This window comes from Pseudomonas sp. AC247 (genome assembly GCF_979258015.1).
In genome coordinates this window covers 1,646,235-1,703,905 of record NZ_OZ409829.1, presented here as the reverse complement: position 1 = coordinate 1,703,905, position 57,671 = coordinate 1,646,235, and the positions used below count along the sequence as shown (strand labels likewise).

The window sequence follows — 57,671 nt, the reverse complement described above, 5'->3', positions numbered from 1 at the left end:
GACCTTCGCCTACGTCGTGACCTCCACGTTATCCAGAGCTTTGTTCACCGCTAATTCACCAAGCATGACAACCTGCGCGATACCGAGCAGGGTCTTGCGATTGGTGCCGCCTAATAGCGCGGCGAAGTCACCGAGCATCACCGTGGCCGAGGCCAGGGATTCGCTGGCGTTGGCCAGTAATGATTCGGTGTCGGCTTTGGGATTGACCAGGAACATCTGGTTGGGGATGTACGGCGCGGACATGATGGCGGCTGAGGGTTTGAGGTAGAAGTCGAGCGCGCGGTCGGCGGCTTCGTGGAGTTTTCGGGTGTCGACGGAGGCGTAAGGGGATGTTGAGTTGGCGTCGGGGATGGCGTCTGTTTCTGGGGGATTTGGGGTTGGCTTTTTCATAATGTTTTACTCAGCTTGAAGGTGGAGCTGGCCCTTTCGGTTCCACGCGAAAGGGTGGCAGCTGTACGCAGGTTGGAACCCGGGCAACTGAGCAAACCCGACAGACTCGAAGTCTCCCGCGCACAGCCGCCATAACGGAGTGCACACATGAAAGTGCGCAAGCATACGTCATGAACAGTGCGTTTTGCTTCAGTTGAGCCACGGGGTTCCAATCCCGATCGCTGAATTGGCAGCGACCCACACAGGCTAGAGAACGGACGTCCGACGGACAACCTGAAAATATTGTGGGAAGGTTCCGCGATTCCCACACAACCTTTAAACATCACGAATTGAAATACGCAGCGTGATATCGAAATTCGCCCTCTGTAGGAGCTGCCGAAGGCTGCGATCTTTTGATCTGGAGGTTTTAAAAAGCAAGATCAACAGATCGCAGCCTTCGGCAGCTCCTACAGGGAACCGTGAGTCAGCCGCCGTTGTTACGACACACGCCCATCACGTTGTACTTGATGGTGTTGAGCTGACCTTTGGAGTCCTCGTAGGTCATCGCGGTGGGCACGACATTGCACGCTGCCTGCGGCTTCACAACGCTTACCACTTTGACCACGTCCAGCTTCATTCCGTATTCGTAATCCTTCACCACCGGCGGCGCTTTGCCCTGGTTGGTGGCGTACTGATTCATGGCTTTGGCGTTGGCGCTGAGCGCACGTTCAAAAGTGCGGTCACCACCGCCTTCGGCCTGCACATTCAGCGACATCGCCATGACAGCGGCGAATGCGATCAATTTGAGTACTTTCATGTCCATTTCCTTCCCGTCCGGGCTTAAAAAAAAGCCCGGCATCGATGCGCGATGAAGGGCTTCTATAAAGGGCAGCAGGCTTACAGGTCGCGGGTTTTTTCGTCTTTCTTTTCATTGACGACCACCGGGTTGCCGGCGGCTTTTTCCTTGGCGACGAACAACTCCACGGAGCGCTCGCTGTTGGCCATCATTTTTTCGAAAGTGCGGTCGCCACCGCCTTCGGCCAAGGCCAGGGAAGACATCGCCAGAGCGGCTGCAAAAGCACTGAGTTGGGCAAGTTTCATCGTTGATTCCTCGTTTAAGTAGCTGACGGGATCAAGGTAACAAGGCGCACCTTTCGTGACGGTGGCGGGGAAATTACAGATCCGTTATCTGCCTGCCGATATTTTGAATCCGGACATAAAACCTGTAGGAGTGAGCCTGCTCGCGATAGCAGTGGGTCAGTCAATGTAGATCTGACTGATAGACCGCCATCGCGAGCAGGCTCACTCCTACAGGGGGATCACTTAGTCAGTGAGTGCTGTGTCTTCTTCCCGGCGATGGGCGAGTTGGTAGAGTGCCGGCAAGATCAGCAACGTGAGGATCGTCGAGGAGAGGATTCCGCCGATCACTACGGTGGCGAGCGGCCGCTGCACTTCGGCGCCAGTGCCGGTGGCAAGCGCCATAGGAATAAACCCCAGCGACGCCACCAGCGCGGTCATCAACACTGGCCGCAGACGCGTCAGCGCACCTTCATGAATCGCGTCCGACAGCGACCGCCCCTCCTCCCGCAAATTACGAATGAACGCGATCATCACCAAGCCATTCAACACCGCCACCCCGGACAACGCGATAAACCCGACACCCGCCGAAATCGACAGCGGAATATCGCGCAACCACAGCGCCATGACCCCACCGGTCAACGCAAACGGAATCCCGGTAAACACCAGCAAACCGTCCTTGAGATTGTTGAACATCATGAACAACAAGCCGAACACCAGCAGCAGCGCAACCGGCACCACAATCTGCAAGCGTTTGGCCGCCGATTGCAGCTGCTCGAACTGGCCGCCCCAACTGGTCCAGTAACCGGCTGGAACCTGCACGTCACGTTCGATCACTTCGCCGGCCTCGCTGACAAACGAACCAATATCACGCCCGCGCACGTTGGCGCTGACGATCACCAGACGCTTGCCGTTCTCGCGGCTGACCTGATTCGGCCCGAGCACCAGGTCGAGGCTGGCGACGTCTTGCAGCGCGATAAAGCCGATTTGATTCGCCGCTCCGTTCAAAGGCGCCGGCACCGGAATCAGCAATGCCGACAAGCCGTCGATGTCCTTGCGCATGGCATCGGACAGGCGCACGACCATATCGAAACGCCGGTCACCCTCGTACAACGTCCCGGCCTTACGCCCACCGACCGCAACGGCAATGGTGTCCTGCACATCACCGACGTTGAGTCCGTAACGCGCGGCTTTATCGCGATCAATGTTGATGGTCAGCACCGGCAACCCAGTGGTCTGTTCGACCTTCACCTCGGATGCACCGTTGACCTTCTGCATCGCGGCGGCAATTTTCGCCGCCGTGGCATTGAGCACGTCCATGTCATCGCCGAACACCTTCACCGCGACATCGCTGCGTACGCCGGAGATCAGCTCGTTGAAGCGCAACTGGATCGGCTGCGACAGTTCATAGTTGCTGCCCGGCAGCGTCGCGGCGGCCGCTTGCAGTTCCGCCATCAAGGTTTCGCGGGATTTGTCCGGGTCCGGCCACTGCTCTTTCGGTTTGAGCATCACGTAGCTGTCGGAGATGTTCGGCGGCATCGGGTCGGAGGCAATTTCGGCGGTGCCGGTGCGGGCGAACACGCGTTCGACTTCCGGCACCTTCGCCAGAATCAACGTCTCCAGGCGCTGCTGCATGTCTACCGATTGCGTCAGGCTGGTGCCCGGCACGCGCAGCGCTTGCAAGGCAAAATCCCCTTCGCTCAGGCTAGGAACAAACTCGCTGCCCATGCGACTTGTGAGCACACCACTAAGGACAATCACACCCAACGCCGCGCCCACTGCGATTGCGCGATGGGACATGACCCAGGCCAGCGCCGGCGCATAAACACGACGCGCGCCGCGCATCACCGCACCCTCTTCTTCCTTGACCTTGCCGGTCACGAACAGCGCAATCGCCGCCGGCACAAAGGTCACCGACAACAGCATCGCGCCAAGCAAAGCGATGACCACAGTAAACGCCATCGGGTGGAACATTTTCCCTTCAACACCGCTCAGCGCGAAGATAGGCAAGTACACGACCATGATGATCAACTGGCCGAAAATCAGCGGTCGCCGCGCTTCTTTTGCCGCCGCAAACACCTCCTTGAAACGCTCGGCGCGAGTCAACAAACGCCCGTGATGCTGCTGCGCATGGGCCAGCCGTCGCAGGGTGTTTTCAACGATCACCACCGCGCCATCGACGATGATGCCGAAGTCCAGCGCACCGAGGCTCATCAGGTTGGCGCTGACTTTGTTGCTGAACATCCCGGTAAACGTGAACAGCATCGACAACGGAATCACCATCGCGGTAATCAGCGCCGCGCGGATGTTGCCGAGGAACAGAAACAGAATCGCGATCACCAGAATCGCGCCTTCGATAAGGTTCTTTTTCACCGTAGCGATGGCTTTGTCGACCAGGTGCGTGCGGTCATAAACCGGCACGGCGATCACGCCTTCCGGCAGTGATTTATTGATTTGTTCAAGCTTGCTGGCCACCGCTTGCGAGACCGTTCGACTGTTTTCGCCGATCAGCATGAACACCGTGCCGAGCACCACTTCCCGGCCATTTTCCGTGGCCGCACCGCTGCGCAATTCACGGCCGATTTCCACAGTCGCAACGTTCTTCACGCGGATCGGTGTGCCGTCGACGTTGGCCATGACGATGTTGGCAATGTCCTCGGTGCTCGCCACTTGCCCCGGCGCGCGGATCAGCAATTGCTCGCCGCTGCGCTCGATGTACCCGGCGCCGACGTTGGCGTTGTTGCGCTCCAACGCGGTGATCAGATCGGTGAGCGTCAGTTTGTAGGCGGCCAGGCGTTTCGGGTCCGGCGCAATCTGGTACTCCTTGGCGAAACCGCCGATGGTATTGATCTCGGCCACACCCGGCACATTGCGTAATTGCGGTTTGATGATCCAGTCCTGAATCACCCGCAAATCGGTTGGCGTGTAGCTTGTGCCGTCGTCCTTGAGCGCGCCCTCCTTCGCTTCAACCGTCCACAGAAAAATCTCGCCGAGGCCGGTGGAAATCGGCCCCATCATCGCTTCCGCGCCTTCGGGCAATTGCTCCTTGGCGATCTGCAAGCGCTCGTTGACCAACTGACGAGCAAAGAACAGGTCGGTGCCGTCCTTGAAGATCACCGTCACTTGCGACAGGCCCGAGCGCGACAGCGAACGGGTCTGCTCCAGCGCCGGCAAACCGGCCATCGCGGTTTCAATCGGAAAAGTGATGCGCTGCTCGGTTTCCAGCGGCGAGAACCCGGCGGCGCCGGTGTTGATTTGCACCTGGACGTTGGTGATGTCGGGCACGGCGTCGATCGGCAGTTTTTGATAACTGGCGATGCCGAGGCCGGCCATAAGCAGAACGGCGAGCAGCACGATGATGCGCTGCTCGATGGCAAACTGGATCAGGCGTTCGAACATGAGGACTTTCCAGAATTAATGAGAGTGCTCGGCCGAGGCTTTGCCCAGTTCCGATTTGAGGACGAAGCTGCCGGCGCTGGCGACTTGTGCGCCCGGTTTCAGGCCTTGGGTGATTTCCACGTGGCCGGCTGCGCGACTGCCCAGCTCTACCGGCCGCGCTTCGAAGCCGTCATCGGTGCGGACGAACACGGTGGGTTTGTCCTCTACGGTCTGGATCGCGGTCTCCGGTACGGCGACTTTTGCTTCACGGCTGTCAGTGGCGACCAGCGCGGTGACGAACAGGCCTGGCCGCCATGAGCCTTGCGGATTTTCCAGGGTGACGCGAACGGTCGCGGTGCGCGTCTGTTCGCCGAGTAAACTGCCGACGTACGCCACGCTGCCGATCACTTCAGCGTTCAGTTCGGGCGCACTGACGGTCACCGCTTTGCCCACTTGCACCTTGGTCAAATCCTTCGGTGAAACGCCGAACGTCACCCACACCCGCGACAGATCGGAGAGCGTGAACGCCGCCGTGGTTTCATCGACCACCTCGCCCGGCGTCAGGTGTTTTTCCACCACGACACCGTCGAACGGTGCGCGCAGTTCGTAGCGATTGCCGCCGGTGGCGACCACGCTGCCGCTGAGCACGCTGATCTTTTGGCGCGCATTGCTCACAGCGATTTCAGCTTCTTGCAACGCCTGACGCGCCTGGAGGAAATCCTGCTCGGCGGAAATCTTGTCCTGCCAGAGTTTCTTCTCGCGCTCATAGGTGGTGCGCGCCAAGGCCAGGCGCCGTTGCGCGGCAGCCTGTTCGCTGCGCTGATCGGAGATCTGCTGACTGGCAATCACCGCGAGCAACTGGCCCTTCTTCACCGTTTGCCCGAGGTTGACCGCCACTGACTCGACCACCCCCGGCACACGCGGTACGACGTGAGCGGTGCGGTCTTCGTCGAAGCGTACTTCGCCGGGGAACGGCAAGCCGAGGCTGATGTTTCGCGGTTTCGCTTCAGCCAGTTGAATACCGGCGGCGGTGATCTGCTCGGCGCTCAATTCGATGTGCCCTTCTTCGGCATGCTCGCTTTCAGCGGCGGCGCCCTCCTGCGCATGATCGGCGTGATCCGCCGCTTCATCGGCATGCGCGTCGATGGAGGCATTGCCCGACCACATCGATCCCACACCGATGCCTAGCGCCAATGTCGCCGCAGCGACCACGATCAGTTTTTTATCCATGCAAACTCCTCTGCGCCGTGCCTGCGCGCAGTGATGTGAAAAGTGAAATTCAAGGGCTGACGGCGAGGTCGCCGAAGATCCGTTCGAGGCGTACGCGGGCGTCGGTCGCTTCGCTGACGGCCAGGATGTATTGGCTGCGGGCGCTGATCAGCGTGCGTTGCGCATCGAGCACATCGAGGAAGCCGAACTTGCCCATTTCAAAGCCGCGCGTGGCGCTGTCGACCGCACGTTGCGCGGCGGGCAGGATGGTCTGGTTGAACGCTGTAACTTCGCCGTTGGCGGTCTGCCATTGCGCAAGGCTGGTCTGGATTTCCGTGCGCAAGCGCAGCTCGGTGGCGTTGCGCAGATCCCGCGCCTGATCGGTTCGGCGTGCCGCCGCGAGGACGTTGCCCTGATTGCGGTTGAACAGCGGAATCGGCATCGACAGCCCGACCACGTTGACCCGCTCGCGCTCGGTCTCGCTGTACTGGCTGCCGACGCTCACGGTGAGATCGGGAATGCGCTGGGACTTTTCCAGGCCCAGCGATGCTTCGCGCTGATCGATCTGCAACGTGGCCAGACGTAGCTCGGCGGTCTCGTTCAAACGGTCCAGCAACTTGGTCGGTGGCGGGACGGCCGGCATGCTTTGCGTAGCTGCCTGCACCTTGGTCGATGCCGGCAAAGGCGCGCCCATGACTTGCGCCAACTGCTGATAGGCATTGGCCTGATCGCGTTCGGCGCGGCTCACTTCCAGGCGCACTTCCGAGAGCTGCACTTGCGCACGCGTGCCTTCGACCGGCGACGATTTACCCGCCTCGATCCGCCCTTGCGCCACCCGCAAACCCTTCTCGGCGAGTTGCAGCGATTGCCGAGACAGATCCAGGCGTTGCTGCGCGGTTTGCGCACTGTTGAATGCTTGAATCACATCGGCGCGCAAGGCATTGCGCTTGCGCTCCAGCTCGATGCCGGCGGCGCCCTGCGCGCGGCTGGCGACGTCGATCCGTGCACCGCGTTTGCCGCCCAGTTCAATCGGCTGGCTGAGCATGATCGTCGTGGTGCGCGAATCGCGGCGAGTGTCTTCGGCCTCCCAGGAAACTTCGGGGTTGGGGATAAAACCAGCCTGCACACGATCACCCTCGGCAATGCCGATTTCCCACTGCGCGGCGGCCAGATCGGGGTTACCGGCGAAGGCGCTTTGCAAGGCCTGATCCAGCGTCAACGTCGAGGCATTCGCCAGGCTGGCACTAGCCAATAACAGCAGGCCGCCGAGTGTTTTTTGCAGGCGTGATCGCGCCGTCAGTTCAATTAAACCGGGCAATGGCAGACTTCCTTTATTCAAGAATCTTTGATGCCGTCACGGTAGGGTTTTGAACTTATCGACAAGGTGACTGGAACATTACAAATCCGTTATCCACGGTTTGGGGAAGTTGTTTTGTTCTAGGATGCGAAGTGCAAATGGCTTTATCGAAATACATCGAAACAAAAACACGGTAGTTATCTGCTGAATTGCACTTGCCGGAATAAAACTCATGGGAATTTTGTGGCTTTTGCTGCGACCGGCTGTCGCAGAGCACCGTTTTAAAGCGCTTGGTGGTTGACCCTGTAGCCACTACAACCTTTATCGTTCGGACTTCCCCTCACCCCAGCCCTCTCCCGGGGGGAGAGGGAGCCGACCGAGATGTCTGGCGTTATATATCGACCTGTTACATCTAGTCGATTATGGATTCCGTAAAGATGTTCCACGTCGGTGCAGTTCTGAAGCATCCCACGTTTAGTCCCCTCTCCCTCTGGGAGAGGGCTAAGGTGAGGGGCTTCTTATCGTTATTGAGCAACGTCCGGAAGACCTTACAAAAACAATAAATTTCCCAGTCACCTAAATTAAATACCCATTAAATAAAAGTGGTGAAAGATCATGCGAATCCTTGTCGTCGAGGACGAGCTTAAAGCTGCCGAATACCTGCATCAGGGTTTGACCGAAAGTGGATATGTGGTTGACCACGCCGCCACCGGCGCCGATGGTTTGCACCTGGCGCAACAACAGGCCTATGACCTGATTATTCTCGATGTGAACCTGCCCGAACTGGACGGTTGGGGCGTGCTGGAACAACTGCGCCGCACTCACTCCACGCGGGTGATGATGCTCACCGCGCGCGGGCGTCTGGCGGACAAGATTCGTGGCCTCGATCTGGGTGCCGACGATTATCTGGTCAAGCCGTTCGAGTTTCCCGAACTGCTGGCCCGGGTGCGCACGTTGATGCGTCGTAGTGAAAACATTCCCCTGCCGCAAGTGCTGAAAGTCGCGGACCTGGAACTCGACCCGGGCCGCCATCGCGCGTTCCGCGGTGCGCAGCGCATCGACCTGACCACCAAGGAATTCGCCCTGCTGCATCTGCTGATGCGCCAGTCCGGCGAAGTGCTGACGCGCACGCAAATCATCTCGCTGGTGTGGGACATGAATTTCGATTGCGACACCAACGTCGTCGAAGTGTCGATCCGCCGTTTGCGGGCGAAGATCGACGACCCGTTCGACAGCAAACTGATCCACACCCTGCGCGGTGTCGGCTACGTGCTGGAAACGCGCGAATGAAACCGGCCAGCCTGTCGATGCGCCTGGGTTTGACGGTGAGTATTCTCGGCGCGCTGTTGGTGGTGTTCCTGGCGATCTTGGCTTTTTTCGCCCTGACCCATGAGCTGAACTCGCTTGCCAGAGACAGCCTGGAAAAGAAAATGGCGCAGGTTGAACACAGCTTGTCGCTGTACGTCGACGCCAATGAAATCAGCGGCAAGCCGCATATTCTGCTGGATCAGGTGATGGGGCATGACAACCTCACGCTGACCATTTACGACCGCCTCAACCAGCGCTCGCCGCTGCTCAAATCCGGCTCGGGATTGAGCGATCCGCGCGTCGAATTGAAAGCGGTGCGCACCACCACCGATCAACTCGCCTACAGCGACAGCAGCGACGCGGAAGGCAAGAAATTCCTCACCGCCTCGAAACTGATTCGCCTCAAAGACGGCAGCAGCGTGCCGGTGTTGCTGTCGGTGGATAATGCGCACGATGAGGCATTGCTCAGCGCCTACCTGCGCTCGACGCTGATTGCCCTGCCGTTGTTGCTGGTGTTCATCGGCCTGACAGCGTGGGGCGCGGTGCAACGCGGATTGGCGCCGATGCGCGAATTTCGCAAAGTCGCGGCGATGGTCTCGACCCAGGATCTCGATCATCGGCTGTCGGTGGTGGACATGCCACAGGAGCTGAGCGAACTGGCGCACGGCATCAACTTCATGCTGCATCGGCTGGATGCGGGGGTGCAGCAGTTGTCGCAGTTTTCCGATGATCTGGCCCATGAGTTACGCACGCCGATCAATAACCTGATGGGCAAGGCGCAGGTGACCTTGTCCCGCGAGCGCTCGGTGGAGGAATACAAGGATGTGCTGGTGTCGTGCACCGAAGAACTGGAGCGCGTGGCGCGGATCGTTTCCGACATGTTGTTTCTGGCGCAGGTGAGTCATCCGTCAGCGCTGGCGCCGTTTGAATCGGTAGCGCTGGAGGTTGAAGTGACGAAAGTGGCGGAGATGTTTTCGTTGTCGGCGCAGGATAAGGGCATTCATTTGAACGTGGTCGGGAGCGCGACGGTGCTGGGTGATCGGTTGATGATTCAGCGGGCGATTTCCAATTTGTTGTCGAATGCGCTGCGCCACTGCCCGAACGGGAAAACCGTGACATTGCTGATCGAACAAGGTACGACCCAGGCCTCCCTGCTGGTCAGCAATCCTGGCGTCGGGATTGAGGCGCAACACCTGCCACATCTGTTCGACCGCTTCTACCGCGTCGACAGCAGCCGCTCACGCTCGCAGGGCAGCACCGGGTTGGGCCTGGCGATCGTGCGCTCGATCATGAGCCTGCATCAGGGAGTGGCGGAGGTTAAGAGCTTGCCGGGGGTGATGACGGTGTTTCGCCTAGGCTTCCCCACCCCCGAATCATCCGTGTAGGAGCTGCCGCAGGCTGCGATCTCTTGCTCTTGTTTTTAAATCAAGATCAAAAGATCGCAGCCTGCGGCAGCTCCTACATTGATTTTCGGACATCGTGTCGGTCGTCATTTTTGTACGATTTTTTACCGATTTGCTCCCGTCCCCACACAAACACCGAAAGCTCTCGCCGCAACCTCCGTTTTGTCCTACAGCCAGTTTTGAGTAGATAGCTCTATGGTGGAAGCCTTGGCAGATGGAATACCGACGAGAGGCTAAAAATGAACAGGGATATCGTTTGCGAATGGGCTGAAGAAGTCTATGGTTTGGCAGCGTTGAAATATTCTGGCTATATTTGTCCAGAATACAGGGGTGAGCTGATGATCATCGTTCCGCTGGCTGAAGCCAAAAACAATTTATCCAAACTCGTCGATGATGCCGCTGCTGGCCAAGTCATCACGATTGCCAAGCATGGGCGGGCGATGGCTCGCCTCGTTCCCGTAGGAAAACCCAGCGCTCAGCGTATTGGCGCAATGAAGGGCAAACTGGTGTTGCCCGACGATTTCGACTCACCACTGCCCGATGACATGCTTGATGCATTTGAGGGCACTCAAGTATGTGGCTGCTGCTCGACACGCACATTTTGCTCTGGACGCTCAGTGATGACGCCAGACTGTCCGGCAAAGCCAGAAAATTGATTGAGAACGCCGCCGAAATCTATATCAGCGCCGCCACCTTCTGGGAAATGGCGATCAAGGTCGGGCTCGGCAAGCTGAATGTTGATCTGGAAGAAGTCCGCCAATATTGTCTCGACAGTGGCTTTATCGAATTGCCAGTGACTGCAGAACACGCCATCGCCGTGAAGGATCTTGAGCACCATCATCGCGATCCGTTTGACCGCATTATCGTGGCCACAGCAATGACTGAACCAATGAAGTTGCTCACGGCTGATGCTTTGGTTGCTCGGTACACCGATCTGGCTGTTCTGGTCTGATCAAGGCACATCCGTACCGATAAACATCAATGCTGGCTGTCAGACCGCAATCGGTGGCAGCCATCTCCCACAGGGATCTGCTGTGTATGCGGGATGCTGGGCTCCACGGGTACCTGTGGGAGCCTGGCTTGCCAGCGATGGCGGTGGGTCAGTCGATATCTTTTTGGTCTGGCACACCGCTATCGCGAGCAGGCTCACTCCTACAGGATTTGCGGTGTACGCAGCCTCTGTGAACGACACAGAAACCTGTAGGAGTGAGCCTGCTCGCGATTGCGGTCGATCAGGCACAAAAAAAACGGCACCTTCCGGTGCCGTTCGCCGTTCACATTTCAACTGTTATTTGCGTGCATCCGCCCAGGATTTCAGCAGTTCGTTGTAGCTCACGGTCTCGCCCTTCGGCTTCTCGTTGGCCAGTTTCGGTTTCGGTGCGCCCGGTTGATCAAACCAGTATTGCGCATCGCGTTCCGGGTTCATTTTCGGTGCGCACACCGCCTGAGCCTTGGAGCGTTCGAGGCGCGTCATGATCGCGTCCTGATCCTTGGCCAAACCATCCAGCGCTTGTTGCGGGGTCTTCTCGCCGCTGGCCGCTTCGGCGATGTGGCTCCACCACAATTGCGCCAGGCGCGGGTAGTCCGGCACGTTGGTCCCGGTCGGGGTCCATTGCACGCGGGCCGGGCTGCGGTAGAACTCGACCAGACCACCGAGTTTCGGTGCCAGATCGGTCATCGCCTGCGAGTTGATGTCCGACTCGCGAATCGGCGTCAGGCCGACGATGGTTTTCTTCAGCGACACGGTTTTCGAAGTGACGAACTGCGCGTACAGCCACGCCGCCAGTTTCTGTTTCTCAGGCGTGGATTTCATGAACGTCCACGAACCCACGTCCTGATAACCGAGCTTCATGCCCTCCTCCCAATACGGCCCGCGTGGCGATGGCGCCATCCGCCATTTCGGCGTGCCGTCGGCGTTGACCACCGGCAGACCCGGTTTGGTCATGTCGGCGGTGAACGCGGTGTACCAGAAAATCTGCTGGGCGATGTTGCCCTGCGACGGTACTGGCCCCGACTCGGAGAAGGTCATGCCCGCCGCTTCCGGTGGCGCGTAAGCCTTCAGCCAATCGACATATTTTTGCGTGGCGAACACCGCCGCCGGGCCGTTGGTGTCGCCGCCACGGGTCACGCTGGAGCCGACCGGGTGGCAATCCTCGACACGAATCCCCCACTCGTCCACCGGCAAACCATTCGGAATGCCCTTGTCGCCTCCACCGGCCATGGAGAACCAGGCATCGGTGAAGCGCCAGCCCAGCGACGGGTCTTTCTTGCCGTAATCCATGTGCCCGTAAACGCGCTTGCCGTCGATTTCCTTGACGTCTTCGCTGAAGAATTTGGCGATGTCTTCATAGGCGGACCAGTTCACCGGCACGCCCAATTCGTAGCCGTATTTTTCCTTGAACTTGGCTTTCAGATCGGCGCGCTCAAACCAGTCAGCGCGGAACCAGTACAGGTTGGCGAATTGCTGGTCGGGCAGTTGATAGATCTTGCCGTCCGGCGCGGTGGTGAAGGAGATGCCGATGAAGTCCTTGATGTCGAGGGTTGGCGAGGTGAAGTTCTTGCCTTCGTTGGCCATCAGGTCGGTGATCGATTCGGTTTTGCCATAACGAAAGTGCGTACCGATCAGATCCGAGTCGTTGACCCAGCCGTCATAGATGTTTTTGTCGGACTGCATCACCGTCTGCATTTTCTCGACCACGTCGCCTTCTTGCAGCAGGTCGTGGGTGAGCTTGATCCCGGTGATTTCGGTGAAGGCCTTGGCCAGCACTTTCGACTCGTATTCGTGGGTGGTCAGGGTCTCGGAAACGACCTTGATGTCCATGCCGCGAAACGGCTCGGCCGCCTTGATGAACCACTTCAATTCTTCGAGCTGCTGTTCAGCCGTCAGGGTCGACGGTTTGAATTCACTGCCGATCCATTTTTTCGCCGCGTCTTCGTAGGCATCGGCCCACGCGGCGGCGCTCAAACCGCTGAGTGCCAGCATGGCTGCCAATGAAATGCTATGTCGCAGCTTATTGTTTTTGTCGAACATAGAGACCTCCTGTTTAGGATTTCGGAGCACGGTTGCCGAACGACTCGACTAGCCCCAACGCATCACAGCCAACAGCCACACCAGGGACAACGCGGACGCCACCCAGATGCTCCAGTCGGTGGCGCCGATCACCAGCAAATGCAGGTAGGCGCTGCCGAGAAGACCGATAAACAAACGATCGCCACGGGTGGTGGCAATCGGTAGAAAACCTCGCCGCAGGATGCTCGGCGAACGCAATTCCCAAGTGGTCATGCCGACCAGAATCAGGCCGATGACGATGAAGAATGCGGCTGTCGGGGTGGTCCAACTCATCCATTCCATCATCAGCTCCTCAAACCCGACCGAGGGCAAAGCCCTTGGCCACGTGGTTGCGAACAAACCAGATCACCAGCATGCCCGGCAGAATGGTCAACACCCCCGCCGCCGCCAGCACACCCCAATCGATTCCCGACGCCGACACTGTGCGGGTCATCACCGCCGCAATCGGCTTGGCGTTTACCGAGGTCAACGTGCGCGCCAGCAGCAATTCGACCCAGGAAAACATGAAGCAGAAAAACGCCGTGACACCGATCCCGGAACCGATCAGCGGGATGAAAATCTTCACGAAGAACTTGGGAAAACTGTAGCCGTCGATGTAGGCGGTTTCGTCGATTTCCTTGGGCACGCCGGACATGAAGCCTTCGAGAATCCACACCGCCAGCGGCACGTTAAACAGGCAATGCGCCAAAGCCACGGCGATGTGCGTATCGAACAGGCCAATCGACGAATACAACTGAAAAAACGGCAGCAAGAACACCGCCGGTGGCGCCATACGGTTGGTCAGCAACCAGAAGAACAGGTGTTTGTCGCCGAGAAAACGATAGCGCGAAAACGCATAGGCCGCCGGCAGCGCCACGCTCAGCGAGATCACCGTGTTCAGGCTCACGTAATACAGCGAGTTGAGATAGCCGTTGTACCAACTCGGATCGGTGAAGATCACCTTGTAGTTCGCCAGCGTAAAGTCCTGTGGGAAAAGCGTCAGGCCGCCGAGGATTTCGGTGTTGCTCTTGAAGGACATGTTCAGCAGCCAGTAGATCGGCACCAGCAGGAACAGGATGTACACCAGCAGTGGAATAACTTTTTTCATAGGGGTAAGCCGTTTGCTCATGGCCGGGCCTCAGCGGTTGGCGTCGGAGTGCGTCATGGCGGTGTAGAACAGCCAGGACACCAACAGGATGATCAGGAAGTACACCAGCGAAAACGCCGCTGCCGGACCGAGGTCGAATTGCCCTACGGCCATCTGGGTCAACGTCTGACTCAAGAAGGTCGTGGCATTACCCGGCCCGCCGCCGGTGAGCACGAACGGCTCGGTGTAAATCATGAAACTGTCCATGAAACGCAGCATCACTGCGATCAGCAGCACGCTCTTCAACTTGGGCAATTGAATGTGCCTGAACACCGCCCAGGCTGAGGCTCGATCGATGCGCGCCGCTTGGTAATACACATCGGGAATCGCGCGCAATCCGGAGAAGCACAGCAACGCCACCAATGAAGTCCAGTGCCAGACATCCATCACCAGCACCGTCACCCAGGCGTCCATGGTGTTGGCCGCGTAGTTGTAGCTGATGCCCATGGCGTTGAGGCTCGACCCAAGCAAACCAATGTCGGCGCGGCCGAAAATCTGCCAGATAGTGCCGACCACGTTCCACGGAATCAACAGCGGAATCGCCAGAATGATCAGCACCACCGACGACCAGCGGCCCTTGGTCGGCATGGTCAGGGCGACGGCGATGCCCAGCGGAATTTCAATCAACAACACGCACGCTGAATAGATGAACTGACGCAGCAACGAGTCGTGCAGACGCGGATCGAGCAGCACCTGCTTGTACCAGTCGGCACCGACGAAGTAGCGGCTGGACTGGTCGAAGATGTCCTGCACCGAATAGTTGACCACGGTCATCATCGGGATCACCGCACTGAACGCCACCAGCAGGAACACCGGCAACACCAGCCACCAGGCCTTGTTGTTCTGCACCTTGTTCATGGCTGCACCTCGCTGCTGTCGGCTTCTAGCAGAAACTCATCGGCATAAACCATCAGCCACTGCGCCGGAAAACTGATGTACGCGGTGCCCTGCGGCACCGGTTTGTCTTCGGCCAGGCGCACTTTCAGCGGTGCGCCGTCGAGATCGAGGGTCATGATCTTGTAGGTGCCGAGGTCTTCGACGTGTACGACGGTTGCCTGCATCGCGTCATCAAACGGCTCGTCCCACACGTGAATAAACTCAGGTCGGATGCCGACCTTCAGATTTTTCCACTGGCCGTGTTCGATATGTCGCTGCATCGCGTCGGACAACGGCAAATGTGTCGAGGCGAAACCGACGCCGCCGGGTTGTGGCTGCACCTCGATCAGGTTCATCCCCGGGCTGCCGATGAAATAGCCGACAAAGGTGTGGCTCGGCCGTTCGAACAATTCCCGTGGCGTGCCGAACTGCACAATCTGGCCGCCGTACATCACCGCAATCTTGTCGGCGAAAGTCGAGGCCTCCAGTTGATCGTGGGTGACGTAGACCATGGTGATGTTGAACTGCTCGTGGATCTGCTTGAGCTTGCGCCGCAGTTTCCACTTCAGGTGCGGGTCGATCACCGTCAGCGGTTCATCGAAAAGAATCGCCGAAACGTCGTCACGGACCAGACCACGGCCCATCGAAACTTTCTGTTTTTCGTCGGCGGTGAGGTTGCGCGCCTTTTTGCTCAGCAGGTTTTGCAGGTCGAGGACTTCGGCAATTTCCTGCACCTTGCTGTGTACTTTCGCCTCGGCCATGCCCTGATTGCGCAGGGGGAAGGCGAGGTTATCGAACACGGTCATGGTGTCGTAGACCACCGGAAACTGGAAAACCTGGGCAATGTTGCGCTTCTCCGGCGTCAGGTCGTTGACCGCTTTGCCGTCGAACAACACGTGGCCCTGCGAGGGGCTGAGCAGGCCGGAAATGATGTTGAGCAAGGTCGACTTGCCGCAACCCGACGGCCCGAGCAAGGCGTAGGCACCGCCCTGCTCCCAGACGTGATCCATCTCGCGAATCGCGTAATCCTCCGCGCCGCTCGGGGTCTTGCTGTAGCTGTGGGCGAGGTGCTGCAAACGGATTTCGGCCATCAGGCAACCCTCGCGACACGCCGGCCCGGTGCTTGCACCAGACGGCCCTGCGCATCGAAAACGAACAGTTTGTGGGTCGGGATGTAAATGCGGATCGGCGCATCGACGTCGTATTCGTGAACGCCGGGCAGGTGCAGCACCAGCAGGAAATGTTCGTTGCGCACGTGCAGGAAGGTTTCCGAACCGCTGATCTCGGCGACTTCAACGGTGACGGCCAGTTCGAGGTCATCATCGTTGCTCGGCACCAGCGAGATGTGGCTGGGGCGCACACCGAATCGGAACTCGCCCTCGCCCACCGGGCGCAGATCGACGTTAAGCGGGAAGTGCACAAAATTGGCGAAGCTGACTTCGTTGCCGGCGATGCGCCCCGGCATCAGGTTGATCGGTGGTTCGGAGAACAGCTCAGCCGCAAGTACGGTTTGTGGCTGGTGATATACCGAAGTCGACGGGCCGCTCTGAATCACCCGGCCTTCGTGAAGAATCGTCGTGGTGCCGCCGAGTGCCAGCGCTTCGTTGGGCTCGGTGGTGGCATAAATGGCGATGGTGTGGCGCGCCTTGAACAGCTCGCGCATTTCCTGACGCAGTTCTTCGCGCAGTTTGTAGTCGAGGTTGACCAGCGGTTCATCGAAGAGGATCAGCTCGGCATCCTTGACCAGCGCGCGAGCCATGGCCGTGCGTTGCTGTTGGCCGCCGGACAACTCCAGCGGATAGCGCTGCAGAAACTTCTCGATGCGCAGCATCTTCGCGGTTTCCTGCACTTTGCTATGGATGATCTCTTTCGACACACCGGCCTGACGCAGCGGCGAGGCGATGTTCTCGAACACGGTCATGGTCGGGTAGTTGATGAACTGCTGATAGACCATCGACACGTTGCGCAGGCGCACCGGGCGTTGGGTGACGTCGACGCCGTTCATCAGGATGCGGCCGCTGTCGGGCTTGTCCAACCCGGCCATTAAACGCATGAGGCTGGTTTTGCCGGACAGCGTGCGGCCGAGCAAAACGTTGAACGAACCGGGTTCGAATTTCAGGCACGCATCGTCGATCCAGGTCTGGCCCTCGACGGTGCGGCTGACGTGCTCCAGGGTGAGTGACATGGCTCGGCCTTTTTATTATTGGAGTCAAGCGACCTGTGCACAGGAGCGAGTTTCGTGCCAAAAATATTAAGTGATTGATTTGTCGCGAAAATCGGTGAAAGCGTGGGGAAACGGCGTTCATTGCTGAACACATTTGAACAGTTGGCCGATTGACAATGAACAATAGTGAACAACACTCTATAAACGCTTTTTGCGAACCGATCCCCCTGTAGGAGCTGCCGCAGGCTGCGATCTTTTGATCTTGATTGTCAAAAAACAGGATCAAAAGATCGCAGCCTGCGGCAGCTCCTACAGGGGATCGAATAACAATAATAAGAATGCTGCATCAGAGGCTGACTGCCATGGCCGCACCTGCCCCGCCGCTGTCCCACGACGCGATCGTCCAGACTTCCTGGCAACGTTGCCGCGCGTTCGGTCTCGACCACCAGAGCACGCCGGCCTTCGATCAGTTGCCCGCCGCCGGCATCACGCATCTGCTCGACAGCCATCATTCACTGGTGCAGACCACGCATCAGGAAGTCCTGCCCTATTACGAAAACATCCTCAGCAACTCCAACTGCCTGATCATGCTCGCCGACAATCAGGGCCAGGTGCTGACCTCGTGGGGCACGCAACGCTTTATCGAACCGAATCTGGCCCGGGGGTTTCAGGCCGGTGCTAGCTGGATGGAGCGCTGCAGCGGCACCAACGCGATCGGCACAGCGCTGGCCTGTGAGCAGGCGGTACACATCGAACACGACGAACATTTTCTGAAAGCCAACCGTTTCATGACCGGTTCCGCCGCGCCGATTTTCGACGCCGAGCGCAAGGTGATTGCAGTGCTCGACGTGTCCAGCGACAGCTACCTGCCGCCCTCGCACACCTTGGGCATGGTCAAGATGATGAGCCAGACCGTGGAGAACCGGCTGATCCTTAACCTGTTTCATGGCCAGCACTTTCAACTGACCTTCAACACCGGACTGAACAACCTCGACAGCCAGTGGGCCGGGTTGTTGATTTTTGATGAGAGCGGACAGGTGCTGTCGGCCAATCGCCGCGCGGACAACCTGCTCGGTGTGCGTTTGTCGCGGGTCAGTGTTGAAAGCCTGTTCAAGGTCTCACTGTTGGAGTTGATCAATCAGCCCGACGGGATGCCGTTTGCCTTGCAGACCTCCGGGCGCAACCGTTTTCAATGTTTGTTGAAGCGGCCGAAACAGGCATCGATTCAACCGCGCGTTTTTGCTGATGAACCCAAAAACGTCGCGCCCACCGCCATCAGCCTCAACACCCTGCACTTCGGCGACAGTCGCGTGGAAAAAGCCGTGCGGCAGGCGGAGCGGTTGCTGGAGAAAGACATTCCGTTGCTGATTCATGGCGAAACCGGGGTCGGCAAAGAAGTCTTCGTCAAAGCGCTGCATCAAGCCAGCTCACGCAGCAAACAAGCCTTCATCGCCGTGAACTGTGCTGCGATCCCCGCCGAACTGGTGGAATCCGAGTTGTTCGGCTACGAGAAAGGTGCGTTCACCGGCGCCAACCAGAAAGGCAGCATCGGCCTGATTCGCAAGGCAGACAAAGGCACGTTGTTCCTCGACGAAATCGGCGACATGCCGTTGCCGACTCAGGCGCGGTTGCTGCGGGTATTGCAGGAGCGTTGTGTGCAGCCGGTGGGCAGTAGTGAGTTGTTCCCGGTGGATTTGCGGATTATCTCGGCGACTAACCGATCCTTACGCGAACAAGTGCAGTTGGGGCGGTTTCGTGAGGATTTGTATTACCGCATTGGTGGCTTGACCCTGGAGCTGCCACCGCTACGCGAGCGCAGTGACAAGGAGGCGTTGTTTAAACGGCTGTGGGAGCAGCATCGTGAGCCGACCCAATGGGCGGGGTTGAGTCGTGAAGTGCTGGAGTTGTTTGATCGGCATCCGTGGCCGGGCAATTTGCGTCAGGTCAGCAGCGTGATGCAGGTGGCGCTGGCGATGGCCGAGGAACAACCCGTGCGGCCGGAGCATTTGCCGGATGATTTTTTTGTTGATCTGGAGATGGAGCCGGTGGAGAGCGCGGTGCCGTTGGGGGTTGATCTAAATGATGTGGAGGCGTTGAACCGGGAGTTGCAGTTGGCCGGGGGGAATATTTCCCACCTGGCGCGGCGGTTGGGGGTGAGTCGGAATACGCTTTATAAACGGTTGCGGCAGTTGGGCGGTTAGCAGCGCAGATCAAAAGATCGCAGCCTTCGGCAGCTCCTACAGGGATCGTATGTAGGAGCTGCCGAAGGCTGCGATCTTTTGACTTTAAATGGCTGGCTCAACCTGCACAGCCGAAGCCGCCGCCAATGTGCGCAACCCCGCCAGCACAACGACCACCATCAGCAAACCCGCACCAATAGCCACCGCAAATCCCGCTCGCGCGCCAAAGGTATCAATCACCATCCCCGCCAACATGCCGCCGAGTGCAACACCCACGCTGATCCCGGTGGTCATCCACGTCAGCCCCTCAGTAATCCTCGATGGCGGGATAATGATCGTGCCCATTTTCATCACCACGACCATCGTCGGCGCAAACGAGATGCCGGCGATAAACAGCGCTGCGGTCAGCACATAAACGTCCGTCGCAAAAACCGGCAGCACACCGGTAAACGCCGTGACCAATATCCCGATCAGGAACTGCTTTTCGATCGCCAGCGAAACCCTCATCGCACCGAATGTCAGTCCCGCGACCAGTGAGCCAAACGCATAGGCGGCGAGGATGAAGGTTGCGGAGGCTGGCCAGCCTTGCGCATTGGCGAACGCGACGACGGCGACGTCGATTGCTCCGCCAATGACGCCCATCGCCAACAGCGCGAGGACAATGGTGCGAACGCCGGGGATCAGCAGGGTTGAGCCACTATGGCTGGCGTGGCCCACGACAACCTTGGGTTCAGTCTCGCGTTGCAGGAGAAACGCCGTCACCCCGACGGCCAGTAACCCAACCGCAACCAGTGGCCCGGCTTCGGCGAAAAAGCTCACGCTCAAACCGATCGCCAGTGGCGGGCCGATAATGTAGGCCAGTTCGGTGAGGACGGTGTCCAGCGAGAACGCCGTGTGCAGTTGCGGCTTGCCTCGGAACAGCTGCGTCCAGCGCGCGCGGATCATCGACGGCATGCTCGGCATCGTCCCCGCCAGTGCGGCCAGGACGAACAGCAATGCGGCGGGTGCGCGCAAATATACGGCGGTGATCAGCGCCAGCAGCATGCCGATGCTGAATGCCGTGACGATGGGCAGCACGCGACTCTGGCCGTGTTGGTCGACCAGTCTCGAGATGTGCGGGCCGAGCAGTGCATTGGCCAGGGTGAATGTACCGGCGACTGCGCCGGCCAGCCAATAGACGCCGGTTTGCTGGACCAGCATGGTGATGATGCCGATGCCGATCATTGCCTGTGGCAATCGGGCGATGGAGCTCGCGAGCACTAACCCGGTGGCGCCGGGCGTTGTGAGCAGTTCGCGATAGTGATTTGCCATGATTTCTCCTTTGCACAATCGTCATCGACGCAGCATCCGGCTGCGGCAGACATCAAGACCTACGCGCAGAGCAAAAGCAACCCTGGCTAAAAGCGCAGATCAAAAGATCGCAGCCTTCGGCAGCTCCTACATGGAAATGCAATCACTGTAGGAGCTGCCGAAGGCTGCGATCTTTTGACTTTAAAAAACAAAACCCGCACAAGGCGGGTTTTGTTTTGCAGCCAAACACAGCTATCAGTCAGCCAGACGCCAGGTCGTGCCACCCTTGCCGTCTTCCAGCACCACGCCCATGGCAGTGAGCTGGTCGCGGATACGATCCGACTCAGCCCAGTCCTTACCCGCACGTGCTGCCAGACGCGCCGCAATCAGCGCATCGACTTCAGCCGCATCGACACGCCCTTCGGCGCCCGCCTGCAGGAAGTCATCGGCCTCAAGCTGCAACACACCCAACACGCTCGCCAGCTCTTTGAGACGTGCCGCCAGACCCGCCGCTGCATCGAGATCGCTCTCACGCAGACGGTTGATCTCACGCACCATCTCAAACAACACAGCGCACGCTTCCGGCGTACCGAAGTCGTCGTTCATCACCGTAGTGAAACGCTCGACGAACGCTTCGCCGCCCGCCGGCGCCACAGTCGGCAGGCCTTTGAGCGCGTGGTAGAAACGCTCGAGCGCGCCTTTGGCGTCCTTGAGGTTGTCTTCCGAGTAGTTGATCGCGCTGCGGTAGTGGCTCGACACCAGCAGGTAACGCACGACTTCCGGGTGGTACTTTTCCAGCACGTCGCGGATGGTGAAGAAGTTGTTCAAGGACTTGGACATCTTCTCGCCATTGATGCGAATCATGCCGCAATGCATCCACGCGTTGGCGTAGGTCTTGCCGGTGGCCGCTTCGCTCTGGGCGATTTCGTTTTCGTGGTGCGGGAACTCGAGGTCGCTGCCGCCGCCATGAATGTCGAAGGTCTCGCCGAGGCAGCAGGTGGACATCACCGAGCACTCGATGTGCCAGCCCGGACGCCCTGCGCCCCACGGCGATTCCCAGCTCGGCTCGCCCGGCTTGGTAGCTTTCCACAGGACGAAGTCCAGCGGATCCTGCTTGGCTTCGTCGACTTCGATGCGCGCGCCGATGCGCAGGTCTTCGATCTTCTTGCGCGACAGCTTGCCGTAGCCCATGAATTTGGCGACGCGGTAGTACACGTCGCCATTGCCCGGGGCGTAGGCGTAACCCTTGTCGATCAAGGTCTGGATCATGCTCAGCATGCCCGGAATATGATCGGTGGCACGCGGTTCCATGTCCGGCTTGAGGATGTTGAGGCGCGCCTCGTCCTCGTGCATCGCGGTGATCATGCGCTCGGTCAGTGCGTCGTACGGCTCACCGTTTTCGCGGGCACGATTGATGATCTTGTCTTCAATGTCGGTAATGTTGCGCACGTAGGTCAGGTTGTAACCGCTGAACCGCAACCAGCGGGTCACCAGGTCGAACGCGACCATGCTGCGGCCGTGGCCAATGTGGCAGTAGTCGTACACGGTCATCCCGCAGACGTACATGCGCACATTGTTGCCATCGAGCGGCTTGAAGACTTCTTTGCTCTTGGTGAGCGTGTTGTAAATCGTCAGCACTTTATATTTCCTTGACGCGAAATCACTGGCCCCACGAATCACGCAGGGTCACGGTACGGTTGAATACCGGCTGACCTGGTTTCGAGTCCTTCAAATCGGCAACGAAGTAGCCTTCGCGCTCGAACTGGAAACGGTCTTCCGGCTGTGCATTGCCAAGCGATGGCTCCGCACGACAACCGGTGAGTACCTGCAGCGAATCAGGGTTGATGTTGTCGAGGAAACTCGCGCTGTCTTCGGCCTTCTCAGGATTGGCCGAGCGGAACAGACGATCGTACAGACGCACTTCGCACTCGACGCTGGCGGCTGCCGGTACCCAGTGGATCACGCCTTTGACCTTGCGGCCTTCAGGGTTCTTGCCCAGCGTTTCCGGGTCGTACGAGCAACGCAGTTCGACGATGTTGCCGTCGGCGTCCTTGATCGCTTCGTCGGCACGGATCACGTAGCTGCCGCGCAGACGCACTTCACCGGCCGGTTCCAGGCGCTTGTAGCCCTTCGGCGGCTCTTCCATGAAGTCGTCACGGTCGATGTAGATTTCCCGGGCGAATGGCAGCGCGCGCACGCCCATGTCTTCTTTCGGGTGGCGCGGCAGTTCGAGATTCTCGACCTGGCCTTCCGGGTAGTTGGTGATCACGACTTTCAGCGGACGCAGCACGCACATGGCGCGCGGCGCGGTGTGATCGAGGTCGTCACGGATGCTGAATTCGAGCATGCCGAAGTCAACCACGCCGTCGGAACGGTTGGTGCCGACCATTTCGCAGAAGTTGCGGATCGATTTCGGCGTGTAGCCACGGCGGCGGAAGCCCGACAGCGTGGACATGCGCGGATCGTCCCAGCCATGCACGTGCTTTTCATCGACCAGTTGCTTGAGCTTGCGCTTGCTGGTGATGGTGTAGTTGAGGTTCAGGCGGCTGAACTCGTACTGACGCGGGTGCGCCGGCACTGGCAGCGCGTCGAGGAACCACTCGTACAGCGGGCGATGGCTTTCGAATTCCAGGGTGCAGATCGAGTGGGTGATGCCTTCGATGGCGTCCGACTGACCGTGGGTGAAGTCGTAGTTCGGGTAGATGCACCACTTGTCGCCGGTCTGGTGGTGATGGGCGTGGCGGATGCGGTACATGATCGGGTCGCGCAGGTTCATGTTCGGCGAGGCCATGTCGATCTTCGCGCGCAGCACGCGGGCGCCGTCCGGGAATTCACCGGCACGCATGCGCGCAAACCAGTCGAGGTTCTCTTCAACCGAACGGTCACGGAACGGGCTGTTTTTGCCCGGCTCGGTCAGGCTGCCACGGTATTCCTTGGCTTGCTCCGGAGTCAGGTCGTCGACGTAGGCCTTGCCAGCCTTGATCAGCTCAACGGCCCAATCGTGCAACTGGTCGAAATACTGCGAGGCGTAGCGCACTTCGCCGGACCATTCAAAGCCCAGCCATTTGACGTCGGCTTCGATCGCGTCGATGTATTCCTGATCTTCCTTGGCCGGGTTGGTGTCGTCGAAACGCAGGTGCGTGACGCCGCCGAACTCCTGGGCCAGGCCGAAGTTCACGCAGATCGACTTGGCGTGGCCGATGTGCAGGTAGCCGTTGGGCTCCGGCGGGAAACGGGTGACGATCTGCGTGTGCTTGCCCGAGTCCAGGTCTGCCTGGATGATCGGCCGCAGGAAATTGACCGGCACGGCAGGGCCGGACTTGGCATTCGAGGTAGGGTCGACAGTGGGCTTGCTCATAGGATCCTTGACTTACAGGTGCGCGGCCGCAGAGGGGCCAGACAAAACAAAGCCGCTATCATAGCCGATGCTGTCAAGGGGCTGACAGAGCAGGCCCTATAAAGGTGTGCTTTTTATCGCCGGGAATTGAAAAACAGCCTCGAAATTCGCGCCTGTCACGCTAAACTGCGCACCTTGGCCCACGCTGGCTGAACCGGTTTGGGGGCTCGATGTCCCAAAACCACGAATTCCTCTAAAGAGTAGCGATCATGACTCAAGTTAAATTGACCACCAATCATGGCGACATCGTCATCGAACTGAACGCTGAAAAGGCGCCGATCACCGTCGCCAACTTCATCGAGTACGTCAACGCCGGTCACTACGAAAACACCGTTTTCCACCGCGTCATCGGTAACTTCATGATCCAGGGCGGCGGTTTCGAGCCAGGCATGAAGGAAAAGAAAGACAAGCGTCCAAGCATCCAGAACGAAGCTGACAACGGTCTTTCCAACGAGAAGTACACTGTTGCCATGGCCCGCACCATGGAGCCGCATTCGGCTTCCGCGCAGTTCTTCATCAACGTGGCTGACAACACTTTCCTCAACCACAGCGGCAAGAACGTGCAGGGCTGGGGTTACGCGGTATTCGGTAAAGTGACTGCCGGCACCGACGTTGTCGACAAGATCAAAGGCGTGTCGACCACCATGAAGTCCGGCCACCAGGACGTACCAGCAGACGACGTGATCATCGAGAAAGCCGAGATCATCGAAGCGTGATATTGCTGATTTCAGACTTGCATCTGGAAGAGGAGCGCCCGGACATTACCCGGGCGTTTCTGGATTTGCTCGCCGGACGCGCCCGCTCGGCGAGTGCGCTGTACATTCTCGGCGACTTCTTCGAAGCGTGGATTGGCGACGACGCCATGACGCCCTTCCAGCGTTCCATCTGCCAGGCCCTGCGCGATTTAAGCGACAGCGGCACGGCGATTTTTCTGATGCACGGCAATCGCGACTTCATGCTCGGCAAGGCCTTCTGCAAGCAGGCCGGCTGTACGTTGTTGAAGGACCCGAGTGTCGTGCAGTTTTACGGCGAGCCAGTGCTGCTGATGCACGGCGACAGCCTCTGCACCCGCGACGTTGGCTATATGAAGCTGCGGCGCTATCTGCGTAATCCGATCACCCTGTTTGTCCTGCGCAACCTGCCCCTGAGCAGCCGCCATAAACTGGCGCGCAAACTGCGCAGTGAGAGCCGTGCGCAGACGCGGATGAAGGCCAATGACATTGTCGATGTCACGCCCGAGGAGATTCCGCGGATCATGCAGGAATACGGGGTGAAAACATTGATCCACGGGCACACCCATCGCCCGGCGATCCACAAGTTGCAGATCGGTGATGAAGCGGCGAAGCGGATTGTGCTCGGGGATTGGGATCGACAGGGTTGGGCGTTGCAAGTGGATGAGAGCGGCTACGCCCTGGCGCCGTTCGATTTCGCCCCGCCACCTCAATTGCCAGCACCTGCTAACTGACGAAACACCAAACAAATGTAGGAGTGAGCCTGCTCGCGATAGCGATATCACCTTCAACATCTCTGTTGACTGATACACCGCTATCGCGAGCAGGCTCACTCCTACAGTTTGACCGCGCTTCGGATCAGTGACCGCTGGCGGCCGGCCCTGCCTTGGCGGCAAACGGCGGTTTGGCCAGCCACACAATCAGAATCAAGCCCATAAAGCCCCAGCCCAACAGCGTGAAGTAATCCACGGTGGAGAGCATGTACGCCTGGCTGGTGAGGATCTGATCCATCTGCGCATAAGCCGATTGGCTCGCGCCGCCTAAATGATTCAACGTCTCCCGCGTCGCGGGCTCATAGGTACTGATGCTTTCGCTCATGTACGCATGATGCTGGTCAGCCCGGCGAATCCAGATCCACGTGGTCAGCGACGCCGCGAAGCTGCCGCCCAAGGTCCGCAGGAAAGTCGCCAGACCGGCGCCATCGGCGATCTGGTTCGGCGGCAAGTCGGACATCAAGATACTCAGGGTCGGCATGAAGAACAGCGCCACGCCGATGCCCATGAACAGCTGCACCAGGGCGATGTGCTGGAAGTCCACTTCGTTAGTGAATTCCGCACGCATGAAGCAACTGAGGCCAATTGCCAGAAACGCGATCCCGGCGAGCAAACGCAGGTCGAACTTGTGCGCGTACTTGCCGACAAACGGCGACAGCAGCACCGGCAAAATGCCGATCGGCGCCACAGCCAGACCCGCCCAGGTCGCGGTGTAGCCCATTTGCGTCTGCAACCACTGCGGCAGGATCAGGTTGATGCCGAAGAACCCGGCGTAACCCAACACCAGCACCAGCGTACCGATGCGGAAGTTGCGGTAGGCGAACAGCCGCAGGTTGACCACCGGGTGCTGGTCAGTCATTTCCCAGATCACGAACACCGCCAACGCGATCACCGAAATCGCCGCGCCGATGATGATGAAGTTCGACTCGAACCAATCCAGGTCATTGCCCTTGTCGAGGATCACCTGCAACGCACCGACGCCAATGATCAGCGTGATCAGACCGACGTAGTCCATCGGCTGACGACTGGTTTCCACCGGGCGCTTGGCCAATTGCGAACGCACCACCATTACCGCAAAAATCCCGATCGGCACGTTGATGAAGAAAATCCACGGCCAGCTGTAGCTGTCGGTAATCCAGCCACCGAGAATCGGCCCGGCAATCGGTGCGACCACCGTGACCATCGCCAGTAGCGCGAGGGCCATGCCGCGCTTCGCGGGCGGATAGACCGCGATCAACAGGGTTTGCGTCATCGGGTACAACGGCCCGGCGACCAGCCCTTGCAGGACGCGGAAGCCGATCAGTTCTGGCATCGACGTCGAGATACCGCAGAGAAACGAGGCCAGCACGAACAGAATGGTCGCCCACAAAAACAGTTTCACCTCGCCGAACCGGCGGCTGAGCCAGCCGGTCAGCGGCAGCGCAATGGCGTTGCTGACAGCGAACGAGGTGATCACCCAGGTGCCCTGCTCCGAACTCACCCCCAGGTTGCCGGAAATCGTCGGCAACGCCACGTTGGCGATGGTGGTGTCGAGCACTTGCATGAAGGTCGCCAGCGACAGGCCGATGGTGCTGAGCAACAGGCTGGGCGGCGTGAAAGAAGCGTTATTGCTCATCGCGAATCCTTTGGAACCGGGTTGGCGCTGCGTCTGTTACAGACGCGGCTGCCCTTTGTGGGAGCAAGCATTTATTTGGCAATGAAAGCTATCTGTGACTGGAAAATTGATTGAGGTGAGGGCATTTATCTGTGGCGAGGGGATTTATTGTGGCGAGGGGATTTATCCCCGATGGACTGCGCAGCAGTCCCGTCTTTTCTGAATCAAAAGCGGGGCCGCTACGCGACCCATCGGGGATAAATCCCCTCACCACAATGAATCCCCTATCAACAGGTAATCCCTTTTCCTCAGATAAATCCCCTATTAACAGGTAATCCCTTTTCCTCAGATAAATCCCCTATTAACAGGTAATCCCTTTTCCTCAGATAAATCCCCTATTAACAGGTAATCCCTTTTCCTCAGATAAATCCCCTATTAACAGGTCATCCCTTTTCCTCAGATAAATCCCTTGGCCACAGGTAAAACCTGAACTTCAGAGCCTGTTCCCAAAGGGGAACGTATCAGCGTTGCGCGGTTTTGCTGACCGCGGCGCTGTTGTCGTGGATCAGCTGCGCAATCATCGCGTCGGCTTCGGCCAGTTGGCGGTCGTAGACGTTGGTGCTGAACGAGGCCTTTTGCGGTGGTTGCTGCGCCAGCACCGGGCCGCTCTGGTCGTGCAGGTTCACTTCAACGTTGGTCGACAGACCGACGCGCAGCGGGTGCTTGGCCAGTTCTTCGGCATTTATGTGGATACGCACCGGCACACGCTGAACAATCTTGATCCAGTTACCCGTGGCGTTTTGCGCCGGCAGCAAGGCAAACGCGCTACCGGTGCCGGCGCCGAGGCTGTCGACGGTGCCGCTGTATTTCACGTCGCTGCCGTAAATGTCGGATTCGATATCGACCGGCTGACCGATGCGCATGTCACGCAGTTGGGTTTCCTTGAAGTTGGCGTCGATCCACAGTTGATCCAGCGGAATCACCGCCATCAACGCGGTGCCCGGTTGCACACGCTGACCGAGTTGCACGGTGCGTTTGGCGACATAACCGGTCACCGGCGCAATCAAGGTGCTACGGGCATTGGTCAGGTACGCCTGACGCAGATCGGCAGCGGCCGACATCACGTCCGGGTGCGATGAAACTACGGTGTCATCGACCAGCGCGCTGGTGGTTTTCAGTTGCTGTTTGGCGTTGGCCAGGGCGTTTTGCGCCGAGGTCAGGTCGTCGCGGGCGTGGGACAGTTCTTCCTGGGAAATCGCCCCGCCCTGCGCCAGGTTTTTCCGGCGGTTGTAATTGTCCTGGGCTTTCTGCACTTCAGCCTGTTGCGCGTTGACCTGGGCTTTCATGCCATCAACGTTGCTGTACAGACCGCGTACCTGACGCACGGTGCGCGCCAGTTTCGCCTGGGCACTTTGCAGGCCGACTTCGGCGTCGTTCGGGTCGAAGTTGATCAGCACCTGACCTTCGTGAACCAGATCACCGTCGTCAGCACCGATGCTGACCACCGTGCCGGTCACCAGCGGGGTGATTTCCACAACGTTACCGTTGACGTAGGCGTCGTCGGTGCTTTCATTGAAGCGTCCGATGAACTCGTGATACGCCCAGACGCCGGCGCAGGCGAGTGCAACCACAACGGCCAGCACCAACAGCATGACTTTGCGTTTGCGCGGGTTGCCGGTGTCCGGGGTGTTGCCTTGAGCTTGGGTGTTTTCGGCAGTGGCCATGACAATTACCTTGAATTAGTTGTGCGGCGTGGCTGGGGTGGCGTTGGCTGCGGTCAGGGTGTCACCCTGGAAACCACCGCCCAGCGCTTGCATCAGTTGAATCGACAGGTCGATCTGCTCGGCATTGAGGGTGGCCAGTTGACGCTGGGCCTGCAGCAATTGCTGCTCGATGCTGAGCACGTCCAGGTAGTTGCCGATGCCGGAACCGTAACGCTGGACGACGGTGTTGTAAGAATCCTGGGCAATGTCGGTGGCGTGCTGCTGCGCACCGATCTGCCGGCCGATGTCACGCAACTGGTTGATCGTGTCGCTGACATCGCCCAGTGCCTTCACCAGGCTTTTGTTGTACTGCGCCACCGCCAGATCGTAATCGGCGTCGCGCGCATCGAGGTTGGCGCGCAGGCGTCCGCCGTCGAAGATCGGCACCGAGATGGTCGGGGCAATGTTGAAGAAGCGACTGGCCGAACCGAACATCGCGTCACCCAACAAGGATTCGGCACCGGCCGAGGCCGACAAATTCAAGTTGGGATAGAACTGGGTTTTCGCCGAGTCGATGTCTTTGCTCGTCGCTTCTACGCGCCAGCGCGCGGCGACCAGATCCGGGCGACGACCGAGCAGCTCGGCTGGCAATACCGACGGCACGGCAACAGCGCTGGCCTGCAACACTTTCGGTCGGGCGATTTCATTGCCGCGATCCGGGCCTTTGCCGAGTAGCACAGCCAAAGCGATTTTGGCGCTGTTCAGACGTTTTTCCGCGTCGATCAGGCTGGCTTCGGAGCTGGCTTCCAGGCTTTGCGTTTGCTGGAACTGGTACTGGCTGTCGATCCCGGAACTCAGGCGACGCTGGCTCAGGTCGAGCATTTGCTTGGTGCGCTTGAGGTCGTCGCTGGCCAGGTCATAAACGATGTGCGCCTGACCGAGATCGCTGTAGGCACGAGCGACGTCGGCGGCGAGCGTCAACTGCGCGGCCTGGCGATCGACTTCAGCGGCGCGGGCCTGACCGAGTGCAGCTTCCCAGGCATCACGCTGGCCACCCCACAGGTCGAAGTTGTAATTGAAGCCGGCGCTGACATTACGCACGGTGGCGTAGGCATCGCCCTGCCCCAGCGGATCCTGATCCTTGGCCAGACGCGAACGGCTGATGCCGGCGCTGGCGTCGAGGGTCGGATAACGGGCGGCGTCGGCGGCATACGCGGCGGCGCTGGCCTGATGGGCGCGGGCGGCGGCGATCTGCATGTCAGGGCTGTCGTGCAGGGCTTCGCGGATCAAGCCGTCGAGTTGCGGATCGCCCAGACTCGTCCACCAATCGCTTTTTGGCCACGCGGCGGGCGACAGGGTCACGCCGTTGAGGGATTGGCCGGTTTTCAGGCTCGCCGCGTCAAGGTTTTTGCCTTGAGTGTCGAGGCCACTGTAGTTGGCGCAACCGGCGAGGATCATCGCCGACAGCACCAGGGTCAGGCTGCTGCGCAAGGTTTTACCGCTCATTGTGTTCACCTAAGCGCTGGAGGGTGATCGGGTCACCGGCTGCCAGCAGGATTTTCTTGAGGATGTATTCCAGGGTCTTCAACTCGTCCGGGGTGACGGCGCCGGCCAATTCATTCATCGCGTCGGCGCCGATGTGCGGCAGGCGATCAGCCAATTGCTGGCCTTGCTCGGTCAGGGTCAGTTGCACCTGACGGCGATCGCCTTCGCTGCGTTGGCGAGCCAGGAAACCTTTCTGCTCCAGACGATCAAGCATGCGTGTCATCGAGCCGCTGTCCAGCGACAGATGCCGGCACAGCTCGGCCGGGGTATCGACGCCGTACTGGGCCATGATGATCAACACCTTGAACTGCGCGGCGGTGATGCCGTGAGGTTCCATGTGAGTGTCGATGATCCGGTCCTTGAGCAGCGCAGCACGGCCAAGCAACAGGCCGAGATGGCAATGTTTGAATTCGTCCGGGGTGAAATGCTTCATGTGCTTACCTAATAACTGCCTAGGCAGTGAATGTATGTCGAGATGTTACTGCCTAGGCAGCGAATGTCAACGAAATAGTTAGGAAGCTTTGTAAATAGTTGACCAATGGGCTGGGAGATTGCGGTGAACACCCTGACGCCATCGCTGGCAAGCCAGCTCCCACAGGGTCCGTGTCGCACACAAAATTCATGCACGCCGCAGAAACCTGTGGGAGCTGGCTTGCCAGCGATTGGGGCGACTCGGTGGAACGTCGGTCAGGAATCGTCAGAGGGATGCACAGGCGGCGGTTGCACTGGATGCACCTCACGCCCACGCAAGGCAGTCGCCACGTACCCAAAGGCGCGTTTGCTCACCGCATAAATGCTGTGCCAACCCGGCGGTGCCGGCTCGATGGCCGCATGCAGCGCTCGCGCATAGTCGAGCACCAGTCCGGGCGTCCAGGCCATTGCCTCGGCGCGTTTGCGCACTTGCGCGGCGACCCAGAACTCGGGGCTGAAGACGACCCGGGCGAAATCCAGCATGCTCGAATGGCCGCGGTTCATCGCCCCTTCAAGGGCCGCTTCGAGGCTATGGGCAACAGCGCTGGAACAATTGCGACTGGTCAGGTTGTACGTGCTGTTCTGCCGATAGTCCGCCCAGAACGCACTGAGCCGCCGGGCATCGTAGCGGGCAAAACTGACCTGCACCGAAGAGGGACACCAGTCAGCCACCTCCCCCGCATAATCAGGCAGAAACCGGCCGGCAACATCGTTGTTTGGCGTCGCCCGCAGCAAGCGCACGAAATCCCCAGCCGAACGATCAATGTCATCCTGCGGGTAATGACTGACGTAGATGTCCGGGCCACATTCCAGTGCCGCATGGCCGGCGGAGATAACGCCGTTGATGTCGACCGCCGCGATGTAGCGATTGAGCAGTCGGTTGCGCACCAAGGTGTCATCGACGGTGCCGCTGGGGGTCCAGACATGCACCACCAGCGCCTCGCTGCCGGCCGGCGTACTGACCGACAAAGGGCTTGTCAGCGGCGGCTGGTGTTTGAAGCGCACCGCTTGCCGCAACAAGGCGCAGCCCGAGAGAAACAGGCTCATGCCAATGCAGAACGGCACCGTGCCCTTATACAGCGTCGGGAATGGCTCGAGGATAAACACGCCAAAGCCGATTTCGAACAAACCCGCCAGCAGCGACACTTGCCACCCAACAAAGCGCACCACCAGCGCCGCCGCAAACCGAAAGCCGCCATCGAGCAAAAAAGCCCCACCAAACAGCACCGCCAGAATCAGCCCGGCAGCATGTTGCCGGTCGACGATCAGCAGCCCCAACAAGAGAAAAGCCAGTCCTCGCGCTCTGCGCAGGGCCGCAGCGGTGCCGGCTTGCGGTGCCGGCACCAGCAGCAGGATCAGCGCTTCGAGCAACAACAGATAGCCAAAGACATGCAGCGGGAAGTACAGAACACCATCCAGCGCATCGATGAAGATGCCCACACCGGCCGCACCCCAGAGGACGCCCGTCAGCGCCAGCGCAGACCAACGCTTGCGGACAAAGTCGTGACCGAGCAAGACCATACTCAAGCGGACCATGTGCGCCCCCCTGTTCTCTTCAGGCAGCCGCAAACCGCGCTGCTTTCGAACTGCGGTGAGTCTAATACATTCTGCAAAAGCCGGATCGCAGCGTCGCGACCCGGCTATTGATGACGCGGTTTAGAAATCGCGTTTGTAGAAGATATCCAGGGAACTCGCGACGCCACTGGCCGCTTCGACGTAAACCTTCTTGCTCAGCTTGTAGCGCAACGCGATGGTGCTGGCCGGTTCAAACACGCCCACGCCATAACGCAAACTGAGCTTCTCGGTAATATTGCCGCTGGCCACCACGCTGGTGGCATCGCCGCTGCCCGCCGTGTCGAGCTGGAAGTCCTGAATCCCCAGATCCTTGGCCAGACTGCTGGTGACCCCGGAACTGCCCATCAAACCCAACCCCAACGCCGCTTGCGCGAGCATGTTGTTGTCTTCGCCGTTGGTGCTCAGCGGACGGCCGAGGACCAGATACGACAGTGCCTGTTCCTGGCTCATCGCCGGTTCGGAGAAGATCTGCGTGGTCGGTTGCTCGGCGCTGCCGCTCAGACGAATACCGGCGATCACGTCGTCGGTCTGGCGGATCGCTTCGATGTCCAGGTACGGTTGATCGATGGGACCTGCGAACAGCAAACGCGCTCGGCGCACGGACAGGCGCTGCCCGTAGGCGCTGTAGCGGCCGTCGTTGAGCCACAGCTCGCCGCGGGTGTCCATGTTGTCGCCGATGTGCACGTGGCCTTGCACATTGGCGGTCAGACCAAAACCGGCGAAGGCGAGTTTGTCGTCCCCGACCGCCACGTCGATGTCCATTTTCATGGCCATCGGCGGTTTGCCCTGTTCAGTCTGCGCACCGACGATGATCGTGTCGTCGGAGACTTTCACCGTCGAAGGCGGCAGCTCCCGCACGGTGATTTCGCCTTTGGGCACCAGCACTTTGCCGGCAATTTTCAGCTCATCGTCGGCCATGGAGATTTTCAGGTCCGGCGCCACTTCCAGCTTGGCGTACGGCTCGACGGTGACCGGCAGCTGCGTGCCTTTCAACGCCAGATCGACCACCAGTGCCTGGCCCCAGGCGACGTTACCGTTGAGGCTGCCCTGCCCGCTCTTGCCACTTTTCCAGCCGCCGTCGAGGCGCACCGATTCACCGGCAATCAGGGCAGTGAGTTGCAGATTCTGCAACTCCATCGGCAACTCGGCGCCGGACACTTCACCGTCGCTCAGTTGCACGGTGCCGTTGACCAACGGCGCCAGCAATCCGCCGGAAATCGTGCCGCTGCCATTGAGGCGCCCGGTGAGTTTCTCGACCATTGGCACAAACGGCCGCGCCACTGACAGATCCAGGCCGGTGAAACGGAACGAGCCGCTCAGCGGTTTGTTTTTCGGCAACGGATTGAGTTGCGCCTGCACCATCAATTCGCCGAGTTTGCCGCCGACGAAATTGAGTTCGGTGTCGACGCGTTTCGGCGTCAGTTTGCTGGTGAGTTTCAGCGTCTGGTACGGGAAGTCCAGCCACTGATCCTTGTCCTTGATGCGCAAGGTGCCGCCGCTGGCGTCGATGCTGACCACGCCGTTCGGGCCGCTGGCCGGCAGGTCCAGTTGCAGGTCGGCGTTGAGCTTGCCCTGCCAGGCGAAGTCTTTCGGCAGCCATTGCGCGAGGCTTTCGATCGGGAATTGCTTGAGGTGGTAGCGCAGTTTCGGCTCCGGCATCAGCCGTTGGTCTTCACCGCACAGGCTGGCACTGCCGGACATCCAGCAATGCGCGCCGAAGTTGATTTTGCCGTCGGCGAGACGTTCGAGTTTGGCCGGATTTTGCAGTTTCCAGTCCTGGCCACCGGCCTGAATATCGCCGTTGGCCAAGCGACCGCGCCAGTTGCCCTTGTCCAGATTACCGTCGAGGCCGAGGGCCAGTTTCAGCTTCGGCCCGAGCAAGTCGAGGCTGAGTTTCTGGCTCTTGATGTCGCCTTGGGCGCTGGCGGTCAGCGTGCCCAGCGAGGTGTCACCGGCCTGAATGCCGGAGCCCTTGAGGTCAATTTTCGCCCGTTGCACACTGTCGAGCGTGGCGTCGAGGTTGAGGCTTTGCAGGCGATTGTCCTGGAACGCCAGTTGCGAACCTTGCAGGCCGAGCTTGCCCTGCGGTGCTTTCAGCGTGCCGGCGACATCGACGCGGCCGTTGATCTGCCCGCGCAGCTCTGGCCAGAGCTGGGCCAGACGCGCCAATTTGATGTCGATCTGCCCGGTGAGCTTTTGTTGCAGGCTGCCCTTGCCGCTGATGCTGTTGTCGCCGAGGCGAATTTGCAGGGCATTCAGGTTCCATTGCTCGCCGGCACCGTCGGCCTTGGCCTGGAGGATCGCCGGTTGCCCGCGCAGTTTGCCTTTCAAGTCGAGGTCAGCAGTCAGGCTCAGGCGTTCGTTCTTCATTTCGCCCTGGCTTTTCAGCGGCCCGGCCAACGTGCCCGGCAGTTCAGCCACCCAGTACGCCGGGTTGAGCGCCGAGAGATCCAGCGCCGTGTCCCAGGCGATGCCGTCGGCGAACTGTACGTTGACGTGACCTTCGGCCTTGCCCTGCCCGGCTTGCATTTTCAGTTGCGGCAAAGCGATCTGTTTCAGGCTGCCGCTGAACGGACTGCTCAACGTAAACGCGCCCGCCGGGCCGTCGAGTGCAGCCGCGAAGTTGCCGAGGTATTGACCGTCGGTGTAGGAGACTTCGCCAGTAAACGTACGCAAGGCGACTTGTGGCTCATCGATTTCGTTATAGAGCCGGTGCCACGGGAAGTCCTGCCAATTGATATTGGCCTGGGCGCTGAGGCCCTTGCTCCAATCGACGCTGCCGCTGAGTTTGAGGCTTTGTTTGTCGTTGGCCGTGAGGTCGAGGCCGGCAATCTGCGCGCCGCTGGCGTCGACTTTGCCTTTGAGCAGCAGCGCCACCGGGCCCTTATCGGCCGGCAGCGTAGCGTTGCCGTTTAACTGGTAACCGTTTTTCAGGTCGCCTTCGCCGGTCAGCAGCAATTGATTGAGTTGCAGGGTGTCGGGCAGGTCGGCGCTCGGTTTGAACCCGTCGCTGGTAATGCGCAGCTTGGCCGGCAGATTTTCCACCAGTGGTTGCAACTCGCCGTTCAATTGGCCGTCGAGGTAGCCACGACTGTCGGCGTGCAGGTTGAGGGTTTTCAGCAGGTCGCCGTCGATTTTTAGCGCCAGCGTCCATGGGCCCTTATCCGGCGATGGCAACGTCAGGTCACCGGCGATGTTCAGCGGCCAGTTACCGGTCGGCGCGAGGGTGCCGGACAGGTTCAGGCTGAGGTCGTCGCGCTGCAATTTGATGCTTTCAATCTGCATGCCCTGAGCGGTCCAGTGCGCTGCCAGTTGCAAACCCTTGAGCTGTTCGCTGCCGTTGAACAGCAGACTGCCGACCTTGACGTCGCCCAGCTCAATGGCCAGCGGCAGTTGCAGGTCCGGCAATTTGATCGGACCGCTTTCGGTGGTTTCTTCGCTCGGCGGAAATTGCAGGATGACCTGATCCGCCTGAAGCTGTTCGATGCACAAGGTCATGCGCGTCAGGCACAGCGGCGACCAGGCGAAGATCGCCTGGTTCAGCTCCACCCGGCTGCTGTCCTGCTGCCACAACAGATGATCGGCACTCCATTGCCCGCCAAGACGACCGTGGAAATTGTCTACCGTCAGGCCGGGTACGAGACTCAATAACCAACGGCTGCCAGCCTGCGTGCCGAGCACGGCAGTGAGGCTCAATACAATCAACAAGACCAACGCCAATAGCGCCAGTGCCGTTATTTTCAAACCACGCTTCACAGCTCAGGCCCCATGGAAAAGTGCAGCCGGATGCCGCCATCGTCGTCGAGTGCGTGGGCCAGGTCGAGGCGGATCGGCCCGACCGGCGAGACCCAGCGCACACCAATACCGACCCCGGTCTTGAGGTTCGGCAGTTCGAGTTTGTTGAAGGAATTACCCTGATCGACGAAGGTCGCCACGCGCCATTTCTCGGCGATCGAGTATTGATATTCGACGCTACCGGCGACCATGTAACGGCCCCCGATGCGATCGCCCTCGGAGTTTTTCGGCGACAGGCTCTGGTAGTCGTAACCGCGCACGCTCTGATCGCCACCGGCGAAGAAACGCAGCGACGGTGGCACCGAGTTGTAGCCGTTGGTGGCGCTGCCGCCGACCTGCACACGTCCGAGGAAGCGGTGCTTGTCGAACACCGTGGTCAAGCCTTTGACCAGCGCGGTGCCATATAAAAGGTTGTTGTCGGAACCCAGACCTTCCTTGGCCACTTTGCTTTCGAAGCTCAGGCGATAGCCGTTGCGCGGGTCGATGCGGTTGTCGCTTTTCAGGTACGAGTAACTGATGCCGGGCATCAGCAAGGTGCTCAGGCCGGAATCGTCGCCGAGTTCGTATTCTTCACGCTGCCATTTCAACGAGATCACCCGCTGCCAGCCGCTCGGCAACTTGCTGTGCCATTCCGGGCCGAAGGTCAGCAGTTTGCTCAAGGTGTCGGAGCCGTCGATGTCTTCGAACTGATAGCCGCCGGCCCAACGCAGTTTGTCGGTCAGTGGCGGGTCGAGCGGAATGTCGTAGAACAGCCCGACGTTTTGTCGCGGCGCCGAGAGTTCGGCTTCCCAGCCATAACTGTCGCCTTGCGGGTTGACCCAGTGGCGCGTCCAGTTGGCCTTGATGCGCGGGCCGACGTCGGTTGAATAACCGAGCCCCAGGCCCATGGTGCGTGGTTTGCGCGTGTCGAGCTTGACGTCGACCGGGATCACATCGTTTTTCGCCGCGGTCGGTGCGGCATCGACGCGCACGCCTTCAAAATAGCCGCTCGATTGCAGGTCGCGGTTGAGCTCGGCGATCAGCTCGGAATCATACGGTTCACCTTCCTTGAACGGCACCATGCGTTGCAGCAGGTCTTCGTCGAACGGCGTGTCGCCCTCGAATTTGACTTTGCCCAGCGCATAACGCGGGCCGCTGTCATAGATCAGTTCGACGTCGGCGACACCCGCGCGCGGGTCGACCAGGAGTTTCTGGCTGGTGAAATGGCCACTGAAGAAACCGAAGCGCGAGGCCTGATTCTGAATAAGTCTTTTGGCGTCTTCGTAACGCCCATGGTTGAGCACCGCGCCGGATTTCAGCACGTCGCTTTTCGGTACACGAAAGGATTTGAGGGAGGCCGCCGGGCCGTCGACGCGGACAGTGACGTTACGCAGGCGAATCGGCTCGCCCGGATCGATGTTCAGCACCAGGCGCGGTTTTTCGCCGCCCTTGACGTCACTTTCGATCTGCGGCTGATAGTAGCCCAACGCCTGCGCGGCTTTGCGCGCCTGCTCTTCGGCGCCGCGACTGAAGCGCTGCAGAGCTTCTTCGTCACGATCGCCGAGGCTGCCGATATAGCCTTCTATATTGGCCTTGAGTTCGTCGTTGGACGGTTTGATCCGCACGTCCAATTCACTTTGCGCCAGCGCCGCGCAGCTGGATAACAGCATGAGCACGCCACTGGTAAATCTTCCTGGAAACTTCATAGGCGCGGATGCTATCACGGGCTTGGGAGCGTGATAGAACAGGAAATTTCCCGAGAAGTTCGATTGTTATGCTGTTGCAGTTTGTAACACCTGCGGATTGGCGTGGAAAAATACGTGTTCACGCACCGGGCCGACGGCAACCTCGCCGATCTCCTCGTAACCCTGCCTTTTATAAAATTCCAGGTAGCGCGGGTTGCCGGTGTCGAGCACCACGCCTTGCGAGGTTTCATCGACCGCGCACCAGTTGTGTACGGCGGTCAGCAGTTGTTCGCCAAAGTGTTTGCCTTGGTACTGCGGATGAATGCCCAACAGCGGCAGCATGTGCACTGACTCGGTCGGCACACACGCGGAAACGGCATCGTGGTATTCCAGATAGCGCCGAGTGCAACGGAAACCGGTGCTGAGCACCATGCGCAAACGCCACGCCCAACTTTCGGTGATGCCCAGGCGGCGTTGCGGTGGCGCGATCAGGGCGATGCCGATCAGGCGGTCGTTGACCAGCAGGCCGATCGCCGGCAGGTCCTGGAGGAAATGCTGTTTGACCAGTTCGCGCACGGTGGCACGCACGCGCTGTTCGTAGCCGGGACGCTCGGCTTCGAACAGGTAGCCGAAGGTCGGTTCGTGGCGGTAGGCCTGATAGAGCAGCGAGCGGGCTTCGCGGGAATAACCGCGGTCGAGCATATGAATGTCGGCGATGGCGGTCTGGGTTTCAGGCATGACGGTGATTCTCCCCGGGGCGCGTGCAAATGGCGGCGCTCTTGTTGGTACGAACCTTTTGGCGGTGGGACAGTTCCCCACAGGTATAGACCAAGCTTGGATCTTCATCGACCGGGCGGACCTCATCGCTGGCAAGCCAGCTCCCACAGGATTCGCGTCGGACACAACATCCCCAATCACCACAAAAAACTGTGGGAGCTGGCTTGCCAGCGATGAGGCCGGTACAGACACCACCAATCCCACAGCCAAAAATGATTTCTCCCACCCCACACTGGCCCATTTCCCGCCTGTCAGCTAGCATCGCCCTTTTGCCAGGACTGCCGACCATGAAGATCGTTTCCTTCAACATCAACGGACTGCGCGCCCGTCCGCATCAGCTGGCAGCGCTGATCGAAAAACACCAGCCGGACGTTATCGGCCTGCAGGAAACCAAGGTCCACGACGACCAGTTCCCGCTCGAAGAAGTCCGCGCCCTCGGCTACCACGTGTATTTCCACGGCCAGAAAGGTCATTACGGCGTGGCCATGCTCTCGCGCCAGGAACCGATCGCCATTCACAAAGGTTTCGCCACCGATGAAGAAGACGCCCAGCGCCGCTTTATCTGGGGCACCTTCGCCGACGCCAACGGCGTGCCGGTAACGATCATGAACGGCTATTTCCCTCAGGGTGAAAGCCGCGACCACCCGACCAAATTCCCCGCCAAGCAGCGTTTTTACAGCGATCTGCAAGCGCTGCTGGAAAGCCAGTTCCACAACGAACAGCCCGTGGTGGTGATGGGCGATGTAAACATTTCCCCGGAAGACTGCGACATCGGCATCGGCCCGGACAACATGAAGCGCTGGCTGAAAACCGGCAAATGCAGCTTCCTGCCGGAAGAACGCGAGTGGATGGCACGTTTGAAAAACTGGGGCCTGACGGACAGTTATCGCCACCTCAACCCGGACGTGACCGACATGTTCAGTTGGTTCGACTACCGCAGCCGAGGGTTTGAGGACGAGCCGAAACGCGGGTTGCGCATTGATGTGATTCTGGCGTCGCACGGTTTGTTGCCGCGGGTGAAGGCTGCGGGCGTGGACTATGAATTGCGCGGGATGGAGAAGCCGTCCGATCATGCGCCGATCTGGCTTGAACTGGCCTGATACTCGAAACACCTGAGCCCCATATGGCTATGGGGTTCTTTACTCAGATGACCTGAATTGGGTGGTCAGTAGAAGTACCTGTGGCGAGGGGATTTATCCCCGATGGGGTGCGAAGCGCCCCCAAATTCTTTCTGTTAAACCGCATTCACAGGTTTTGGGTCGGCTTCGCCAACCATCGGGGATAAATCCCCTCGCCACAAAAGCCTTTTCACATTTAGATCGCTGTCATCTTAAAGTAACTTTTCTGACTTAATCTCCCCGGCAATCCCCTTGGCTTGACTCGGTGCCGGCATGACCCTGCGTGTTCTGTTCGTTTTTCTGCTGAGCGCATGGCTGACGGTGTCTGCCGCCGGTTTGCCGGTGCCGGACGACGGCCCGGCCTTGCGCATTCAAGGTTCCAACACCATCGGCGCCGAACTCGGCCCGGCGCTGGTCGAAGGCTTGCTGCAGGAACAAGGCCTGCTGAAAATCCACCGCGAAACCCCGGACACCGCCAACGAGCAGCGCATTGTCGGCCAGACCGCGCAAGGTAAACGCGTGGTCATCGAAGTCGCCGCCCACGGCTCCAGCACCGGTTTCACCGCGTTGAAAAATGCCAGCGCCGACTTGGCCGCCTCTTCCCGTGAAATCAAGGACAACGAGTTACTCAGCCTGCAATCGCTGGGCGATCTGAAAAGCCCCGCCGCTGAGCAAGTCATCGCCATTGATGGGCTGGCGATCATCCTCCATCCCGACAATTCGCTGCAGCAACTGGACACCGAGCAACTGGCGCGGATCTTTAGTGGTGAGGTAAAAACCTGGGAAGACCTCGGCGGGCGTGGCGGTGCGATTCATTTATATGCACGCGATGATCAGTCCGGCACGTACGACACATTCAAGGAACTGGTCCTCAGTCGTCGTGGGAAAAGTCTCAGTATCGCGGCGAAAAGGTTTGAGTCCAGCGAGCAATTGTCCGACGCAGTGAGCAGCGATACGCAGGGCATCGGTTTTATCGGTTTGCCCTACGTGCGTCAGGCCAAAGCTGTGGCGATTGCCGACGGCGCGTCGCAATCGATGCTGCCGCTTAACAGTTTGATCGCCACTGAAGACTATCCACTGTCACGGCGGTTGTTCTTCTATCTGCCGCCCGACAGCAACAATCCATGGGCGAAGGCTTTGGTGACGTTTGCGCAAAGTCGTCAAGGCCAGGAGATTGTCGCGCGCAGTGGCTTCATCAGTCAGACCGTGCACGCCATGTCCGTCGCGCCGAATGCGCTGATGCCCGAGGGTTATCAGTCCCTCAGCCGCCACGCCCAGCGTCTGACAGTCAACTTCCGTTTTGAAGAAGGCAGCGCGAGTCTGGACAACAAGGCGCGTCAGGATCTGGCGCGGGTGTTCGACTATATAAAGCGCCACGACAAGACCGAGCGCGCGGTGACGCTGGTGGGTTTCGGCGATCTCAAGGACGACCCGGCGCGGGCGGATCTGCTGTCGAAGCTACGGGCGATGGCCGTGCGGCGGGAGCTGGTGAAGAACGGCGTGGTGCTGCGTGAGGTTCGCGGGTTTGGCGCGTTGATGCCGGTGGCGGCGAACAATGCGGATGAGGGGCGGATCAAGAATCGGCGGGTTGAGGTTTGGGTGTATTGAGCCTGATGTTGATGGGTTGCACCTGCTGACGCCATCGCTGGCAAGCCAGCTCCGACAGATTTCTCTGGTGTTCACAAAATTTGTGTTCACTGGAGATCCCTGTGGGAGCTGGCTTGCCAGCGATGAACGCTAACGCGGTGTTGGATCAGCGTTCGCTGCGCAGCATTTCCTTCGGCACATATTTGCCGATCTCGAACTTGCCGATCGCCGCGCGGTGCACTTCGTCCGGGCCATCGGCCAGACGCAGCGTACGTTGCATGGCGTACATATAGGCCAGCGGGAAATCATTCGACACCCCTGCCCCGCCATGCATCTGGATCGCCCGGTCGATCACCCGCAGCGCGACGTTCGGCGCAACCACTTTGATCTGCGCGATTTCGCTTTTCGCCACTTTGTTACCCACGGTGTCCATCATGTACGCCGCTTTCAGCGTCAGCAGGCGCGCCATGTCGATCTCCATCCGCGAGTCGGCGATCTTGTCGACGTTGCCGCCAAGACGCGCCAGCGGTTTGCCGAATGCGGTACGGCTCACCGCACGTTTGCACATCAATTCCAATGCGCGCTCGGCCATGCCGATTGAACGCATGCAGTGGTGAATTCGACCCGGGCCGAGACGACCTTGTGCGATTTCAAAACCGCGTCCTTCACCGAGCAGGACGTTTTCGTACGGCACACGCACGTTGTCGAACAGCACTTCGGCGTGGCCGTGCGGGGCGTCGTCGTAACCGAACACCGGCAACGGGCGGACGATTTTCACGCCGGGAGTGTCAACCGGCACAAGGATCATCGAGTGCTGGGCGTGACGTGGCGCATCGGGATCGCTGAGGCCCATGAAGATGAGGATCTTGCAGCGCGGATCGCAGGCGCCGGAGGTCCACCATTTTTTACCGTTGATCACCCACTCGTCGCCGTCACGCACGGCGCGTGCGGCCATGTTGGTGGCGTCTGAGGACGCTACATCCGGTTCAGTCATGGCGAACGCCGAACGGATCTCGCCGCGCAGCAGCGGTTCGAGCCAGCGCTGTTTCTGCTCTTCGTTGGCGTAGCGCACCAGCACTTCCATGTTGCCGGTGTCTGGCGCCGAGCAGTTGAACGGCTCAGGCCCGAGCAGCGAGCGGCCCATGATTTCCGCCAACGGCGCGTACTCAAGGTTGCTCAGGCCGGCACCGAGTTCCGATTCCGGCAGGAACAGATTCCACAGGCCTTCGGCTTTGGCGCGGGCTTTGAGCTCTTCCATGATCGCCGTCGGCTGCCAGCGATCGCCTTCGGCGACCTGGCGCTCGAACACGGCTTCGGCCGGGTAAACGTAAGTGTCCATGAACGCGGTTACGCGCTCACGCAGTTCTTGCACCTTGGGCGAATAAGCGAAATCCATGAGCAGCTCCCGATGGTTAAGGCAGTTCTTGAGCAAAGGTTGTTTAGGTCATGCAATCGATGCTAGAACAGCGCTGATAATTTACCTAGCCTATTCTCGGCGTGTATAAACATTCATCACCGATATATGATCCACTGATCGTCAGCCCCTAAACACCGCCCTTAAAAACAAGAGAAGCCGCGTTATGAATCTGAGTAAGGTCGACCTCAACCTTTTCATCGTCTTCGACGCGATCTACACCGAAGCCAATCTGACCCGCGCCGGGCAGATTGTCGGCATCACCCAGCCGGCGGTGTCCAACGCCCTGGCGCGGTTGCGCGAAACCTTCAACGATCCGCTGTTCGTGCGCACGGCTCAGGGCATGGTGCCGACGCCGATGGCGCAGAACATCATCGGCCCGGTGCGCAATGCGCTGTCGTTGCTGCGCGTGTCGGTTCAGGAAAGCCGCATTTTCAACCCGACGCAGGCGGTCAAGACTTACCGCATCAGCATGACCGACCTCACCGAGGCCGTGATTCTGCCGCCGCTGTTCCAGCGCCTGCGTCGCCTCGCGCCGACGGTAATCATCGAAAGCTTCTTGTCCAAACGCCGTGAGACCACCAAGGAACTCGCGGCCGGGCGTCTGGATTTTGCCGTGGATGCACCGCTCAACACCGACCCGCAAGTGCGCCACGTCAAACTGATGGAAGACCGTTACGTGTGTGCGATGCGCAAGGGGCATCCGATGGCGGGCAAGGAAAAGCTCTCGCTGGATGATTATCTGTCACTGACGCATATCCACATCTCCAGCCGGCGCAGTGGTCTGGGGTATGTCGATCTGGCGCTGGGCAAAATGGGCATTCAGCGCAAGATTGCCCTGCGTTCGCAGCACTATTTGATGGCGTCGCAGGTGATGCAGCAGACCGATATGGTCATGACCGTGCCGGAGCGCTTCGCCCGGCGGCATGAGCTGCAGGCGTTTAACCTGCCGGTGAACGATGTGCCGCCAGTGGAGACGCATCTGTATTGGCATGAAAGCACCGATCAGGACCCGGCGAATCGCTGGATGCGCGAGCAGATGATCGAGTTGTGCCAGCAGGTGACGGCACAGGAGAAGAAGCTGGATAAGCAGGTGGTTTGAGGAAAGATCAAAAGATCGCAGCCTGCGGCAGCTCCTACATGGATCGGTGTAGGAGCTGCCGCAGGCTGCGATCTTTTTCTTGCTTGACGTAAACGTAAACCTGCCATTAGCTTAGCGCCAAGACCTTTTGCCGAGCGCGCCCATGAGCAGCCAGACCTACAGCATTTCCGACCTCGCCCGCGAGCTGGACATCACCACCCGGGCGATCCGCTTTTATGAAGAGCAAGGCCTGCTCAGTCCTGAGCGCCGTGGCCAGGAACGCATCTATTCGCCGCGCGACAAGGTCAGCCTGAAGCTGATCCTGCGTGGCAAGCGAATTGGCTTCTCGCTGGCCGAATGCCGTGAACTGATCGAGCTTTACGATCCCTCCAGCGGTAACACCAAGCAGCTCAACAGCATGCTGGCGAAAATCGCCGAGCGCCGCGAACAGCTTGAGCAGCAGTTGCTGGATATCGAACAGATGAAACTTGAACTCGATACCGCCGAAGAGCGCTGCGTGCAGGCGCTGGAGCAAACCCTCAAAAGCCAGCAAGTAGCGCAGTAATTCGACACGACTCCTCCCCTGTGGGAGCGGGCTTGCCCGCGATGAGGCCGGAACATCCAGCATTGATGTTGACTGACCCGACGCCATCGCGGGCAAGCCCGCTCCCACAGGGTTCTCCATGAATTCAAGATAATCAGCAGGTCAACCGCCATGTCCCTCCCCTCCCAAGTACGCCTGATCGAAGTCGGCCCGCGCGATGGCCTGCAGAACGAAGCCCAACCGATCAGCGTCGCCGACAAGGTGCAACTGGTCGATGCCCTCAGCGCCGCTGGTCTTGGCTATATAGAAGTCGGCAGTTTCGTCTCGCCCAAGTGGGTGCCGCAGATGGCCGGTTCCGCTGAAGTGTTCGCGCAGATCCAGCGCAAACCCGGCGTGACCTACGGCGCACTGGCGCCGAACCTGCGCGGCTTCGAAGATGCGATCGCCGCCGGGGTCAAGGAAATGGCGGTGTTCGCCGCCGCGTCCGAAGCCTTCTCGCAGCGCAACATCAACTGCTCGATCAGCGAGAGCCTGGCGCGCTTTGCGCCGATCATGGAAGCGGCGCAACAACACGGCGTTACCGTGCGCGGTTACGTGTCCTGTGTGCTCGGTTGCCCGTACGAAGGCACGGTCGCGCCAGAGCAAGTGGCGATGGTCGCGCGTGAGTTGTATGCGATGGGCTGCTACGAAGTTTCGTTGGGCGACACCATCGGCACCGGCACCGCTGGCGCGACTCGACGCTTGTTTGAAGTGGTTTCGGCGCAGGTACCACGGGACAAACTCGCCGGGCATTTCCATGACACCTACGGCCAGGCCATGGCCAATATCTACGCCAGCCTGCTCGAAGGCATTTCCGTGTTCGACAGCTCTATCGCGGGCCTTGGCGGCTGTCCGTACGCCAAAGGTGCGAGCGGTAACGTTGCGACTGAAGATGTGGTGTACCTGCTCAACGGCCTCGGCATCGACACAGGAATCGACCTGGACGCCTTGATTGCCGTGGGTCAGCAGATCAGCGCGGTGCTCGGCCGCCCGAGCGGTTCGCGCGTGGCCAAGGCTCGTAGCGCACAGTGAGGGCAGAAGGTGTTACCGCTGTGTCCGGAATGTGGGGCTCAAGCGAGTAACACGGAAACAAATTGTCTGGTTTCGTCTGAACGAAAAATCTCAGAAATTATTAAGTTGTTGATTTATAAGATTTTTTAAAAGTTGGCACGGCTTCTGCTATCTCTATGGCATAACAAGAATAAAAAGCAGCAAACCAATAAAAATAAGACGTACCGACTCTGACATAACAAAAACAACACGGCAGAGACGCAGCTAACAGATTTTTTTGGAGAAGGTGTGCTTTTCAGGGTGCTCTCAGGAGTGACCCGCAACCGGGCAGAGAACAATAAAACTACCTTCAGGTAGCTCCCGAATCGGTTGGATCGTTAACGAGAAAGCAGATCAGCGCTCAAAAAAATACGTTTGCTCTTGACCCCGGATGGGGGTCGCCAAAAACAGCGGTAAAGGGCCACGGTTGCCAAAAACAACAACAGACCGACCCTCAATAATAAAAAAGAGCACGCGACGACAAAATTAAAGGGGAGCCTCGGCTCCCCTTTGTGCTTTCTGCGATTCCCGAAACCATACAAAACCCTGTGGGAGCTGGCTTGCCAGCGATTGCGGTGGATCATCAACATAGATGCTGCCTGACCTGACGCCATCGCTGGCAAGCCAGCTCCCACAGGGTTGTGGTTACCGCTCGATTGTTTTGATTTCCTCGATGCTGATTTCGCGCATCCTGAATTTCTGGACCTTGCCCGTCACCGTCATCGGAAACTCTTCGACGAACTTGAAGTGCCGTGGCGTCTTGAAGTGTGCGATGCGCTCCTTGCACCAGGTTTGCAGCTCCAGCTCGGAGGCGTTGTGACCGGGGTGGAATTTGATCCAGGCAACAATCTCCTCGCCGTAACGCGAGCACGGAATACCGATCACCTGCACGTCCGCCACCGCCGGATGGGTGAAGAAAAACTCTTCCAGCTCACGCGGATAAACATTCTCGCCGCCACGAATGATCATGTCTTTGTTACGCCCGGCGATGTTGACGTAACCCTCCTCGTTCATACTCGCCAGGTCGCCGGTGTGCATCCAGCCGGCCTCATCGATGGCTTCAGCGGTGGCTTGCGGATTGCTCCAGTAGCCGAGCATCACGCTGTAACCACGGGTGCACAGTTCGCCGATGGTGCCACGCGGCACGAGGTTGCCGGCCTCGTCGATGATCTTGCTTTCCAGTTGCGGCTGGGTGCGGCCGACGGTGGTCACGCGCAGTTCCAGCTCATCGTTGGGGCCGGTTTGCAGCGACACCGGGCTGGTTTCGGTCATGCCGTAGGCGATCTGCACTTCGCTCATGTGCATCTCGCTGATGACCCGGCGCATCACTTCAATCGGACAGGTGGCGCCGGCCATGATCCCGGTGCGCAGGCTCGACAGGTCGAATTCGGCGCGTTGCGGCTGATCGAGCATGGCGATGAACATGGTCGGCACGCCGTAGAGGCCGGTGGCTTTTTCTTCGGCGACGGTCTGCAGAGTCAGCAACGGATCGAACGCATCGTTGGGGTAAATCATCGTGCTGCCGTGGGTGACGCAGCCGAGATTGCCCATGACCATGCCGAAGCAGTGGTACAGCGGCACCGGGATCACCAGGCGATCGTGCGGGGTCAGGCCAATGCTTTCGCCGACCATGTAACCGTTGTTGAGGATGTTGTAGTGGCTGAGGGTCGCGCCTTTGGGGAAACCGGTGGTGCCGGAGGTGTACTGAATGTTTACCGGTTGATCGAAGTGCAGGCTGTTGCTGCGTTCGCTGAGTTGTTCTGCGGTAACGCTGGCGGCCATGTCGGTCAATTGTGACCATGGCAGGAAACCTGATGGCGGTTGTCCGTCGAGACTGATCACCCCGCGCAACTCCGGCAGGCGCTCGCTGCGCAGTTGGCCAATGGATTGTTCGGCCAGTTCCGGCACCAGCCCTTGCAACATGCCGTGGTAGTTGGAGGATTTGAACGCCCCGGCGCAGACCAGCCATTGGCAGCCGGATTGTTTGAGCACGTATTCCAGTTCGGAACTGCGGTAGGCCGGGTTGACGTTGACCAGAATCACGCCGATTTTCGCCGTGGCGAACTGGGTGATGCACCACTGCGCGCAGTTCGGTGCCCAGATGCCGAGACGGTCGCCGGCCTGTAAACCCAGGGCGAGCAGCGCTCTGGCGTGCAGATCCACCGCGTCGGCCAGTTGTCGCCAGGAATAGCGCAGTCGCTGATGGCGCACGACCAGCGCTTCACCGTCGGGGTATTGCGCCACCGTCTGATCGAACTTCTGCCCGATGGTCATCGCCAACAAGGCTTTGTCTTGTGAACCACGGGTGTAGCTGCGCTGCGGGTTTGCACTGGGTTGATCCATGACGACCCCTATTGTCTTTATTTATGGGTTGCCGACGGTCACTTGTAGGAGTGAGCCTGCTCGCGATCTCGATCCATTAGTCAACACTTACGTCGACTGACACGACGCGATCGCGAGCAGGCTCACTCCTACAAAAACTAATCAGCTTTCAATCTTGAACTGCCCTACTCTCGCTCAAGTTGACGTTAACGTAAAGGGTGATTGACAGCCATTCGTCACGGGCTTACGTTAACGTAAAGGTGAGAGCCGAGTGACCGCCCTCCCCACCCTACAAAAAAGCCAAAAAGGTGACCCATGAGCTATCCATCCCTGAACTTCGCCCTCGGTGAAACCATCGACATGCTGCGCGATCAGGTTCAGTCCTTTGTCGCCAAGGAGATCGCCCCGCGTGCGGCGCAGATCGACAGCGACAACCTGTTCCCTGCCGACATGTGGCGCAAATTCGGTGACATGGGCCTGCTCGGCATCACTGTGCCGGAAGAGTACGGCGGCGCCGGCCTGGGTTACCTGGCGCACGTCGTGGCGATGGAAGAAATCAGCCGTGGCTCGGCTTCGGTGGCGCTGTCCTATGGCGCGCATTCCAACCTCTGCGTCAACCAGATCAACCGCAACGGTAACCACGAACAAAAAACCAAATACCTGCCCAAGCTGATCAGCGGCGAGCACGTCGGCGCATTGGCGATGAGCGAACCGAATGCCGGTTCCGATGTGGTTTCGATGAAACTGCGCGCGGACAAACGCGGCGACCGTTACGTCCTCAACGGCAGCAAAACCTGGATCACCAACGGCCCTGACGCCAACACTTACGTGATCTATGCCAAGACCGATCTGGAAAAAGGCCCGCACGGCATTACTGCGTTTATCGTTGAACGTGACTGGAAAGGCTTCAGCCGCAGCAACAAGTTCGACAAGCTCGGCATGCGCGGCTCCAACACTTGCGAGCTGTTTTTCGACGACGTCGAAGTGCCGGAAGAAAACATCCTCGGCGTGCTCAACGGCGGCGTAAAAGTACTGATGAGCGGCCTCGATTACGAGCGCGTGGTGCTGTCCGGCGGTCCGACCGGGATCATGCAGTCGTGCATGGACCTGATCGTGCCGTACATCCACGACCGTAAGCAGTTCGGCCAAAGCATCGGCGAGTTCCAGCTGATCCAGGGCAAAGTCGCCGACATGTACACCCAACTCAATGCTAGCCGTGCTTATCTCTATGCGGTTGCGCAGGCTTGCGAGCGTGGCGAAACCACCCGTAAAGATGCCGCCGGGGTAATCCTCTACACCGCTGAGCGCGCTACACAAATGGCCCTCGACGCGATCCAGATTCTCGGCGGTAACGGTTACATCAACGAATTCCCGGCGGGCCGTCTGCTGCGTGACGCCAAGCTGTACGAAATCGGCGCCGGCACCAGTGAGATCCGTCGCATGCTGATCGGTCGCGAACTGTTCAACGAAACCCGCTAAACGGAGCTGACCATGGCAACCTTGCACACTCAGCTCAACCCACGTTCAGCAGAGTTCGCCGCCAACAGCGCGGCGATGCTCAAACAGGTCGACGCCCTGCACACCCTGCTCGCCCAAGTGGCGCAGGGTGGCGGCGCGAAAGCCCAGGAGCGCCACACCTCGCGCGGCAAACTGCTGCCGCGTGAACGCATCAACCGCTTGCTCGATCCGGGTTCACCGTTTCTGGAAATCAGCCAATTGGCCGCCCACGCCGTCTATGGCGAAGATGTACCGGCGGCCGGGGTGATCGCCGGGATCGGCCGGGTCGAAGGCGTCGAATGCATGATCGTCGCTAACGACGCGACGGTTAAGGGTGGTTCGTACTATCCGCTGACCGTGAAGAAACACCTGCGCGCACAAACCATCGCTCAGCAGAATCGCTTGCCGTGCATCTATCTGGTGGACTCCGGCGGCGCCAACCTGCCGCGTCAGGACGAAGTGTTCCCGGATCGCGAGCACTTCGGGCGGATCTTCTTCAACCAGGCCAACATGAGCGCGATGGGCATTCCGCAAATCGCCGTGGTCATGGGCTCGTGCACCGCTGGCGGCGCTTACGTACCGGCGATGGCGGACGAAGCAATCATGGTGCGCAATCAGGCCACCATTTTTCTCGCCGGCCCGCCATTGGTGAAAGCTGCGACCGGTGAAGTTGTCAGTGCCGAGGATCTGGGCGGCGCCGATGTGCACTGCAAGATTTCCGGGGTCGCCGACCATTACGCCGAGAGCGACGAACATGCCCTCGCCCTCGCCCGCCGCAGCGTCGCCAACCTTAATTGGCGCAAACTCGGCGAAGTGCAGCAACGCGCGCCGATTGCGCCGCTGTACGCCAGCGATGAGTTGTACGGCGTGGTGTCCGCCGATGCCAAGCAACCCTTCGATGTGCGCGAAGTGATCGCGCGGCTGGTCGACGGTTCGGTGTTCGATGAGTTCAAAGCGCTGTTCGGCACTACGCTGGTCTGCGGTTTTGCGCATCTGCACGGCTATCCAATCGCGATTCTGGCGAACAACGGCATCCTCTTCGCCGAAGCCGCGCAAAAAGGCGCGCACTTCATCGAACTGTCCTGCCAACGCAACATTCCACTGCTGTTTTTGCAGAACATCACCGGCTTCATGGTCGGCCAGAAATACGAGGCCGGCGGCATCGCCAAGCACGGTGCAAAACTGGTGACCGCTGTGGCGTGCGCCAAGGTGCCGAAGTTCACCGTGATCATCGGCGGCAGTTTCGGCGCCGGTAACTACGGCATGTGTGGCCGCGCTTACGATCCGCGTTTCCTGTGGATGTGGCCGAATGCGAGGATCGGCGTGATGGGCGCCGAACAGGCGGCCGGCGTGCTGGTGCAGGTCAAGCGTGAACAGGCCGAACGCAGTGGCCAAAGCTTCAGTGCCGAGCAGGAAGCCGAGATCAAGCAACCGATCCTCGACCAGTATGAAGAGCAGGGTCACCCCTACTATTCCAGCGCACGGCTGTGGGACGACGGCGTCATCGACCCGGCGCAGACCCGTGATGTGCTGGCCCTGGCCCTGTCCGCGTCGCTGAACGCGCCAATCGAACCGAGCCGCTTCGGCGTGTTCCGGATGTGATCCGATCCTGTAGGAGCAAGGCTTGCCCGCGAAGGCGATGTGTCAGTCACATCAATGGTGGAATGACTACTTTCGCGGGCAAGCCTTGCTCCCACAAGAACCGTGGAGACGGAAGAATATGAGCGACTTCAACACCCTCGAACTGCAAAGCGACCCACGCGGTTTCGCCACCCTGTGGCTCAATCGCGCGGAGAAAAATAACGCGTTCAACGCCGAGATGATCCGCGAACTGATCCTCGCCCTCGACAAGGTTGCCAGCGACGCCAGCCTGCGCTTTCTGCTGGTGCGCGGCCGTGGCAAACACTTCAGCGCCGGCGCCGATCTGGCGTGGATGCAACAATCGGCCGAGCTCGATTACCACACCAACCTCGACGACGCCCGCGAACTGGCCGAGCTGATGTACAACCTCGCCAAGCTGAAAATTCCGACGCTGGCCGTGGTGCAAGGCGCGGCGTTCGGTGGCGCGCTGGGGCTGATCAGTTGCTGTGACATGGCCATCGGCGCCGACGACGCGCAGTTCTGTTTGTCGGAAGTGCGCATCGGTCTGGCGCCAGCGGTGATCAGCCCGTTCGTGGTGCAAGCCATCGGCGAACGCGCGGCACGGCGTTATGCGTTGACCGCTGAACGTTTCGGCGGTCAGCGTGCGCGGGAAATCGGCTTGTTGTCCGACAGCTATCCGGCTGCAGAACTGGATCAACAGGTCGAACAGTGGATCAGCAATCTGCTGCTCAACAGCCCCGCCGCGATGCGCGCCAGCAAGGACTTGTTGCGTGAAGTCGGCAACGGCGCACTGACCCCGGCGCTGCGCCGCTACACCGAAAACGCCATCGCCCGCATTCGCGTCAGCCCGGAAGGTCAGGAAGGTCTGCGGGCCTTTCTGCAGAAACGTCCGCCGAGCTGGCAAGCCGAAACCACCACCAAGGAGCCGCGTTGATGAGCGCACCTGTTCTCACCACCCTGCTGGTGGCCAACCGTGGCGAAATCGCTTGCCGCGTGATGCGCACCGCCAAGGCCCTGGGCCTGACCACCGTCGCCGTGCACAGCGCCACTGACCGCGAGGCGCGACACAGCCGTGAAGCGGATATCCGCGTCGATCTCGGCGGCAGCAAAGCGGCTGACAGTTACCTGCAAATCGACAAACTGATTGCGGCGGCCAAGGCCAGCGGCGCGCAGGCGATTCATCCGGGGTATGGCTTTCTTTCCGAAAACGCCGGGTTCGCCCGTGCAATCGAAGCGGCCGGGCTGATTTTCCTCGGCCCGCCCGCCTCGGCCATCGACGCCATGGGCAGCAAATCGGCGGCCAAGGCGCTGATGGAAACCGCCGGCGTGCCATTGGTGCCGGGTTATCACGGCGAAGCGCAAGATCTCGATACCTTCCGTGCTGCCTGCGAACGCATCGGTTATCCGGTGTTGCTTAAGGCTACGGCCGGCGGCGGTGGCAAAGGCATGAAGGTTGTTGAAGAGGTCGGCCAGCTCGCCGAAGCACTCGCCTCCGCACAGCGTGAAGCGCAGTCGTCGTTCGGCGATTCGCGGATGCTGGTCGAGAAGTATTTGCTCAAGCCGCGTCACGTCGAAATTCAAGTATTCGCCGATCAGTACGGCAATTGCCTGTACCTCAATGAACGGGACTGCTCCATTCAGCGTCGGCATCAGAAAGTCGTCGAAGAGGCGCCGGCACCGGGGCTGACGCCTGAGTTGCGTCGAGCGATGGGTGAAGCGGCTGTGCGCTCGGCGCAGGCAATTGGTTATGTCGGCGCGGGCACCGTGGAGTTTTTGCTGGATGCGCGCGGCGAATTCTTCTTTATGGAGATGAACACGCGCCTTCAAGTTGAACACCCGGTGACCGAAGCGATTACCGGCCTCGATCTGGTCGCCTGGCAAATCCGTGTGGCGCGGGGTGAAGCGCTGCCGATCACTCAGGCGCAAGTGCCGCTCAATGGCCATGCGATTGAAGTTCGCTTGTATGCCGAAGACCCTTCGAATGATTTTCTGCCGGCGACCGGGCGTCTGGATTTGTATCGCGAGTCGGCTGAAGGGCCTGGGCGTCGAGTGGACAGCGGGGTTGAGGAAGGTGATGAGATTTCGCCGTTCTACGACCCGATGCTCGGCAAGCTGATTGCCTGGGGCGAAGATCGTGAACAGGCGCGCTTGCGTTTGCTGAGCATGCTCGATGAGTTTGCGATTGGCGGGTTGAAGACCAATATCAACTTTCTGCGGCGGATCATTGCGCATCCGGCGTTTGCGGCAGCAGAGCTGGATACCGGGTTTATTCCGCGCTATCAGGAGCAATTGCTGCCGGCTGCCGGCGAGTTGAGCGATGGGTTCTGGGAAGCAGCAGCGCAGGCGTTTGCGCAGAGTTTGCCGGCGGTCGCGCGGGCCGATGATCCTTGTTCTCCGTGGTCACTCAACAGCGGTTTGCGCGCCGGTCTGCCCCGGGAAATCACCCTGCACTTGAGTTGCGAGGGCCAGGATCGAGCGTTGACCCTGGGTTTGGCGGGTAACGCTCATCTGTCGGGTGAAGCGCTGGTGGTGGAACACGAGGGAGTGCGTCGCCCCTTACGGGCCATTCGTCAGGGCGACTCGCTGTATCTGCAATGGGAAGGCGAATTGCGCCGTGTTGAAGCCTACGACCCGATCAGCGCCATTGAAGCCAGCCACAGCCATCAGGGCGGTCTGACCGCGCCCATGAACGGCAGCATTGTTCGCGTGCTGGTCGAGGTCGGGCAAACGGTCGAAGCCGGCGCACAACTGGTGGTGCTCGAAGCAATGAAGATGGAGCACAGCATCCGGGCGCCGCATACCGGGGTGATCAAAGCGCTGTATTGCCAGGAAGGTGAAATGGTCGGCGAAGGCAGCGCTTTGGTTGAACTGGAAGAAGCTTGAAAAGGAGATCGATCCTACGTCTGCGCAGGATCGATCCGACTAGTAACGCGCCGTTGCCTGAACCACCACGCCGATGATTCGACACTCATCGGTCAACAGGGCTTTCGGCCATGTCGGATTGAGCGGTACCAGGTAACGCTGGCCGCCCTCTTCGTCGAGTTTGCGAAAGATCGCATCATCAGAATCCGACCACTGGGCAATCACCAGTTTGCCCGGCAGCGCCTCTGCCGCCGGATCGACCAGGATCAGCATGCCTTCGGCGATACTCGGGCCGCGCGGAGCAGTCATCGAATCGCCTGCCACCGTCAGCCAGAAGGCCGCGCCACGGGCGTGGTAATCCGTCAGTTCGAAACGCTGTTTGTCCTGCGCCTTGCTGTAGGACTGCGGCTCAGTCTCGCGCACTTCGAAAGGCGCGCGCCAGTCGTTCACCGGGTAACGGAAGTACGGGTTGTACTTCTGTGCCAGCGGCATGTCGTCATCCGCGGTTTGCTGCGGCTCGCGAATGACCATCGCGACTTCGAGAAAATCCATGCCCAGTGCTTGCAGCACACGGTTCATCTCCGTGACGCCCGGTTCACGACGTTTGTTCAGCCAATGGCCGATGCCGCCCTGGGACATGCCAACACGCTCTCCGAGCTCTGTTTGAGTGATTTTGAGTTCACTCATCTTGGCCTTGACCAACTCAATCCATTTATCCATAAGCCGCACCATACGTGGACGCCTTCGGCCCGCAAAACACATATTGTAGTATTTAAATTCTGGTCACAACTACGCACCGTACTATGCTGACGACACGGATTTTCAATCGAACAAGGAGTGACCCTTCATCATGAATATCAGCAGCAAAGACTTGCCCGATCTACAGATGGACACCACCTTCACTTCGCCTCAAGGCAATGCCGCGGCGCAGCGGGCGTTGGACTACTACTTGAAACCAACTGTGTCTGAACCCGAGGTCGACGAACGCTTTTTCAACGTCAAACGTCATCTCAGTGGTGAAGAGGCGTTGGTGCATGCTTCGGATCTGCTGCGATGCGCAGCCGCGACCGCCTTCAAGGCGGCAGAAAACCTGCAAGGCCCAAGCCGCGATCTGGCGTTTTCGGTGGTGCACATGGTCGATATGGCGCGGGCGATGGTCGACCATTCGCTCGATGGCGATGAGGTCTGAGGAACGGCAGTTCGGACGGACGGGAAAGAATTTTCCAATCGCGCAGATAAAAACATTTGACTTGCAAATGATAATGATTATTATTGCAAGCAGCTGGTCGCGAGATCAGTCGATGGACCAGAGACCTTAGGTCGGTCTTCTGGACTATCTCCTCATCAGGCTAATCACGGTTTTTGACCCGGCTTTTTGCCGGGTCTTTTTTTGCCCGTTTTTCGGGCTTGTGTCTTCAGGCTAATGAAGTCTTTAGGTGCTGCAAATTCGATGGCGCGGATAATATCAAAAGAATATCGCTTGGCAAGTCGAGCCCGGCCACATTGGGGCAAAGTAATGACAATTAGCACTTGAGAATCAATCGCATAGCCTCTAAGCTGCGTCCGCGTCATGGAGGACGCCCCCCGCCACACCCCGCAATTTCCCTCGGTTTCAGCGCAGTCTTGCGTGTAAAGTAACGGCCATAAAAATCATATTCAGGAAGCGATTATGACCGTGGCCAAATCTTCGTTCGACATCAGCGCCAACTTCGACAGCGGCAATATCCAAGTCATCGACATCAGTAATCCGCTCAATCCGGTTCTGGCCATCCGTCCGGACACCCGCAGCGCCCATTTTCAGTGGTTCCACTTCAAGGCCAGCGGCCTGCACGTCGGCCAGGAACACTGGTTTCGCCTGAACAACGCCAGCCAATCTTCGTACAACAAAGCCTGGACCGGTTATCAAGCCGTGGCCTCTTACGATCACGTCAACTGGTTTCGCGTGCCGACCATTTTCGAAGGCGATTGCCTGCGCTTCAGCCTCGAAGCCACCCAGACCCACGCCTGGTTCGCCTATTTCGAACCCTACAGCCGTGGTCGTCATGACTGGCTGATCGAGCAGGCGCTGACCAAGGCCGGCACCGAACTGCTGGCCACCGGAAAAAGCGTCGAAGGCCGCGATATTCAATTGCTGCGCAAAGGCAGCGGCGCTGCAGGCCAGCGCAAGGTCTGGATCATTGCCCAGCAACATCCGGGCGAGCACATGGCCGAGTGGTTCATGGAAGGCGTGATCGAACGCCTGGAACGCCAGGATGATCCGGTGCTGAACAAATTGCTGGCCAGCGCCGATCTGTACCTGGTGCCGAACATGAACCCGGACGGTGCCTTCCACGGTCACTTGCGCACCAACGCCATGGGCCAGGACTTGAACCGCGCCTGGCAGAACGCCAGTCAGGACATCAGCCCGGAAGTACTGTTCGTGCAGCAGCAAATGCAACAGTACGGCGTTGACCTGTTCATCGATGTTCACGGCGATGAAGAAATCCCTCACGTATTCACCGCCGGTTGCGAAGGCAATCCTGGCTTCACACCGCGCATCGAGAAGCTCGAAGAGCACTTCCGCAACCATCTGAAACACACCACCAAAGATTTCCAGACCAAGTACGGCTACACCCGCGATGAGCCGGGTCAGGCGAACATGACCCTGGCCTGCAACAGCGTCGGCCAGAAATACGACTGCCTGTCGCTGACCCTGGAAATGCCGTTCAAGGATCACGACGATCATCCTGACAAGGAAACCGGCTGGTCCGGCAAACGCTCGAAACAATTGGGCAAAGACGTGCTGACCACTATCGCCGACATGGTCGACACCTTGCGTTAACGCCTCCCGCGCAAGACCAAAAGATCGCAGCCTGACTGCGATCTTTTGCTTTCTATCGTCCTCCGCTTTACCCATAAAGGTTGCAATATAAAACCAAATGGCGATATGGTTTTATTTTGAAACCTAAAAGGACTCGGGACATGAAACCTCTCAACAGCGGCGCCGTTTTGTTGTTTTCAGTCGCCTGCGGGCTTGCGGTCGGCAATGTGTATTACGCGCAGCCACTGCTCGATGCCATGGCCGAAGCGTTTGCCCTGTCGCCGGCAACCATTGGCATCGTTATCACGTTGACGCAGATCGGTTACGGCGTAGGTCTGGTATTGCTGGTGCCACTCGGCGACCTGCTCAACCGACGCCGCTTGATCGTTACTCAGACGCTGCTGTCGGCGGTCGCGTTGCTGATGATCGCGCTCGCGCCCAACAGCCTGTGGTTGCTGCTCGGCATGACCCTGACCGGTTTGCTCGCCGTGGTCACGCAAGTGTTGGTGGCTTACGCCGCGACGCTGGCGATCCCGCAACAACGCGGGCGCGTGGTCGGTGTGGTCACCAGCGGCATCGTCGTCGGAATCCTGTTGGCACGCACGGTCGCTGGAGGGATGGCCGATCTGGCTGGATGGCGAGCTATCTATTTCCTTTCAGCCGGCCTCACTCTGTTGATGGCGCTGTTGCTCCTTCGCGTATTACCCAAGCACGAAACCCCACAACCGGCGAGCTCCTACTTCGCATTGATCGCCTCGGTATTCAGCCTGTTCAAGGAAGAAGCGGTGCTGCGTCAACGCGCACTTCTCGCTTTGCTGACGTTCGCTAGCGCGATGGTGCTGTGGACGCCGATGGTGCTGCCGCTCGCGGCCCCGCCTCTGTCACTTTCCCACAGTGAAATCGGATTGTTCGGACTCGCCGGTGCCGCCGGAGCATTGGCAGCGGCACGCGCCGGGCATCTGGCTGATCGCGGCCTCGGGCAA

45 protein-coding genes and 1 pseudogene (1 of these 46 only partly in view) are annotated in these 57,671 nt (G+C 59.4%); 19 read left to right on the top strand and 27 right to left on the bottom strand.

Annotated features, from left to right (window positions below; all coding sequences use genetic code 11):
• Window positions 1-9: 9 nt before the first annotated feature.
• From ACZZ0B_RS07835 to ACZZ0B_RS07810, 6 genes are all read right to left on the bottom strand, one after another.
• Complete coding sequence (locus tag ACZZ0B_RS07835; protein WP_463544784.1) at window positions 10-390, bottom strand: DUF6124 family protein; 381 nt, start codon at window positions 388-390, stop codon at window positions 10-12.
• A 463-nt stretch (window positions 391-853) separates the two neighbouring features.
• Window positions 854-1,186, bottom strand: coding sequence for a DUF2790 domain-containing protein (locus tag ACZZ0B_RS07830; protein ID WP_463544783.1), 333 nt, complete (start codon window positions 1,184-1,186; stop codon window positions 854-856).
• An 80-nt stretch (window positions 1,187-1,266) separates the two neighbouring features.
• On the bottom strand, window positions 1,267-1,470 hold the full coding sequence (locus tag ACZZ0B_RS07825; protein ID WP_463544782.1) for a co-regulatory protein PtrA N-terminal domain-containing protein: 204 nt from the start codon (window positions 1,468-1,470) through the stop codon (window positions 1,267-1,269).
• Window positions 1,471-1,692: 222 nt separating this feature from the next.
• On the bottom strand, window positions 1,693-4,845 hold the full coding sequence (locus tag ACZZ0B_RS07820) for a CusA/CzcA family heavy metal efflux RND transporter (protein WP_463544781.1): 3,153 nt from the start codon (window positions 4,843-4,845) through the stop codon (window positions 1,693-1,695).
• 15 nt (window positions 4,846-4,860) lie between these two features.
• Window positions 4,861-6,054 carry an efflux RND transporter periplasmic adaptor subunit gene (locus ACZZ0B_RS07815; RefSeq protein ID WP_463544780.1) on the bottom strand — a complete coding sequence of 398 codons (1,194 nt, stop codon included), beginning with the start codon at window positions 6,052-6,054 and terminating at the stop codon, window positions 4,861-4,863.
• Between the two features lie 49 nt (window positions 6,055-6,103).
• Window positions 6,104-7,351, bottom strand: a complete 1,248-nt coding sequence (locus ACZZ0B_RS07810) for a TolC family protein (RefSeq protein WP_463544779.1) — start codon at window positions 7,349-7,351, stop codon at window positions 6,104-6,106.
• Between the two features lie 594 nt (window positions 7,352-7,945).
• Here ACZZ0B_RS07810 and ACZZ0B_RS07805 point away from each other — a divergent pair.
• The 4 genes and pseudogenes from ACZZ0B_RS07805 to ACZZ0B_RS07790 all read left to right on the top strand — a co-directional run bounded on the left by ACZZ0B_RS07805 (window position 7,946) and on the right by ACZZ0B_RS07790 (window position 10,993).
• The gene (locus ACZZ0B_RS07805; protein WP_463544778.1) at window positions 7,946-8,620 is read left to right on the top strand and encodes a heavy metal response regulator transcription factor; all 675 of its coding nucleotides are present in this window, start codon (window positions 7,946-7,948) and stop codon (window positions 8,618-8,620) included.
• Entirely contained in the window at window positions 8,617-10,023 is a 1,407-nt protein-coding gene (locus ACZZ0B_RS07800; protein ID WP_440095440.1) for a heavy metal sensor histidine kinase, read from the top strand. The genes ACZZ0B_RS07805 and ACZZ0B_RS07800 overlap by 4 nt, the downstream gene beginning before the upstream one ends.
• Window positions 10,024-10,280: 257 nt before the next feature.
• Window positions 10,281-10,613: pseudogene (locus tag ACZZ0B_RS07795) on the top strand (type II toxin-antitoxin system Phd/YefM family antitoxin); the annotation flags it as partial.
• Between the two features lie 2 nt (window positions 10,614-10,615).
• Window positions 10,616-10,993: a type II toxin-antitoxin system VapC family toxin gene (locus ACZZ0B_RS07790; protein WP_463544777.1), complete on the top strand. Its 378-nt coding sequence runs from the start codon at window positions 10,616-10,618 to the stop codon at window positions 10,991-10,993.
• 336 nt (window positions 10,994-11,329) lie between these two features.
• Here the strand turns inward: ACZZ0B_RS07790 and ACZZ0B_RS07785 are convergent, their stop codons facing one another.
• The 6 genes from ACZZ0B_RS07785 to ACZZ0B_RS07760 are packed head-to-tail and all read right to left on the bottom strand — an operon-like array spanning window position 11,330 to window position 17,298.
• Window positions 11,330-13,072: an ABC transporter substrate-binding protein gene (locus ACZZ0B_RS07785; protein WP_008083741.1), complete on the bottom strand. Its 1,743-nt coding sequence runs from the start codon at window positions 13,070-13,072 to the stop codon at window positions 11,330-11,332.
• A gap of 48 nt (window positions 13,073-13,120) precedes the next feature.
• Window positions 13,121-13,393, bottom strand: a complete 273-nt coding sequence (locus tag ACZZ0B_RS07780; protein WP_007912485.1) for a DUF2160 domain-containing protein — start codon at window positions 13,391-13,393, stop codon at window positions 13,121-13,123.
• A gap of 10 nt (window positions 13,394-13,403) precedes the next feature.
• Window positions 13,404-14,198, bottom strand: coding sequence for a carbohydrate ABC transporter permease (locus tag ACZZ0B_RS07775; RefSeq protein ID WP_371926003.1), 795 nt, complete (start codon window positions 14,196-14,198; stop codon window positions 13,404-13,406).
• Between the two features lie 30 nt (window positions 14,199-14,228).
• Window positions 14,229-15,095: a carbohydrate ABC transporter permease gene (locus tag ACZZ0B_RS07770; protein ID WP_007912484.1), complete on the bottom strand. Its 867-nt coding sequence runs from the start codon at window positions 15,093-15,095 to the stop codon at window positions 14,229-14,231.
• Window positions 15,092-16,204, bottom strand: a complete 1,113-nt coding sequence (locus tag ACZZ0B_RS07765; protein WP_463544776.1) for an ABC transporter ATP-binding protein — start codon at window positions 16,202-16,204, stop codon at window positions 15,092-15,094. The genes ACZZ0B_RS07770 and ACZZ0B_RS07765 overlap by 4 nt, the downstream gene beginning before the upstream one ends.
• A complete protein-coding gene (locus ACZZ0B_RS07760; RefSeq protein WP_007912480.1) occupies window positions 16,204-17,298 on the bottom strand; it encodes an ABC transporter ATP-binding protein in 1,095 nt (364 codons plus the stop codon). Before ACZZ0B_RS07760 ends, ACZZ0B_RS07765 begins: the two co-directional genes overlap by 1 nt.
• A 341-nt stretch (window positions 17,299-17,639) precedes the next feature.
• Here ACZZ0B_RS07760 and ACZZ0B_RS07755 point away from each other — a divergent pair, with 341 nt between their 5' ends.
• Complete coding sequence (locus ACZZ0B_RS07755) at window positions 17,640-19,478, top strand: sigma-54-dependent Fis family transcriptional regulator (protein WP_463544775.1); 1,839 nt, start codon at window positions 17,640-17,642, stop codon at window positions 19,476-19,478.
• Between the two features lie 84 nt (window positions 19,479-19,562).
• Here ACZZ0B_RS07755 and ACZZ0B_RS07750 read toward each other — a convergent pair whose 3' ends face one another.
• The 3 genes from ACZZ0B_RS07750 to ACZZ0B_RS07740 all read right to left on the bottom strand — a co-directional run bounded on the left by ACZZ0B_RS07750 (window position 19,563) and on the right by ACZZ0B_RS07740 (window position 24,105).
• Window positions 19,563-20,768 carry an MFS transporter gene (locus tag ACZZ0B_RS07750; protein WP_463544774.1) on the bottom strand — a complete coding sequence of 402 codons (1,206 nt, stop codon included), beginning with the start codon at window positions 20,766-20,768 and terminating at the stop codon, window positions 19,563-19,565.
• Window positions 20,769-21,002: 234 nt separating this feature from the next.
• Window positions 21,003-22,385 (bottom strand): cysteine--tRNA ligase, encoded by a 1,383-nt coding sequence (gene cysS, locus ACZZ0B_RS07745; protein WP_008082133.1) that lies wholly within the window; start codon window positions 22,383-22,385, stop codon window positions 21,003-21,005.
• Window positions 22,386-22,407: 22 nt separating this feature from the next.
• Entirely contained in the window at window positions 22,408-24,105 is a 1,698-nt protein-coding gene (locus ACZZ0B_RS07740; protein ID WP_008082132.1) for a glutamine--tRNA ligase/YqeY domain fusion protein, read from the bottom strand.
• 248 nt (window positions 24,106-24,353) lie between these two features.
• Here ACZZ0B_RS07740 and ACZZ0B_RS07735 point away from each other — a divergent pair, with 248 nt between their 5' ends.
• Both ACZZ0B_RS07735 and lpxH read left to right on the top strand, forming a co-directional pair.
• Entirely contained in the window at window positions 24,354-24,860 is a 507-nt protein-coding gene (locus ACZZ0B_RS07735; protein ID WP_008082130.1) for a peptidylprolyl isomerase, read from the top strand.
• Window positions 24,857-25,609: a UDP-2,3-diacylglucosamine diphosphatase gene (gene lpxH / locus ACZZ0B_RS07730; RefSeq protein WP_463544773.1), complete on the top strand. Its 753-nt coding sequence runs from the start codon at window positions 24,857-24,859 to the stop codon at window positions 25,607-25,609. Before ACZZ0B_RS07735 ends, lpxH begins: the two co-directional genes overlap by 4 nt.
• A 124-nt stretch (window positions 25,610-25,733) precedes the next feature.
• Here lpxH and ACZZ0B_RS07725 read toward each other — a convergent pair whose 3' ends face one another.
• The 8 genes from ACZZ0B_RS07725 to ACZZ0B_RS07690 all read right to left on the bottom strand — a co-directional run bounded on the left by ACZZ0B_RS07725 (window position 25,734) and on the right by ACZZ0B_RS07690 (window position 38,733).
• Entirely contained in the window at window positions 25,734-27,263 is a 1,530-nt protein-coding gene (locus ACZZ0B_RS07725) for a DHA2 family efflux MFS transporter permease subunit (RefSeq protein ID WP_008082126.1), read from the bottom strand.
• Window positions 27,264-27,763: 500 nt separating this feature from the next.
• The gene (locus ACZZ0B_RS07720; RefSeq protein WP_008082123.1) at window positions 27,764-28,966 is read right to left on the bottom strand and encodes an HlyD family secretion protein; all 1,203 of its coding nucleotides are present in this window, start codon (window positions 28,964-28,966) and stop codon (window positions 27,764-27,766) included.
• Window positions 28,967-28,981: 15 nt separating this feature from the next.
• Complete coding sequence (locus ACZZ0B_RS07715) at window positions 28,982-30,451, bottom strand: efflux transporter outer membrane subunit (protein ID WP_463544772.1); 1,470 nt, start codon at window positions 30,449-30,451, stop codon at window positions 28,982-28,984.
• A complete protein-coding gene (locus ACZZ0B_RS07710) occupies window positions 30,441-30,923 on the bottom strand; it encodes a MarR family winged helix-turn-helix transcriptional regulator (RefSeq protein WP_008082119.1) in 483 nt (160 codons plus the stop codon). Before ACZZ0B_RS07710 ends, ACZZ0B_RS07715 begins: the two co-directional genes overlap by 11 nt.
• A gap of 254 nt (window positions 30,924-31,177) precedes the next feature.
• Window positions 31,178-32,497 (bottom strand): hypothetical protein, encoded by a 1,320-nt coding sequence (locus ACZZ0B_RS07705; RefSeq protein ID WP_463544771.1) that lies wholly within the window; start codon window positions 32,495-32,497, stop codon window positions 31,178-31,180.
• A 120-nt stretch (window positions 32,498-32,617) separates the two neighbouring features.
• Window positions 32,618-36,292, bottom strand: a complete 3,675-nt coding sequence (locus ACZZ0B_RS07700) for a translocation/assembly module TamB domain-containing protein (RefSeq protein WP_463544770.1) — start codon at window positions 36,290-36,292, stop codon at window positions 32,618-32,620.
• A complete protein-coding gene (locus ACZZ0B_RS07695; protein WP_045123153.1) occupies window positions 36,289-38,016 on the bottom strand; it encodes an autotransporter assembly complex protein TamA in 1,728 nt (575 codons plus the stop codon). The genes ACZZ0B_RS07700 and ACZZ0B_RS07695 overlap by 4 nt, the downstream gene beginning before the upstream one ends.
• A 66-nt stretch (window positions 38,017-38,082) precedes the next feature.
• On the bottom strand, window positions 38,083-38,733 hold the full coding sequence (locus ACZZ0B_RS07690) for a GNAT family N-acetyltransferase (RefSeq protein WP_008082105.1): 651 nt from the start codon (window positions 38,731-38,733) through the stop codon (window positions 38,083-38,085).
• A gap of 326 nt (window positions 38,734-39,059) precedes the next feature.
• Between ACZZ0B_RS07690 and xthA the strand changes: the two genes are divergently transcribed.
• The gene (xthA, locus tag ACZZ0B_RS07685) at window positions 39,060-39,872 is read left to right on the top strand and encodes an exodeoxyribonuclease III (protein ID WP_008082104.1); all 813 of its coding nucleotides are present in this window, start codon (window positions 39,060-39,062) and stop codon (window positions 39,870-39,872) included.
• Window positions 39,873-40,163: 291 nt separating this feature from the next.
• Window positions 40,164-41,498, top strand: coding sequence for a substrate-binding domain-containing protein (locus tag ACZZ0B_RS07680; RefSeq protein WP_463544769.1), 1,335 nt, complete (start codon window positions 40,164-40,166; stop codon window positions 41,496-41,498).
• Window positions 41,499-41,643: 145 nt separating this feature from the next.
• On the opposite strand, the gene ACZZ0B_RS07675 is transcribed toward ACZZ0B_RS07680, so the two are convergent.
• The gene (locus ACZZ0B_RS07675; protein WP_008082102.1) at window positions 41,644-42,873 is read right to left on the bottom strand and encodes an acyl-CoA dehydrogenase; all 1,230 of its coding nucleotides are present in this window, start codon (window positions 42,871-42,873) and stop codon (window positions 41,644-41,646) included.
• A 184-nt stretch (window positions 42,874-43,057) separates the two neighbouring features.
• Between ACZZ0B_RS07675 and ACZZ0B_RS07670 the strand changes: the two genes are divergently transcribed.
• The 3 genes from ACZZ0B_RS07670 (at window position 43,058) to ACZZ0B_RS07660 (ending at window position 45,587) form a co-directional block, all read left to right on the top strand.
• The gene (locus ACZZ0B_RS07670) at window positions 43,058-43,993 is read left to right on the top strand and encodes a LysR family transcriptional regulator (RefSeq protein WP_008082101.1); all 936 of its coding nucleotides are present in this window, start codon (window positions 43,058-43,060) and stop codon (window positions 43,991-43,993) included.
• Window positions 43,994-44,135: 142 nt separating this feature from the next.
• Window positions 44,136-44,537 (top strand): MerR family transcriptional regulator, encoded by a 402-nt coding sequence (locus ACZZ0B_RS07665; protein WP_008082100.1) that lies wholly within the window; start codon window positions 44,136-44,138, stop codon window positions 44,535-44,537.
• A 150-nt stretch (window positions 44,538-44,687) separates the two neighbouring features.
• Window positions 44,688-45,587, top strand: a complete 900-nt coding sequence (locus ACZZ0B_RS07660; RefSeq protein ID WP_463544768.1) for a hydroxymethylglutaryl-CoA lyase — start codon at window positions 44,688-44,690, stop codon at window positions 45,585-45,587.
• A gap of 663 nt (window positions 45,588-46,250) precedes the next feature.
• On the opposite strand, the gene ACZZ0B_RS07655 is transcribed toward ACZZ0B_RS07660, so the two are convergent.
• Window positions 46,251-47,948, bottom strand: coding sequence for an AMP-binding protein (locus tag ACZZ0B_RS07655; RefSeq protein WP_463544767.1), 1,698 nt, complete (start codon window positions 47,946-47,948; stop codon window positions 46,251-46,253).
• A gap of 294 nt (window positions 47,949-48,242) precedes the next feature.
• Here ACZZ0B_RS07655 and ACZZ0B_RS07650 point away from each other — a divergent pair, with 294 nt between their 5' ends.
• The 4 genes from ACZZ0B_RS07650 to ACZZ0B_RS07635 all read left to right on the top strand — a co-directional run bounded on the left by ACZZ0B_RS07650 (window position 48,243) and on the right by ACZZ0B_RS07635 (window position 53,909).
• Window positions 48,243-49,406 (top strand): isovaleryl-CoA dehydrogenase, encoded by a 1,164-nt coding sequence (locus ACZZ0B_RS07650; RefSeq protein ID WP_008082097.1) that lies wholly within the window; start codon window positions 48,243-48,245, stop codon window positions 49,404-49,406.
• 12 nt (window positions 49,407-49,418) lie between these two features.
• Complete coding sequence (locus ACZZ0B_RS07645; protein ID WP_463544766.1) at window positions 49,419-51,026, top strand: carboxyl transferase domain-containing protein; 1,608 nt, start codon at window positions 49,419-49,421, stop codon at window positions 51,024-51,026.
• 118 nt (window positions 51,027-51,144) lie between these two features.
• Complete coding sequence (locus ACZZ0B_RS07640) at window positions 51,145-51,960, top strand: gamma-carboxygeranoyl-CoA hydratase (protein ID WP_158835121.1); 816 nt, start codon at window positions 51,145-51,147, stop codon at window positions 51,958-51,960.
• On the top strand, window positions 51,960-53,909 hold the full coding sequence (locus ACZZ0B_RS07635) for an acetyl/propionyl/methylcrotonyl-CoA carboxylase subunit alpha (protein ID WP_463544765.1): 1,950 nt from the start codon (window positions 51,960-51,962) through the stop codon (window positions 53,907-53,909). Before ACZZ0B_RS07640 ends, ACZZ0B_RS07635 begins: the two co-directional genes overlap by 1 nt.
• 39 nt (window positions 53,910-53,948) lie before the next feature.
• Here ACZZ0B_RS07635 and ACZZ0B_RS07630 read toward each other — a convergent pair whose 3' ends face one another.
• Window positions 53,949-54,608: a LexA family protein gene (locus ACZZ0B_RS07630; RefSeq protein WP_158835115.1), complete on the bottom strand. Its 660-nt coding sequence runs from the start codon at window positions 54,606-54,608 to the stop codon at window positions 53,949-53,951.
• 130 nt (window positions 54,609-54,738) lie between these two features.
• On the opposite strand from ACZZ0B_RS07630, the gene ACZZ0B_RS07625 reads away from it, so the two are divergent.
• A complete protein-coding gene (locus ACZZ0B_RS07625; protein ID WP_463544764.1) occupies window positions 54,739-55,077 on the top strand; it encodes a DUF6124 family protein in 339 nt (112 codons plus the stop codon).
• Window positions 55,078-55,241: 164 nt separating this feature from the next.
• Here ACZZ0B_RS07625 and ACZZ0B_RS07620 read toward each other — a convergent pair whose 3' ends face one another.
• On the bottom strand, window positions 55,242-55,460 hold the full coding sequence (locus ACZZ0B_RS07620) for a hypothetical protein (RefSeq protein WP_157173088.1): 219 nt from the start codon (window positions 55,458-55,460) through the stop codon (window positions 55,242-55,244).
• Window positions 55,461-55,557: 97 nt separating this feature from the next.
• Between ACZZ0B_RS07620 and ACZZ0B_RS07615 the strand changes: the two genes are divergently transcribed.
• Together ACZZ0B_RS07615 and ACZZ0B_RS07610 are read left to right on the top strand one after the other, a co-directional pair.
• On the top strand, window positions 55,558-56,709 hold the full coding sequence (locus ACZZ0B_RS07615) for a M14 family metallopeptidase (RefSeq protein ID WP_463544763.1): 1,152 nt from the start codon (window positions 55,558-55,560) through the stop codon (window positions 56,707-56,709).
• 140 nt (window positions 56,710-56,849) lie between these two features.
• Window positions 56,850-57,671, top strand: partial view of an MFS transporter gene (locus tag ACZZ0B_RS07610; protein ID WP_008082075.1) — the 5' portion only. The gene runs 381 nt beyond the window's last position; the window shows 822 of its 1,203 coding nt (coding positions 1-822); its start codon is at window positions 56,850-56,852; its stop codon lies beyond the right edge, outside the window.

What these genes read in the sequence shown, in the direction of transcription:
- ACZZ0B_RS07770 (WP_007912484.1), bottom strand. Translation starts at nt 15,095, where the DNA reads ATGAACAAGGTGCAGAACAACAAGGCCTGGTGGCTGGTGTTGCCGGTG.
- ACZZ0B_RS07695 (WP_045123153.1), bottom strand. Translation starts at nt 38,016, where the DNA reads ATGAAGTTTCCAGGAAGATTTACCAGTGGCGTGCTCATGCTGTTATCC.
- ACZZ0B_RS07755 (WP_463544775.1), top strand. Translation starts at nt 17,640, where the DNA reads ATGGCCGCACCTGCCCCGCCGCTGTCCCACGACGCGATCGTCCAGACT.
- ACZZ0B_RS07705 (WP_463544771.1), bottom strand. Translation starts at nt 32,497, where the DNA reads ATGGTCCGCTTGAGTATGGTCTTGCTCGGTCACGACTTTGTCCGCAAG.
- ACZZ0B_RS07825 (WP_463544782.1), bottom strand. Translation starts at nt 1,470, where the DNA reads ATGAAACTTGCCCAACTCAGTGCTTTTGCAGCCGCTCTGGCGATGTCT.
- ACZZ0B_RS07680 (WP_463544769.1), top strand. Translation starts at nt 40,164, where the DNA reads ATGACCCTGCGTGTTCTGTTCGTTTTTCTGCTGAGCGCATGGCTGACG.
- ACZZ0B_RS07820 (WP_463544781.1), bottom strand. Translation starts at nt 4,845, where the DNA reads ATGTTCGAACGCCTGATCCAGTTTGCCATCGAGCAGCGCATCATCGTG.
- ACZZ0B_RS07635 (WP_463544765.1), top strand. Translation starts at nt 51,960, where the DNA reads ATGAGCGCACCTGTTCTCACCACCCTGCTGGTGGCCAACCGTGGCGAA.
- ACZZ0B_RS07625 (WP_463544764.1), top strand. Translation starts at nt 54,739, where the DNA reads ATGAATATCAGCAGCAAAGACTTGCCCGATCTACAGATGGACACCACC.
- ACZZ0B_RS07780 (WP_007912485.1), bottom strand. Translation starts at nt 13,393, where the DNA reads ATGGAATGGATGAGTTGGACCACCCCGACAGCCGCATTCTTCATCGTC.
- ACZZ0B_RS07765 (WP_463544776.1), bottom strand. Translation starts at nt 16,204, where the DNA reads ATGGCCGAAATCCGTTTGCAGCACCTCGCCCACAGCTACAGCAAGACC.
- ACZZ0B_RS07650 (WP_008082097.1), top strand. Translation starts at nt 48,243, where the DNA reads ATGAGCTATCCATCCCTGAACTTCGCCCTCGGTGAAACCATCGACATG.
- ACZZ0B_RS07615 (WP_463544763.1), top strand. Translation starts at nt 55,558, where the DNA reads ATGACCGTGGCCAAATCTTCGTTCGACATCAGCGCCAACTTCGACAGC.
- ACZZ0B_RS07725 (WP_008082126.1), bottom strand. Translation starts at nt 27,263, where the DNA reads ATGAGCAATAACGCTTCTTTCACGCCGCCCAGCCTGTTGCTCAGCACC.
- ACZZ0B_RS07785 (WP_008083741.1), bottom strand. Translation starts at nt 13,072, where the DNA reads ATGTTCGACAAAAACAATAAGCTGCGACATAGCATTTCATTGGCAGCC.
- ACZZ0B_RS07655 (WP_463544767.1), bottom strand. Translation starts at nt 47,948, where the DNA reads ATGGATCAACCCAGTGCAAACCCGCAGCGCAGCTACACCCGTGGTTCA.
- ACZZ0B_RS07815 (WP_463544780.1), bottom strand. Translation starts at nt 6,054, where the DNA reads ATGGATAAAAAACTGATCGTGGTCGCTGCGGCGACATTGGCGCTAGGC.
- ACZZ0B_RS07760 (WP_007912480.1), bottom strand. Translation starts at nt 17,298, where the DNA reads ATGTCACTCACCCTGGAGCACGTCAGCCGCACCGTCGAGGGCCAGACC.
- ACZZ0B_RS07740 (WP_008082132.1), bottom strand. Translation starts at nt 24,105, where the DNA reads ATGAGCAAGCCCACTGTCGACCCTACCTCGAATGCCAAGTCCGGCCCT.
- ACZZ0B_RS07775 (WP_371926003.1), bottom strand. Translation starts at nt 14,198, where the DNA reads ATGAAAAAAGTTATTCCACTGCTGGTGTACATCCTGTTCCTGCTGGTG.
- ACZZ0B_RS07630 (WP_158835115.1), bottom strand. Translation starts at nt 54,608, where the DNA reads ATGGATAAATGGATTGAGTTGGTCAAGGCCAAGATGAGTGAACTCAAA.
- ACZZ0B_RS07830 (WP_463544783.1), bottom strand. Translation starts at nt 1,186, where the DNA reads ATGAAAGTACTCAAATTGATCGCATTCGCCGCTGTCATGGCGATGTCG.
- ACZZ0B_RS07835 (WP_463544784.1), bottom strand. Translation starts at nt 390, where the DNA reads ATGAAAAAGCCAACCCCAAATCCCCCAGAAACAGACGCCATCCCCGAC.
- xthA (WP_008082104.1), top strand. Translation starts at nt 39,060, where the DNA reads ATGAAGATCGTTTCCTTCAACATCAACGGACTGCGCGCCCGTCCGCAT.
- ACZZ0B_RS07710 (WP_008082119.1), bottom strand. Translation starts at nt 30,923, where the DNA reads ATGAAGCATTTCACCCCGGACGAATTCAAACATTGCCATCTCGGCCTG.
- ACZZ0B_RS07660 (WP_463544768.1), top strand. Translation starts at nt 44,688, where the DNA reads ATGTCCCTCCCCTCCCAAGTACGCCTGATCGAAGTCGGCCCGCGCGAT.
- ACZZ0B_RS07735 (WP_008082130.1), top strand. Translation starts at nt 24,354, where the DNA reads ATGACTCAAGTTAAATTGACCACCAATCATGGCGACATCGTCATCGAA.
- ACZZ0B_RS07750 (WP_463544774.1), bottom strand. Translation starts at nt 20,768, where the DNA reads ATGGCAAATCACTATCGCGAACTGCTCACAACGCCCGGCGCCACCGGG.
- ACZZ0B_RS07665 (WP_008082100.1), top strand. Translation starts at nt 44,136, where the DNA reads ATGAGCAGCCAGACCTACAGCATTTCCGACCTCGCCCGCGAGCTGGAC.
- ACZZ0B_RS07805 (WP_463544778.1), top strand. Translation starts at nt 7,946, where the DNA reads ATGCGAATCCTTGTCGTCGAGGACGAGCTTAAAGCTGCCGAATACCTG.
- ACZZ0B_RS07715 (WP_463544772.1), bottom strand. Translation starts at nt 30,451, where the DNA reads ATGAGCGGTAAAACCTTGCGCAGCAGCCTGACCCTGGTGCTGTCGGCG.
- ACZZ0B_RS07720 (WP_008082123.1), bottom strand. Translation starts at nt 28,966, where the DNA reads ATGGCCACTGCCGAAAACACCCAAGCTCAAGGCAACACCCCGGACACC.
- ACZZ0B_RS07800 (WP_440095440.1), top strand. Translation starts at nt 8,617, where the DNA reads ATGAAACCGGCCAGCCTGTCGATGCGCCTGGGTTTGACGGTGAGTATT.
- ACZZ0B_RS07690 (WP_008082105.1), bottom strand. Translation starts at nt 38,733, where the DNA reads ATGCCTGAAACCCAGACCGCCATCGCCGACATTCATATGCTCGACCGC.
- ACZZ0B_RS07640 (WP_158835121.1), top strand. Translation starts at nt 51,145, where the DNA reads ATGAGCGACTTCAACACCCTCGAACTGCAAAGCGACCCACGCGGTTTC.
- ACZZ0B_RS07620 (WP_157173088.1), bottom strand. Translation starts at nt 55,460, where the DNA reads ATGACGCGGACGCAGCTTAGAGGCTATGCGATTGATTCTCAAGTGCTA.
- ACZZ0B_RS07670 (WP_008082101.1), top strand. Translation starts at nt 43,058, where the DNA reads ATGAATCTGAGTAAGGTCGACCTCAACCTTTTCATCGTCTTCGACGCG.
- ACZZ0B_RS07790 (WP_463544777.1), top strand. Translation starts at nt 10,616, where the DNA reads ATGTGGCTGCTGCTCGACACGCACATTTTGCTCTGGACGCTCAGTGAT.
- ACZZ0B_RS07645 (WP_463544766.1), top strand. Translation starts at nt 49,419, where the DNA reads ATGGCAACCTTGCACACTCAGCTCAACCCACGTTCAGCAGAGTTCGCC.
- ACZZ0B_RS07675 (WP_008082102.1), bottom strand. Translation starts at nt 42,873, where the DNA reads ATGGATTTCGCTTATTCGCCCAAGGTGCAAGAACTGCGTGAGCGCGTA.